Origin of the sequence: Streptococcus sp. VTCC 12886, assembly GCF_049893425.1 — a bacterium.
GTDB lineage: Bacteria > Bacillota > Bacilli > Lactobacillales > Streptococcaceae > Streptococcus > Streptococcus suis_AA.
Genome location: NZ_JBMVJB010000010.1, coordinates 1 through 57,671, shown reverse-complemented (window position 1 = coordinate 57,671; position 57,671 = coordinate 1). Strand labels below are relative to the sequence as shown.

Annotated in this window: 55 protein-coding genes, 1 tRNA gene and 1 other RNA gene (1 of these 57 running past the window's edge); 48 read left to right on the top strand and 9 right to left on the bottom strand. The window is 40.8% G+C overall.

The window, feature by feature from the left end; all coding sequences use genetic code 11:
- The 22 genes from ACPC57_RS04555 to ACPC57_RS04450 form a co-directional block, all read left to right on the top strand.
- Nucleotides 1-3,327: the 3' portion of a phosphoribosylformylglycinamidine synthase gene (locus ACPC57_RS04555; protein ID WP_434066406.1), read on the top strand. It extends 390 nt beyond the left edge of the window; only the last 3,327 of its 3,717 coding nucleotides appear in the window; its start codon lies off the left edge, out of view; it ends in the stop codon at nucleotides 3,325-3,327.
- 49 nt (nucleotides 3,328-3,376) lie between these two features.
- Nucleotides 3,377-4,837 (top strand): amidophosphoribosyltransferase, encoded by a 1,461-nt coding sequence (gene purF, locus ACPC57_RS04550; RefSeq protein ID WP_434066403.1) that lies wholly within the window; start codon nucleotides 3,377-3,379, stop codon nucleotides 4,835-4,837.
- 72 nt (nucleotides 4,838-4,909) lie between these two features.
- Complete coding sequence (gene purM, locus ACPC57_RS04545) at nucleotides 4,910-5,932, top strand: phosphoribosylformylglycinamidine cyclo-ligase (protein WP_434065414.1); 1,023 nt, start codon at nucleotides 4,910-4,912, stop codon at nucleotides 5,930-5,932.
- Complete coding sequence (purN, locus tag ACPC57_RS04540) at nucleotides 5,929-6,486, top strand: phosphoribosylglycinamide formyltransferase (protein ID WP_217374474.1); 558 nt, start codon at nucleotides 5,929-5,931, stop codon at nucleotides 6,484-6,486. The genes purM and purN overlap by 4 nt, the downstream gene beginning before the upstream one ends.
- Complete coding sequence (locus ACPC57_RS04535) at nucleotides 6,483-6,641, top strand: phosphoribosylaminoimidazolecarboxamide formyltransferase (RefSeq protein WP_105127391.1); 159 nt, start codon at nucleotides 6,483-6,485, stop codon at nucleotides 6,639-6,641. Before purN ends, ACPC57_RS04535 begins: the two co-directional genes overlap by 4 nt.
- Nucleotides 6,642-6,666: 25 nt before the next feature.
- On the top strand, nucleotides 6,667-8,214 hold the full coding sequence (gene purH / locus ACPC57_RS04530) for a bifunctional phosphoribosylaminoimidazolecarboxamide formyltransferase/IMP cyclohydrolase (RefSeq protein ID WP_434066402.1): 1,548 nt from the start codon (nucleotides 6,667-6,669) through the stop codon (nucleotides 8,212-8,214).
- A gap of 118 nt (nucleotides 8,215-8,332) precedes the next feature.
- Nucleotides 8,333-9,595: a phosphoribosylamine--glycine ligase gene (purD, locus tag ACPC57_RS04525; protein ID WP_434066401.1), complete on the top strand. Its 1,263-nt coding sequence runs from the start codon at nucleotides 8,333-8,335 to the stop codon at nucleotides 9,593-9,595.
- A 27-nt stretch (nucleotides 9,596-9,622) separates the two neighbouring features.
- The gene (gene purE, locus ACPC57_RS04520) at nucleotides 9,623-10,111 is read left to right on the top strand and encodes a 5-(carboxyamino)imidazole ribonucleotide mutase (RefSeq protein WP_171989031.1); all 489 of its coding nucleotides are present in this window, start codon (nucleotides 9,623-9,625) and stop codon (nucleotides 10,109-10,111) included.
- Nucleotides 10,098-11,165: a 5-(carboxyamino)imidazole ribonucleotide synthase gene (gene purK / locus ACPC57_RS04515; RefSeq protein WP_434065411.1), complete on the top strand. Its 1,068-nt coding sequence runs from the start codon at nucleotides 10,098-10,100 to the stop codon at nucleotides 11,163-11,165. Before purE ends, purK begins: the two co-directional genes overlap by 14 nt.
- Before the next feature lie 182 nt (nucleotides 11,166-11,347).
- Nucleotides 11,348-12,640, top strand: coding sequence for an adenylosuccinate lyase (purB, locus tag ACPC57_RS04510; RefSeq protein WP_434065410.1), 1,293 nt, complete (start codon nucleotides 11,348-11,350; stop codon nucleotides 12,638-12,640).
- 587 nt (nucleotides 12,641-13,227) lie between these two features.
- Nucleotides 13,228-14,049 carry an amino acid transporter gene (locus ACPC57_RS04505; protein ID WP_434066400.1) on the top strand — a complete coding sequence of 274 codons (822 nt, stop codon included), beginning with the start codon at nucleotides 13,228-13,230 and terminating at the stop codon, nucleotides 14,047-14,049.
- Between the two features lie 10 nt (nucleotides 14,050-14,059).
- Nucleotides 14,060-14,647, top strand: coding sequence for a CPBP family intramembrane glutamic endopeptidase (locus tag ACPC57_RS04500; RefSeq protein ID WP_434066399.1), 588 nt, complete (start codon nucleotides 14,060-14,062; stop codon nucleotides 14,645-14,647).
- 14 nt (nucleotides 14,648-14,661) lie between these two features.
- Nucleotides 14,662-15,081: an Msa family membrane protein gene (locus ACPC57_RS04495; RefSeq protein WP_434065407.1), complete on the top strand. Its 420-nt coding sequence runs from the start codon at nucleotides 14,662-14,664 to the stop codon at nucleotides 15,079-15,081.
- Nucleotide 15,082: 1 nt separating this feature from the next.
- The gene (locus ACPC57_RS04490; RefSeq protein ID WP_434065406.1) at nucleotides 15,083-15,952 is read left to right on the top strand and encodes an ABC transporter ATP-binding protein; all 870 of its coding nucleotides are present in this window, start codon (nucleotides 15,083-15,085) and stop codon (nucleotides 15,950-15,952) included.
- A gap of 4 nt (nucleotides 15,953-15,956) precedes the next feature.
- Nucleotides 15,957-16,703, top strand: a complete 747-nt coding sequence (locus ACPC57_RS04485; protein WP_434065405.1) for a hypothetical protein — start codon at nucleotides 15,957-15,959, stop codon at nucleotides 16,701-16,703.
- Between the two features lie 4 nt (nucleotides 16,704-16,707).
- Nucleotides 16,708-18,420 carry an ABC transporter ATP-binding protein gene (locus ACPC57_RS04480; protein WP_434066398.1) on the top strand — a complete coding sequence of 571 codons (1,713 nt, stop codon included), beginning with the start codon at nucleotides 16,708-16,710 and terminating at the stop codon, nucleotides 18,418-18,420.
- A gap of 107 nt (nucleotides 18,421-18,527) precedes the next feature.
- Nucleotides 18,528-19,796 carry a MerR family transcriptional regulator gene (locus tag ACPC57_RS04475; protein WP_434065403.1) on the top strand — a complete coding sequence of 423 codons (1,269 nt, stop codon included), beginning with the start codon at nucleotides 18,528-18,530 and terminating at the stop codon, nucleotides 19,794-19,796.
- Between the two features lie 495 nt (nucleotides 19,797-20,291).
- Nucleotides 20,292-22,445 carry a peptide cleavage/export ABC transporter ComA gene (gene comA / locus ACPC57_RS04470; RefSeq protein WP_024403979.1) on the top strand — a complete coding sequence of 718 codons (2,154 nt, stop codon included), beginning with the start codon at nucleotides 20,292-20,294 and terminating at the stop codon, nucleotides 22,443-22,445.
- 11 nt (nucleotides 22,446-22,456) lie between these two features.
- On the top strand, nucleotides 22,457-23,809 hold the full coding sequence (locus ACPC57_RS04465; protein WP_217374486.1) for a bacteriocin secretion accessory protein: 1,353 nt from the start codon (nucleotides 22,457-22,459) through the stop codon (nucleotides 23,807-23,809).
- Nucleotides 23,810-24,197: 388 nt separating this feature from the next.
- Entirely contained in the window at nucleotides 24,198-24,377 is a 180-nt protein-coding gene (locus tag ACPC57_RS04460; RefSeq protein ID WP_024392853.1) for a hypothetical protein, read from the top strand.
- Nucleotides 24,378-24,578, top strand: coding sequence for a hypothetical protein (locus tag ACPC57_RS04455; RefSeq protein ID WP_239604410.1), 201 nt, complete (start codon nucleotides 24,378-24,380; stop codon nucleotides 24,576-24,578).
- A 16-nt stretch (nucleotides 24,579-24,594) separates the two neighbouring features.
- Nucleotides 24,595-24,786, top strand: coding sequence for a hypothetical protein (locus ACPC57_RS04450; RefSeq protein ID WP_024397557.1), 192 nt, complete (start codon nucleotides 24,595-24,597; stop codon nucleotides 24,784-24,786).
- A 356-nt stretch (nucleotides 24,787-25,142) separates the two neighbouring features.
- Here ACPC57_RS04450 and ACPC57_RS04445 read toward each other — a convergent pair whose 3' ends face one another.
- Genes ACPC57_RS04445 through ACPC57_RS04430 form a run of 4 tightly spaced genes read right to left on the bottom strand, consistent with a single transcriptional unit; the run spans nucleotide 25,143 to nucleotide 28,093 of the window.
- The gene (locus ACPC57_RS04445) at nucleotides 25,143-26,012 is read right to left on the bottom strand and encodes a cysteine ABC transporter substrate-binding protein (RefSeq protein WP_434066397.1); all 870 of its coding nucleotides are present in this window, start codon (nucleotides 26,010-26,012) and stop codon (nucleotides 25,143-25,145) included.
- A 12-nt stretch (nucleotides 26,013-26,024) separates the two neighbouring features.
- A complete protein-coding gene (locus ACPC57_RS04440) occupies nucleotides 26,025-26,771 on the bottom strand; it encodes an amino acid ABC transporter ATP-binding protein (RefSeq protein ID WP_130555554.1) in 747 nt (248 codons plus the stop codon).
- Between the two features lie 4 nt (nucleotides 26,772-26,775).
- The gene (locus ACPC57_RS04435) at nucleotides 26,776-27,453 is read right to left on the bottom strand and encodes an amino acid ABC transporter permease (RefSeq protein ID WP_130555555.1); all 678 of its coding nucleotides are present in this window, start codon (nucleotides 27,451-27,453) and stop codon (nucleotides 26,776-26,778) included.
- Nucleotides 27,434-28,093, bottom strand: a complete 660-nt coding sequence (locus ACPC57_RS04430) for an amino acid ABC transporter permease (protein ID WP_172036558.1) — start codon at nucleotides 28,091-28,093, stop codon at nucleotides 27,434-27,436. The genes ACPC57_RS04435 and ACPC57_RS04430 overlap by 20 nt, the downstream gene beginning before the upstream one ends.
- 127 nt (nucleotides 28,094-28,220) lie before the next feature.
- Between ACPC57_RS04430 and ruvB the strand changes: the two genes are divergently transcribed.
- The 17 genes from ruvB to ACPC57_RS04345 all read left to right on the top strand — a co-directional run bounded on the left by ruvB (nucleotide 28,221) and on the right by ACPC57_RS04345 (nucleotide 44,489).
- Complete coding sequence (ruvB, locus tag ACPC57_RS04425; RefSeq protein WP_130555556.1) at nucleotides 28,221-29,219, top strand: Holliday junction branch migration DNA helicase RuvB; 999 nt, start codon at nucleotides 28,221-28,223, stop codon at nucleotides 29,217-29,219.
- A complete protein-coding gene (locus ACPC57_RS04420; protein WP_434065402.1) occupies nucleotides 29,219-29,965 on the top strand; it encodes a GNAT family N-acetyltransferase in 747 nt (248 codons plus the stop codon). The genes ruvB and ACPC57_RS04420 overlap by 1 nt, the downstream gene beginning before the upstream one ends.
- A 1-nt stretch (nucleotide 29,966) precedes the next feature.
- Complete coding sequence (locus ACPC57_RS04415) at nucleotides 29,967-30,581, top strand: HAD-IA family hydrolase (RefSeq protein WP_434065401.1); 615 nt, start codon at nucleotides 29,967-29,969, stop codon at nucleotides 30,579-30,581.
- A gap of 155 nt (nucleotides 30,582-30,736) precedes the next feature.
- Complete coding sequence (locus ACPC57_RS04410) at nucleotides 30,737-31,639, top strand: helix-turn-helix domain-containing protein (protein WP_434065400.1); 903 nt, start codon at nucleotides 30,737-30,739, stop codon at nucleotides 31,637-31,639.
- A 207-nt stretch (nucleotides 31,640-31,846) separates the two neighbouring features.
- Nucleotides 31,847-33,067: a bifunctional folylpolyglutamate synthase/dihydrofolate synthase gene (locus tag ACPC57_RS04405; RefSeq protein WP_434065399.1), complete on the top strand. Its 1,221-nt coding sequence runs from the start codon at nucleotides 31,847-31,849 to the stop codon at nucleotides 33,065-33,067.
- A gap of 182 nt (nucleotides 33,068-33,249) precedes the next feature.
- Nucleotides 33,250-34,770 carry a quinol oxidase gene (locus tag ACPC57_RS04400; RefSeq protein WP_434065398.1) on the top strand — a complete coding sequence of 507 codons (1,521 nt, stop codon included), beginning with the start codon at nucleotides 33,250-33,252 and terminating at the stop codon, nucleotides 34,768-34,770.
- A gap of 117 nt (nucleotides 34,771-34,887) precedes the next feature.
- Complete coding sequence (mutL, locus tag ACPC57_RS04395; protein ID WP_434065422.1) at nucleotides 34,888-36,825, top strand: DNA mismatch repair endonuclease MutL; 1,938 nt, start codon at nucleotides 34,888-34,890, stop codon at nucleotides 36,823-36,825.
- 245 nt (nucleotides 36,826-37,070) lie between these two features.
- Nucleotides 37,071-37,661, top strand: a complete 591-nt coding sequence (ruvA, locus tag ACPC57_RS04390; protein WP_434066396.1) for a Holliday junction branch migration protein RuvA — start codon at nucleotides 37,071-37,073, stop codon at nucleotides 37,659-37,661.
- A 619-nt stretch (nucleotides 37,662-38,280) separates the two neighbouring features.
- Nucleotides 38,281-38,850: a DNA-3-methyladenine glycosylase I gene (locus ACPC57_RS04385; RefSeq protein ID WP_434066395.1), complete on the top strand. Its 570-nt coding sequence runs from the start codon at nucleotides 38,281-38,283 to the stop codon at nucleotides 38,848-38,850.
- A 36-nt stretch (nucleotides 38,851-38,886) separates the two neighbouring features.
- Nucleotides 38,887-40,068 (top strand): competence/damage-inducible protein A, encoded by a 1,182-nt coding sequence (locus ACPC57_RS04380; protein ID WP_434066394.1) that lies wholly within the window; start codon nucleotides 38,887-38,889, stop codon nucleotides 40,066-40,068.
- 51 nt (nucleotides 40,069-40,119) lie between these two features.
- Nucleotides 40,120-41,274 carry a recombinase RecA gene (gene recA, locus ACPC57_RS04375; protein WP_172036461.1) on the top strand — a complete coding sequence of 385 codons (1,155 nt, stop codon included), beginning with the start codon at nucleotides 40,120-40,122 and terminating at the stop codon, nucleotides 41,272-41,274.
- Between the two features lie 213 nt (nucleotides 41,275-41,487).
- Complete coding sequence (spx, locus tag ACPC57_RS04370) at nucleotides 41,488-41,886, top strand: transcriptional regulator Spx (protein ID WP_217374497.1); 399 nt, start codon at nucleotides 41,488-41,490, stop codon at nucleotides 41,884-41,886.
- Nucleotides 41,887-41,995: 109 nt separating this feature from the next.
- Nucleotides 41,996-42,262, top strand: a complete 267-nt coding sequence (locus tag ACPC57_RS04365; protein ID WP_130554425.1) for an IreB family regulatory phosphoprotein — start codon at nucleotides 41,996-41,998, stop codon at nucleotides 42,260-42,262.
- The gene (ruvX, locus tag ACPC57_RS04360; protein ID WP_130554426.1) at nucleotides 42,262-42,681 is read left to right on the top strand and encodes a Holliday junction resolvase RuvX; all 420 of its coding nucleotides are present in this window, start codon (nucleotides 42,262-42,264) and stop codon (nucleotides 42,679-42,681) included. Before ACPC57_RS04365 ends, ruvX begins: the two co-directional genes overlap by 1 nt.
- An 11-nt stretch (nucleotides 42,682-42,692) precedes the next feature.
- Complete coding sequence (locus ACPC57_RS04355) at nucleotides 42,693-43,013, top strand: DUF1292 domain-containing protein (RefSeq protein WP_024392832.1); 321 nt, start codon at nucleotides 42,693-42,695, stop codon at nucleotides 43,011-43,013.
- A gap of 272 nt (nucleotides 43,014-43,285) precedes the next feature.
- Nucleotides 43,286-43,834, top strand: a complete 549-nt coding sequence (locus ACPC57_RS04350; protein WP_277837254.1) for a nucleotidyltransferase family protein — start codon at nucleotides 43,286-43,288, stop codon at nucleotides 43,832-43,834.
- A gap of 184 nt (nucleotides 43,835-44,018) precedes the next feature.
- Nucleotides 44,019-44,489, top strand: coding sequence for a sigma-70 family RNA polymerase sigma factor (locus ACPC57_RS04345; RefSeq protein WP_434066393.1), 471 nt, complete (start codon nucleotides 44,019-44,021; stop codon nucleotides 44,487-44,489).
- Between the two features lie 387 nt (nucleotides 44,490-44,876).
- On the opposite strand, the gene ACPC57_RS04340 is transcribed toward ACPC57_RS04345, so the two are convergent.
- From ACPC57_RS04340 to ACPC57_RS04330, 3 genes are all read right to left on the bottom strand, one after another.
- A tRNA-Lys gene (locus ACPC57_RS04340) sits at nucleotides 44,877-44,949 on the bottom strand.
- Nucleotides 44,950-44,959: 10 nt separating this feature from the next.
- A non-coding RNA gene (gene ssrS, locus ACPC57_RS04335) (6S RNA) lies at nucleotides 44,960-45,153 on the bottom strand.
- Nucleotides 45,154-45,263: 110 nt separating this feature from the next.
- Nucleotides 45,264-46,541 carry a replication-associated recombination protein A gene (locus ACPC57_RS04330; RefSeq protein ID WP_277837256.1) on the bottom strand — a complete coding sequence of 426 codons (1,278 nt, stop codon included), beginning with the start codon at nucleotides 46,539-46,541 and terminating at the stop codon, nucleotides 45,264-45,266.
- Nucleotides 46,542-46,610: 69 nt separating this feature from the next.
- Here ACPC57_RS04330 and ACPC57_RS04325 point away from each other — a divergent pair, with 69 nt between their 5' ends.
- The 6 genes from ACPC57_RS04325 to ACPC57_RS04300 all read left to right on the top strand — a co-directional run bounded on the left by ACPC57_RS04325 (nucleotide 46,611) and on the right by ACPC57_RS04300 (nucleotide 50,916).
- Nucleotides 46,611-46,946, top strand: coding sequence for a MazG nucleotide pyrophosphohydrolase domain-containing protein (locus tag ACPC57_RS04325; RefSeq protein ID WP_239604417.1), 336 nt, complete (start codon nucleotides 46,611-46,613; stop codon nucleotides 46,944-46,946).
- 1 nt (nucleotide 46,947) lies between these two features.
- Nucleotides 46,948-47,418: a DUF3013 family protein gene (locus tag ACPC57_RS04320; protein ID WP_434066392.1), complete on the top strand. Its 471-nt coding sequence runs from the start codon at nucleotides 46,948-46,950 to the stop codon at nucleotides 47,416-47,418.
- 31 nt (nucleotides 47,419-47,449) lie between these two features.
- Entirely contained in the window at nucleotides 47,450-47,911 is a 462-nt protein-coding gene (locus tag ACPC57_RS04315; protein ID WP_217375126.1) for an NUDIX hydrolase, read from the top strand.
- Nucleotides 47,912-48,494: 583 nt separating this feature from the next.
- Nucleotides 48,495-49,448 (top strand): 50S ribosomal protein L11 methyltransferase, encoded by a 954-nt coding sequence (gene prmA, locus ACPC57_RS04310; protein ID WP_434065395.1) that lies wholly within the window; start codon nucleotides 48,495-48,497, stop codon nucleotides 49,446-49,448.
- Between the two features lies 1 nt (nucleotide 49,449).
- On the top strand, nucleotides 49,450-50,196 hold the full coding sequence (locus ACPC57_RS04305; RefSeq protein ID WP_434066391.1) for a 16S rRNA (uracil(1498)-N(3))-methyltransferase: 747 nt from the start codon (nucleotides 49,450-49,452) through the stop codon (nucleotides 50,194-50,196).
- 3 nt (nucleotides 50,197-50,199) lie between these two features.
- On the top strand, nucleotides 50,200-50,916 hold the full coding sequence (locus ACPC57_RS04300; protein ID WP_434066390.1) for a DUF554 domain-containing protein: 717 nt from the start codon (nucleotides 50,200-50,202) through the stop codon (nucleotides 50,914-50,916).
- A 23-nt stretch (nucleotides 50,917-50,939) separates the two neighbouring features.
- On the opposite strand, the gene ACPC57_RS04295 is transcribed toward ACPC57_RS04300, so the two are convergent.
- Both ACPC57_RS04295 and ACPC57_RS04290 read right to left on the bottom strand, forming a co-directional pair.
- Complete coding sequence (locus tag ACPC57_RS04295; protein WP_434066389.1) at nucleotides 50,940-51,518, bottom strand: GNAT family N-acetyltransferase; 579 nt, start codon at nucleotides 51,516-51,518, stop codon at nucleotides 50,940-50,942.
- A gap of 8 nt (nucleotides 51,519-51,526) precedes the next feature.
- Nucleotides 51,527-54,091, bottom strand: coding sequence for a bifunctional 2',3'-cyclic-nucleotide 2'-phosphodiesterase/3'-nucleotidase (locus ACPC57_RS04290; RefSeq protein ID WP_434066388.1), 2,565 nt, complete (start codon nucleotides 54,089-54,091; stop codon nucleotides 51,527-51,529).
- A gap of 418 nt (nucleotides 54,092-54,509) precedes the next feature.
- On the opposite strand from ACPC57_RS04290, the gene ACPC57_RS04285 reads away from it, so the two are divergent.
- The 3 genes from ACPC57_RS04285 (at nucleotide 54,510) to ACPC57_RS04275 (ending at nucleotide 57,418) form a co-directional block, all read left to right on the top strand.
- Nucleotides 54,510-56,714: a RelA/SpoT family protein gene (locus ACPC57_RS04285; RefSeq protein ID WP_274504443.1), complete on the top strand. Its 2,205-nt coding sequence runs from the start codon at nucleotides 54,510-54,512 to the stop codon at nucleotides 56,712-56,714.
- A 1-nt stretch (nucleotide 56,715) separates the two neighbouring features.
- Entirely contained in the window at nucleotides 56,716-57,159 is a 444-nt protein-coding gene (dtd, locus tag ACPC57_RS04280; RefSeq protein WP_130554438.1) for a D-aminoacyl-tRNA deacylase, read from the top strand.
- Nucleotides 57,160-57,235: 76 nt separating this feature from the next.
- Entirely contained in the window at nucleotides 57,236-57,418 is a 183-nt protein-coding gene (locus ACPC57_RS04275) for a hypothetical protein (RefSeq protein WP_217374505.1), read from the top strand.
- Nucleotides 57,419-57,671: the final 253 nt, after the last annotated feature.

The following is a 57,671-nucleotide window of genomic DNA, read 5'->3' as shown; positions in this document are numbered from 1 at the left end:
GCTGCAATTAAGAATTATCTTCTTAATCCTGTTGATTCTCGTTTCAAAGATATGGAATCGCCTTTGCTGGAACAGGAATTTTCTGTTTCAGACAGTTCTATTCCAAATTTAGAATTTTTTGCAAACTATAGTGCTGAAGACTTTGCGATGTACAAGCGTGAAGTTGGTTTGGCCATGGAAGTAGAGGATTTATTATTTATCCAAGACTATTTCAAATCAATCGGGCGAGTGCCAACTGAAACAGAGCTCAAAGTCTTAGATACTTATTGGAGTGACCACTGCCGTCATACGACATTTGAAACAGAACTCAGAACGATTGACTTTTCAGCTTCAAAATTCCAAAAGCAATTGCAGGCGACATATGACAAATACATTGCGATGCGATCAGAATTAGGTCGATCAGACAAGCCTCAAACTTTAATGGATATGGCTACTATTTTTGGTCGCTATGAGCGTGTGAATGGTCGATTGGATGATATGGAAGTTTCTGATGAGATTAACGCTTGTTCAGTAGAAATTGAAGTGGACGTGGATGGAGTGAAGGAACCTTGGCTTCTCATGTTCAAAAATGAAACACATAATCACCCAACAGAGATTGAACCTTTTGGTGGGGCAGCAACTTGTATTGGTGGTGCTATCCGTGATCCGTTGTCAGGTCGGTCTTATGTCTATCAAGCAATGCGGATTTCAGGTGCAGGAGATATTACTCAACCATTAACTGCAACACGTGATGGGAAATTACCACAAAAAATCATTTCAAAAACAGCTGCACATGGCTATTCTTCTTACGGCAACCAAATTGGTCTTGCGACGACCTATGTCCGTGAATACTTCCACCCAGGTTTCGTTGCCAAACGTATGGAACTTGGAGCGGTGATTGGAGCTGCTCCGAAAGGAAATGTAGTCCGTGAAAAACCGGTGGCTGGTGATGTGGTCATCTTACTTGGTGGTAAAACAGGACGAGATGGTATTGGTGGAGCAACAGGTTCGTCTAAGGTTCAGACTGTCGAATCGGTCGAAACAGCTGGTGCAGAAGTTCAAAAGGGAAATGCTATTGAAGAACGTAAAATTCAGCGTTTATTCCGAAATGGACAAGTGACACGTCTGATTAAAAAGTCGAATGACTTTGGTGCAGGGGGTATCTGTGTAGCGATTGGTGAGTTAGCAGATGGTTTGGAAATAGATTTAGATAAGGTGCCACTCAAGTATGCAGGTTTGAATGGAACTGAGATTGCCATTTCAGAATCACAAGAGCGGATGAGTGTAGTCGTTCGTCCAGAGGATGTAGAAACTTTTATCGAAGCCTGTCGTGAAGAAAATATCCATGCTGTTGTAGTAGCTAAAGTGACGGATAAACCAAATCTAGTCATGACTTGGAATGGCCAAACGATTGTTGATTTGGAACGTTCTTTCCTTGATACAAATGGTGTTCGTGTAGTAGTTGATGCAAAAGTAGTTGACAATGCCGTCAACCTTCCCGAATTACGTCAGACATCACTTGAAACCCTACAAGAGGATTTGAAGACAATTCTTTCAGACCTCAACCATGCTAGCCAAAAAGGATTGCAGACTATTTTTGACTCTTCAGTTGGTCGTTCAACAGTGAATCATCCACTTGGTGGCCGTTATCAGTTGACGCCGACAGAAAGTTCCGTTCAAAAGTTACCTGTCCAAGATGGTGTGACGACAACAGCTTCGGTTATGGCACAAGGGTACCATCCATATTTAGCAGAGTGGTCTCCATATCATGGTGCAGCGTATGCGGTGATTGAAGCAACAGCTCGTTTGGTTGCAACAGGTGCAAACTGGTCTAAGGCCCGTTTCTCTTATCAAGAGTATTTCCAAAGAATGGATAAACAGGCGGAACGGTTTGGACAGCCTGTAGCGGCTTTACTTGGCTCAATTGAGGCCCAAATTCAGCTAGGTTTACCATCTATTGGGGGTAAGGACTCTATGTCTGGTACCTTTGAAGAACTAACGGTTCCTCCGACCCTAGTTGCTTTTGGTGTAACCACTGCAGATAGTCGCAAGGTTCTTTCTCCTGAGTTCAAAACTACCAGTGAGAATATCTATTATCTTCCAGGCCAAATTTTATCGGAAGATATAGATTTTACATTCATCAAGTCAAACTTTGAGACTTTTGAAAAATGGCAGAATACTTATTCGATTACAGCAGCAAGTGCTGTTAAGTATGGTGGTGTTTTAGAAAGTATCGCCTTGATGACTTTTGGAAATCAGATTGGTGCGACAATTGAATTAGAAACCGTGGAAACATGTCTGACAGGTCAATTAGGTGGTTTTGTCTTTACTTCTACTGAAGAAATTTCAGAAGCAGTGAAAATTGGACAGACAACAGAAGAGTTTGCACTTGTTGTCAATGGTGTCAAGTTGTTTGGACAAGATGTACAAGCTGCTTTTGAAGGAAAACTTGAAGAGGTCTATCCTACAGAATTTAAACAAAACACTTCTATAAAGGATGTCCCAGCTATTGCGAAAACAACGATTCGTAGAGCCAAGAAAAAAGTTGATGTTCCACTGGTGTACATTCCAGTTTTCCCAGGAACTAACTCTGAGTATGACTCAGCCAAGGCGTTTGAACAAGCTGGTGCCCAGGTAAGCCTAGTACCATTTGTTACCTTAGATGGAAAGAGTATCGAACATTCCGTTGACACAATGGTGGACAATATTGACAAGGCTAATATTCTTTTCTTTGCAGGTGGTTTTTCAGCAGCAGATGAGCCAGATGGTTCTGCTAAATTTATCGTGACTATCTTGCGAAATGCCAAGGTCCGTTCAGCTATCGACCAGTTTATCGAAAAAGGTGGTCTCATTATCGGGATCTGTAATGGTTTCCAAGCCCTTGTTAAATCAGGCTTATTACCTTATGGGAATTTTGAAGAAGTAGTGGAAACCAGTCCAACTCTCTTCTATAACGATGCTAACCAGCACGTTGCAAAAATGGTTGAGACACGCATTGCTAATGTAAATTCTCCATGGTTATCAGGGGTTCAAGTTGGAGATATTCACGCTATTCCAGTTTCTCATGGTGAAGGGAAATTTGTAGTTACAGATGAAGAATTTGAAGTCTTGCGTAACAATGGCCAAATTTTCAGTCAATACGTGGATTTCACTGGTCAACCAAGTATGGATTCAAAATACAATCCAAATGGCTCATATCATGCGATAGAAGGAATTACTAGTGCCAATGGTCAAATCATTGGGAAAATGGGACATTCAGAGCGTTATGAAACTGGTCTCTTCCAAAATATTCCGGGGAATAAAGACCAGGGCTTATTTGCATCAGCGGTTCGCTATTTTACAGAATAGGAAAGTTCAGCAATCATTCTGGTTGAATAAACATAATAAAGGGAATAACATGTACGAAGTTAAATCACTTAATGAAGAATGCGGAGTCTTCGGGATTTGGGGTCATCCGCAAGCTGCTCAGGTCACATATTTTGGACTCCATAGTTTGCAGCACCGAGGTCAAGAAGGCGCAGGGATTTTAGCAAATGATGAAGGACATTTACGTCGTCATCGGAATACAGGGTTGATTGCGGATGTTTTTAAAAAGTCAGAAGACCTAGAACGTCTCACTGGGAGAGCAGCGATAGGTCATGTTCGCTATGCTACGTCAGGTTCAGCTTCTATCCATAATATTCAACCTTTTCTCTTTGATTTTTCAGATATGCAAGTTGGACTAGCTCATAATGGCAATTTGACTAATGCAGTTAGTTTAAAGGCAGAATTAGAAAAAAATGGTTCGATTTTTTCAAGTTCATCTGATACTGAAATTCTGATGCATTTGATTCGTCGCAGTCATAATCCAGACCTGATGGGTAAAATCAAGGAAGCTCTTAATACTGTCAAGGGTGGATTTGCCTACTTGATTATGTTAGAGGATAAAATGGTTGCAGCCTTGGATCCAAACGGTTTTCGTCCATTATCTATTGGAAAGATGAAGAACGGGGCTTGGGTCGTCGCCAGCGAGACATGTGCGTTTGAAGTTGTTGGAGCAGAATGGGTTCGTGATGTTGAGCCGGGAGAGATGGTCATTATTGATGATTCAGGAATTCGCTATGATACCTATACGACGGATACACAACTTGCGGTTTGTTCGATGGAATATATCTACTTTGCGCGTCCAGATTCTGTCATTCATGGGATAAATGTTCATACCGCCCGAAAAAATATGGGGCGCCGTTTGGCTCAAGAGTTTCAACACGAAGCAGATATTGTTGTTGGTGTGCCTAATTCATCACTTTCAGCTGCAATGGGTTTTGCAGAGGAGTCCGGTTTGCCAAATGAGATGGGGCTGATTAAAAATCAGTACATTCAAAGGACCTTTATCCAGCCTACACAGGAATTACGGGAACAGGGTGTTCGCATGAAGTTATCAGCTGTTTCCAGTGTTGTTAAGGATAAGCGCGTGGTTATGATTGACGATTCAATTGTTCGAGGAACAACGAGTCGTCGTATTGTCAAACTGTTACGTGATGCTGGTGCGAAAGAGGTCCATGTTGCTATCGGTAGTCCAGAACTGAAGTATCCATGTTTTTATGGAATTGACATTCAAACACGTAGAGAACTGATTTCAGCCAATCATTCTGTAGATGAGGTTTGTGAAATTATAGGAGCTGATAGCCTTACCTATCTGTCATTAGATGGTTTGATAGACTCGATTGGTATAAAAACAGATGCACCAAAGGGTGGGCTCTGTGTGGCGTATTTTGATGGAGAATTTCCAACGCCCCTTTATGACTATGAGGAAGAATATCTTCGAAGCTTAGAAGAGAAAACTAGTTTCTACATAGAGAATGTCAAAAGAGATAAATAAGTGTCAATCAATATTGACAACCTTGTAAACCTTGTCAATCAACTGTAAAGTTTTTAGAGGAAAGGAAATAGAATGACGAATAAAAATGCTTATGCTCAGTCAGGAGTGGATGTCGAAGCGGGTTATGAAGTAGTTGAACGTATCAAAAAACACGTTGCTCGGACAGAGCGATTGGGTGTCATGGGGGCACTAGGCGGTTTTGGTGGTATGTTTGACCTAACCAAATTAGATGTGAAAGAGCCTGTTTTAGTATCAGGAACTGATGGTGTTGGTACTAAGCTTATGCTTGCAATTCAATATGACAAACATGACACAATTGGCCAAGATTGTGTTGCGATGTGTGTCAACGATATTGTTGCAGCAGGTGCAGAACCGCTTTATTTCCTTGACTATATTGCGACAGGAAAAAATGAGCCAGCTAAATTGGAACAAGTAGTGGCAGGTGTTGCAGAAGGCTGTGTCCAAGCAGGTTGCGGGTTGATTGGTGGTGAAACTGCTGAAATGCCTGGAATGTACCGCGAAGATGATTATGATTTAGCCGGTTTTGCAGTCGGAATCGCTGAGAAATCACAAATTATTGACGGAAGTAAGGTCAAAGAAGGTGATATCTTACTCGGGTTAGCTTCAAGTGGCATCCACTCTAATGGTTATTCATTGGTTCGCCGTGTTTTTGCGGATTTTGATGGTGACGCTCTGTTGCCAGAGCTCAATGGCAAAGCTCTTAAGGATGTCTTACTAGAACCAACACGTATTTATGTCCAACAAGTACTACCATTGGTAAAAGATGAACTTGTAAATGGTATCGCTCATATCACTGGTGGTGGATTTATTGAAAATATTCCTCGTATGTTTTCAGATGATTTAGCAGCAGAGGTTGAAGAAGATAAGATTCCAGTCCTTCCTATCTTCACCGCCCTTGAAACATATGGCAAAATCAAGCACGAAGAAATGTTTGAAATCTTCAACATGGGGATTGGTTTGGTGTTAGCAGTTAGTCCTGAAAAGGTTGACAAGGTTCGAGAATCAGTCAATGAAGATGTTTATGAAATTGGTCGTATTGTAACCAAAGAAGACAAGAGTGTGATAATCAAATGAAGCGAATAGCAATTTTTGCCTCTGGTAATGGTTCCAATTTTCAAGTTATAGCTGAACAATTCAAGGTACATTTTGTTTTTTCAGATCATAGAGATGCTTTCGTTTTAAAGAGAGCTGAAACATTAGGAGTTCCAGCCTATGCTTTTGAACTGAAGGAGTTTGCTGATAAACAGGCATATGAACAAGCACTCATTGACTTATTGGACAAACACCAGATTGATCTGGTTGTTTTAGCTGGCTATATGAAGATTGTTGGCCCTACATTGCTTGCTAAGTACGAGGGACGGATTATCAATATTCATCCAGCTTATCTACCAGAATTTCCAGGAGCCCATGGGATTGTAGATGCCTGGGAAGCTGACGTTCCAGAGAGTGGTGTGACGGTTCATTGGGTCGACAGTGGTGTTGATACAGGTCAAATTATTAAACAAGTCCGTGTACCTAGGTTGGCTGATGATCATTTGGAGCAGTTTGAGGAACGGATTCACGCCGCAGAATATCAGCTTTATCCAACAGTTTTAGAAGAGCTGGGGGTGGAAAGGATAGAGTTATGATAAAGAAAATAATCTCATTCGTTTTGGTATTTGTTTTAGCTGCTCTGCTATTTAATAGCTTTATTTTTGCAAACTTAGAAAATCCAGCACGTTTGATATTGGCCTATGGATTATCCTTGATTTTATCAGGATTTTTAATGACTCAAATCAAATAGTAAAAGTGTAGAAGAAGGAGTAAACATGACAAAGCGTGCGTTAATTAGCGTATCTGATAAAAATGGTATCGTTGAATTTGCTAAGAAATTAAACAGTTTTGGTTGGGATATTATCTCAACTGGCGGTACAAAAGTTACATTGGATCAGGCGGGTATTCCCACTATTGCCATTGATGATGTGACAGGTTTTCCAGAGATGATGGATGGTCGTGTCAAGACTCTTCATCCGAAAATTCACGGTGGTTTGTTGGCACGTCGGGATTTGGACAGCCATTTGCAAGCTGCCAGCGACCATGAAATTGACTTGATTGATTTGGTGGTAGTCAACCTTTATCCATTCAAAGAAACAATTCTTCGCCCGGATGTAACCTATGATTTGGCAGTGGAGAACATTGACATTGGTGGTCCATCTATATTGCGCTCAGCGGCCAAGAATCATGCCAGTGTGACAGTTGTGGTAGACCCGGCAGATTATCCAACAGTTTTAGGAGAAATAGCAGAGCGGGGGGAAACTAGCTACTCAACGCGTCAGCGATTAGCAGCGAAAGTCTTTCGTCATACCGCAGCTTACGACGCTTTAATAGCTGATTATTTCACTAAGCAAGTAGGTGAAGAGAAACCTGAGAAACTTACTCTTACTTATGACCTTAATCAGCCAATGCGCTATGGAGAAAATCCACAACAAAATGCGGATTTCTATCAAAACGCACTTCCGACTGCATATTCCATTGCATCTGCTAAGCAGTTAAACGGGAAGGAACTATCCTTCAATAACATTCGTGATGCGGATGCCGCTATTCGTATTATCCGTGATTTCAAGGACCGTCCAACTGTTGTAGCTCTTAAACATATGAATCCTTGTGGTATCGGACAAGCAGATACTATTGAAAATGCGTGGGATTATGCTTATGAGGCTGATCCAGTATCGATTTTCGGAGGAATCGTTGTACTCAACAGGGAAGTAGATGCTGCGACTGCTGAAAAGATGCATCCGATTTTCTTAGAGATCATCATCGCACCGAGCTACTCGGCAGAAGCGTTGGCAATTTTGACCAATAAAAAGAAAAATCTTCGCATTTTGGAATTGGCTTTTGATGCTCAAGATGCTAGTGAAGTAGAAAAGGAATTCACAGGCGTTGTTGGTGGTCTCTTGGTGCAGGATCAGGACGTGGTGGTGGAAAACCCAGCGGACTGGCAGGTTGTGACTGAGCGTCAACCGTCCGAGCAAGAGTGGGCGGCCATGGAGTTCGCCTGGAAGTCTTCTAAGTATGTCAAATCCAACGGGATCATCATCACCAATGACAAGATGACCTTGGGAGTGGGACCGGGGCAAACCAACCGTGTAGCTTCCGTCCGCATTGCTATCGAGCAAGCTAAGGAACGTTTGGATGGTGCTGTTTTAGCATCGGATGCATTCTTCCCATTTGCAGATAATGTGGAAGAGATTGCTTCAGCAGGTATTAAGGCTATCATTCAGCCAGGTGGATCCGTCCGTGACCAGGATTCCATTGACATGGCCAACAAGTACGGCTTGACCATGGTCTTTACGGGAGTCAGACATTTTAGACATTGAGAATTTTGCTCACCTTGTGTGAGCTTTTTCCATTCCCGAACATTGTCCTGTTTTTTCTATTAAAATCCGTCTGTTTTTGCTATACTGTTCATATAAAATCCGTTTTTGAGGTGAATACATGAAACTCTTGGTTGTTGGGTCTGGTGGTCGTGAACATGCGATTGCAAAGAAGTTGTTGGCATCTGATCAGGTAGAACAGGTCTTTGTTGCTCCTGGAAATGATGGAATGACTTTAGATGGGATTGAATTAGTGAATATCGGTATTTCCGAACATTCTGCATTAATTAACTTTGCAAAGGAAAATGACATTGCATGGACTTTTGTTGGTCCAGATGATGCTCTGGCAGCAGGTATCGTTGATGATTTTGAACAGGCTGGGTTAAAGGTATTTGGTCCGAGTCGTCTCGCCGCGGAGCTAGAGTGGTCAAAAGACTTTGCTAAGCAAACCATGGTCAAATACGGCATTCCAACAGCAGCCTTTGGCACATTTTCCAACTTCGAAGAAGCCAAAGCCTACATCGAAGAGCAGGGCGCACCAATCGTGGTCAAGGCGGACGGATTGGCACTGGGCAAGGGTGTGGTCGTGGCGGAAACCGTCGAGCAGGCGGTCGAAGCGGCACGGGAGATGCTCTTGGACAACAAGTTCGGTGACTCGGGTGCCCGCGTAGTCATCGAGGAGTTTTTGGAGGGTGAGGAGTTCTCGCTCTTTGCCTTGGTCAACGGCAACCAGTTCTATATCCTGCCGACAGCCCAGGACCACAAGCGTGCCTTTGACGGCGACCAAGGTCCTAATACAGGCGGCATGGGTGCCTACGCTCCAGTGCCTCACATATCTCAAAGTGTGGTGGACACAGCAGTTGACACCATTGTCAAGCCTATTCTTGCGGGTATGATTGCTGAAGAGCGACCTTATCTTGGCGTGCTCTATGCTGGCTTGATTCTGACCGATCAAGGTCCTAAAGTCATTGAGTTCAACGCTCGATTTGGCGACCCAGAAACTCAGATTATCCTACCTCGCTTGACCTCTGACTTTGCTCAGAACATTGACGACATCCTCCACAAACGCACGACACAGCTGACTTGGCTAGATAGTGGCGTGACGCTTGGGGTAGTGGTGGCATCAAATGGCTATCCTTTGGATTACGAAAAAGATGTGGTATTGCCAGCAAAGACCGAGGGAGACATCACAACCTACTATGCAGGGGCTCGTTTTGCGGAAAATAGCAGAGCACTGCTATCAAACGGCGGTCGGGTTTATATGTTAGTCACCACAGCAGACACCGTCCAAGAAGCCCAGGAAAAAATTTACTCGGAGCTGAAGAAACAAGATACAACAGGCCTCTTTTATCGGACAGATATTGGAAGTAAAGCTGTTAAATAACTTGGTATAAGAAAAGGAAGTGCAAATATGAACATTCCAATTTCCATCATTATGGGTTCTAGTTCTGACTGGAAAACCATGAAAAAAGCAGCCGAAGTGCTGGATAAATTTGGCGTAGCCTATGAAAAGAAAGTGGTTTCTGCCCATCGCACGCCCGACCTAATGTTCCGTCACGCCGAGGAAGCGCGTGGCCGTGGTATCAAGGTTATTATCGCAGGAGCGGGTGGTGCGGCTCATTTGCCGGGTATGGTGGCAGCTAAGACAACCCTGCCTGTCATCGGTGTCCCTGTCCAATCTCGTGCCCTAAGTGGTGTGGATTCGCTCTATTCTATCGTGCAGATGCCCGGCGGTGTGCCTGTTGCAACCATGGCTATTGGTGAAGCAGGTGCGACCAATGCGGCTCTGACAGCTCTTCGCATTCTCTCCATTGAAGACCAAACCATTGCAGCTCAGCTGGTAGACTTTGCCAAGGAGCAGGAAAAAATTGCGGAGGCTATGTCAGATGAACTCATCTAAAACGATAGGAATTATTGGCGGTGGTCAGCTAGGTCAGATGATGGCCATTTCCGCTATTTACATGGGTCACAAGGTGATCACGCTGGATCCTGCAGCGGACTGCCCAGCCTCCAAGGTCAGCGAGGTTATCGTCGCTCCCTATCACGATGTGGCGGCCCTCAAACAGTTGGCGGAGCGGTGCGATGTCCTGACCTACGAGTTTGAAAATGTCGATGCCGACGGACTGGACGCGGTCATCAAAGACGGCCAGCTCCCTCAGGGAACAGACCTTCTTCGCATTTCCCAGAACCGCATTTTTGAGAAGGATTTTTTGGCCAAAAAAGCTGGTGTGCAAGTCGCCCCCTACAAAGTCGTCACATCTAGCCTAGACCTAGAAGGTTTGGACCTTAGTAAAAACTACGTCTTGAAAACAGCCACTGGGGGCTATGATGGACATGGCCAGAAGGTCATTCGAGAAGGGGTGGACTTGGTAGAGGCTAGTCAACTGGCAAATTCTGCCGAGTGTGTCTTGGAAGAGTTTGTGAATTTCGACCTAGAAATCTCCGTCCTTGTGTCTGGGAATGGCTCCGACTATACCGTCTTTCCTGTACAGGAAAATATCCACCGCAATAATATTCTTTACAAGACCATCGTGCCTGCCCGTATTTCAGATGAACTTGCTGAAAAAGCCAAAACAATGGCCTTGCAAATAGCAGATAAACTTCAATTAGCAGGTACCCTCTGTGTTGAAATGTTTGTGGCAGGGCAGGAAATTCTTGTGAATGAGATTGCCCCTCGACCACACAATTCAGGACACTATTCTATTGAAGCTTGTAATTTTTCACAGTTTGATACCCATATCCGAGGCATTTTAGGGGAACCTCTACCCCCTATCCGTCTGCTCTCTCCAGCCTTTATGATCAACGTCCTCGGACAAGACATGGAAGCAGCACAAGCCTTTTCTCAAGAAAATCCTAACGCGTATCTTCATTTTTATGGTAAACTAGAAGCGAAGCACAATCGCAAAATGGGACATGTGACGGTGTTGACGGATGACGTTGAGGTAGAGTTGTAGGGGATTTCGAAATTCAAGTAAAACCCATTACATTTAAAGATAGGAAGGAGAGAGGGCAAGTTCGAGTATTTTAACTCGGTCTAAAAGCGTCGGAAAAAATATAAACTGCCTTTTGTGTTAGCACACAGCGTTAGTTTCCTATTTTTTCTCTTGCTTTCTTAACGCCCTCTGTATCATAAACAATGATTGATCGTTATTCCCGCCCAGAGATGGCGGCTATTTGGAGTGAAGAGAACAAGTACAAGGCTTGGTTGGAGGTGGAAATCCTCGCTGATGAGGCTTGGGCTGAGTTGGGTGAGATTCCGAAGGAAGATGTGGCTTTGATTCGTGAGAAAGCGACTTTTGACATCGACCGCATTTTAGAGATTGAAGAGGAAACTCGTCACGATGTGGTGGCTTTCACGCGAGCGGTTTCGGAAAGTCTTGGTGAGGAACGCAAGTGGGTCCACTACGGTCTGACGTCGACCGACGTGGTGGATACGGCTTACGGCTACCTCTACAAGCAGGCCAACGACATTATCCGTCGCGACCTTGAAAACTTTACCAATATCATCGCCGACAAGGCGCGTGAACACAAGTACACCATTATGATGGGGCGGACCCACGGTGTCCATGCGGAGCCAACGACCTTCGGTCTTAAGTTGGCGACTTGGTATAGCGAAATGAAACGCAACATGGAGCGTTTTGATGTGGCGGCTAAAGGCGTTGAGGCTGGTAAAATTTCAGGTGCAGTTGGAAACTTTGCCAACATTCCTCCATTTGTGGAAGAGTATGTTTGTAGCAAATTGGGCATTCGTCCGCAGGAAATTTCGACCCAGGTCCTTCCTCGTGACCTCCACGCAGAATATTTTTCAGCCCTAGCATTGATTGCAACGTCTATCGAGCGTATGGCGACAGAAATCCGTGGACTACAAAAATCTGAACAACGCGAAGTAGAAGAGTATTTCGCCAAAGGCCAAAAAGGTAGCTCTGCTATGCCTCATAAACGTAACCCTATCGGCTCTGAAAATATGACTGGTCTGGCTCGTGTGGTGCGCGGTCACTTGGTGACGGCTTTTGAGAATGTGGCCCTCTGGCACGAACGTGATATTTCCCACTCGTCAGCGGAGCGGATTATCACGCCAGATACGACTATCCTTATTAATTACATGCTCAATCGTTTTGGCAATATTGTTAAGAATTTGACGGTCTTCCCTGAGAATATGAAACGCAATATGGAGTCGACTTTTGGCTTGATTTACAGTCAGCGTGTTATGCTCAAATTGATTGAGAAAGGTATGACCCGTGAGGAAGCCTATGACTTGGTGCAACCAAAAACGGCACAATCTTGGGACAATCAAGTGGACTTTAAGCCTCTTCTTGAAGCGGATGAGCGTGTGACAGCTAAACTTAGTCAGAAAGAAATCGATGAACTCTTCAACCCAGACTACTATGCTAAGCGGGTGGATGACATCTTTGGACGACTTGGATTATAAAAAATCAAAATTCTTTGGATTTTCCAGAGAATTTTTTTTTTACTTGCGAATAAATAGGTGAAGGGGAAAAAAAGCTCACAACTCATTCAAAAAAAATAAGATTTTTTCAAAAAATAACAACGATTTGCGAATAAGTAAGTGAGAGGGAAAACACCCCTCAAGGAGATACACACTTGAAAAAAATCATTTTCCAAATGATTTACGAATAAACAAGTGTAGGAAAAATGAAAGGAGAAAGAATATGAAGAAACTTTTTCGTCAAACATTGGGGCGTTGTGAATTAAACCTAGGTTTTTTGAAATTTGGTTATCGTGGTAAAGTCTTCCATTGGTAATAATACCTGAAATACATATATGTTCCAAAATAGTTATGAATCTGATAATACCTAATAAGAATATAAGTATTGGTTGACTAGAATGGAGAGATTGATTTTGTCTTATTAAATAATAAATAAAATAGATAGGAGATAAATATGCACAAATTGTTTGGAAAAATTGCTTCTCGTTTTGAACTTAATTTTGGTTTCTTAAAATTTGGGTACAAAGGCAAGAGATTATATTGGTAATCATATAAAATAAAGTGAAAATTTGGAAACAAAAGAAGTTAGACGTGTATCTATTTACGCGTCTAGCTTAGTTTATAAAAACAGAGGAAAAGAAATGAAGGAATTATTAAAACCTGTTTTTCGTTCAATTTTAAGTAAGAGAGAAATAGTATTATTTTTAATTTGTATGATATATCCGTTGATAACTGCTTTAGTCAGTATTTTTCAAGCTGGTATTGCAAGTTACGCTGAAGGAGAACAGATTTCGTTTATCATGTTTTGGCAGATAATCGTGCATACTCAGTGGCAACTCACAATTCCAACATTATTATTAAGTTACAGTGTGATGAGTGTCTTTAGAAATGAAATTTCTTCAAAACGTCTGTTTTTATTTAAAGATATCGAAAAACCACTCATATTTAAAGCGAAGATCTATAACCTGATGAAAATTTTAGGAATTTTTATTATTGGTACATTTATCACATCATTTATTTGTTATTATGTGTTCATGTTACCTCATAACTATATTTCAGGACATTTCTTCCCAAGTTCCCCCAAATCACTATCACATCATTTATTGATTATTTTAGCCCGTATAGCAGTATATGTTATTGTTATTCTTTTAGTAGCTAATCTTTCTATACGGTATAATGTTGCAGCATCAGTGCTTGGAGGGGTACTCTTTATGCTATTTTCAAATGTAGCTCCTCAATTATCGTTAGGTAAATTCTTATTTCCAACAGGGTATGCTGAGTTGGGTGGCTCAACCTTATTTGCTGTATTTGGATTAATTTTTATTAGTGGTATCTATTGCTGCACTTTCTATTATTTAGGAATGAGGGCATTTGAAAGAATAGAATATTAGGAGATAGTTTGTGAATACACATGCTAAAAATAATAAAATATTTTATTTGATAATAGTTGTTGCTCTTATTATGTTAGCTGGTTTAATAGCAAATATTGGCAATGTTGCATTAGTAATGTTGGAAATTCTACAGAATGATAGTGGTCATTTATTTGTTAAGTTAGTAGGAATGAGTACAGGATTTATATTAATTCCCACTTTTATTTCAAAGAAAATCGGAATCGAGTTTGAAGAGGAATTGGTTCCGTTTAGCAAAAATCAGTCTATATTGATACTCGTTATCATTCTTCTGATGAATTCAATTTTTATTAAATCAGATGAAATTTTTACAGCACTGATTGTTGCAATCTGTGAGGAATACTTATTTCGATATGTCGCATTTCATATTTTATTTAAGGAATATCATACTTTTTTCACTATTATAGTGACATCATTACTTTTTGGGTTATTGCTTCATATAAATGGAGATTTTTGGTTAAATGCGATGATTAAAGTACCTGCAGGTTATCTGTTGTCTAGGGTAGGTCTGAAATTTGGTTTACAATATTCTATTGCCCTTCATTGGTTACACAATGTAGTGGTTGGAAAAATTTTTTAAGGAGAAAAATATTTATGTTGTTTGTTGTTTCCATGTTATATGCTGCTTTAGTATTTATATCCATAACATTTTTGAGCGATATGCCCCTAATTTTTTTAGCTGGTCTTCTATATGTGTTACCACTTATCGTTAGTGTTGTTGTTACGAATAAATTGATAAAACAATCTAAGAATACAGGCATAGCGAAACTGATCACGGTACCACTATTATCACTACTATTTTATATTTCTTTTGGTATTTTTGCTGAACAAAGTGGAGAATGGCAACAATATATTTTACAAAACACAGTACAGACAAGTAATTTTACAGTGGAGGTAAGTAATTCTCTACTTTATCCTTCTCAGTTAATTTTTGCCACAATTCTATATTTTAGTATATTTGGATTAAATTACTATTATCAGATGCATAGAAATACAACACCAGTGGAGGCATAGTATGTTAAAAATAGAGAATTTATCAAAAAGATTTTCAGGAAATGATTTCTACTCTTTAAAAGAGGTGAATCTAACGATTAATCAAGGAGATATTGTAGGATTAATCGGGAAAAACGGAGCAGGAAAGTCTACTTTATTGAAGTTAATTGCAAAATCTCTAAGACCTACGGATGGGAGCATTGAGTATTTTGGACATAATATTCATCAGACAAAGCATATTCTGTCAAATTTTGGAATCATGATTGAACCAGTTTTTTATCCAGAAATGACAGTAATGGATAATTTGAAATTTTATCTAGATATTCATGGAAAAAAAGAACAATATTCTAATATTGAGAAAACACTTCGTTTAGTTGATTTATGGGAAGCAAGAAATAGGAAACCGAAAGGCTTTTCATTTGGAATGAAACAAAGGACAGCCTTGGCTATAGCCCTGGTATCGGAGCCAGAATTCTTGTTGCTTGATGAACCATTTGTTGGACTAGATCCATTAGGAGTAAATCAATTAATTTCGATACTAAAACAGTGGTCACAAGAACGAAATATTTCAATGATTATCTCTAGTCACCAATTAGGAGAATTAGAGGCTTTATGCAATCGTTATGTATACATTGAAGGAGGCAGGCTTGAAACGGAAATGCAGATTCAATCTGCCCCAAGTGTTATTATTCAATTGAAAGATGATTTATCAGAAGTCCAATTACCTATTGAACTGTTTGAAAGTATCCAAGATGGCAAAATTGAGGTTACAATCGATTCGGAGGCGGATTATTTGAATCAATTAATGTACACACTATCCAGTCAAAAAGCCATTAAAAAAATTGAAATAAAAGAAAACCATTTGAAAGATTATTTTGAGATGGGAGACTAAAGATATGATGTTTTTTCCAGAATTACGCTCAACTTTAAGTCGTAAAGAAACCAAGATATTTCTGTCACTTTGTTTAACGCCAGTTTTATATTTGATATCAACATTGTTGAATTCTAGAATGTTCTCTTTTGCGGGCCCTGAAAATATTAAAATCGCATTTTTTGATTTTTATTATGGCCAATTTAATCTACAGTTCAACTCGATCATCCCATCTATTGCATTAGCTTTTGTTTCAATCAGTATGATGCGTCAAGAGGTTCAATCAAAAAGACTGTTATTATATAAGGATATAAATAGATTTAAAATTCTACTGATGAAATTATTAAGTATGCTTACAGTAATTTTGATTTATAGTATAGGGTACTTTATCATTTCGCTCGGTGTGTACTATCTTCAAGTTGCACATCTGCCGTATGGGAGTTTAAATTTTTGGAGTCAAGATTTTAATTATTCTATTCTTTCAGTAATCTCAGTAATTTCGTCATATGTTATTGTTGGGGTTGTGACAAGTGTGTGTTCGCTATATTTCAGGAACGGTATTACATTAATCATTGCGTTAATCCTTAATGCATTAATGAGTATCGCAATATTCTTTCCATCATTGGCCCCATTCTTTCCGAGTGGTTATGTCACTATCTTTGAAAAAACAAATATTACCATAGGCTGTTTAATGTTATTGGGCGTAGGCATTATTTATTGTCTATTCTCTTATGTTGCAGGTGCATTTCGTATGAAAAATTTGGAATTTTAGTACTATGAAAAAAATAGGCAGGCTTATATATCGTCATCTGAAAAAGAATCTATTCATTTTAGGTATTTTATTAAGTATAACAGGTGTAATTTTGGGATTATTTGTACCAAAAGTTATCGGACAGTTCCTAGATCGTCACTTCCTTGTTGATTTATTGGAACATCCTATCAAACTGATTGGTTACCTTTCACTTTTTAGCTTAATTAATGTAATAAAAGTTTTTGGAAACTATTTGATTTGTAGGGTTGGAAATTTGGCGATAAAGGAGGTACAAGTAACAATATATTCTGATTTGTTACACTCGGAAGTTTCTGCATTGGATCACTTTCAATCAGGGGACATTGCCAGTCGTCTAACCAATGATATGTCTGCTGTTTTAAATTTTATTACGGTAGTTCTTCCGAATTTATTCATGAATGTTCTTATTCTACTAGGCTCAATTTATTTTCTTTGGACTATTAGTTCCTCTCTCACTCTCATGAGTCTACTGCTGATGCCTCTTATAGCTTTAGTAATGGTGCCAATGAGTCACAAATTAGAAAACAGCTATTCAAATTATCAAAAGGGTTTGGGTGAGATTTCTAGCCGTATCAGTCATAAATTTACTCATTTCCGTTTGATGAAGGCTTTTCAAGGAGAAGAATCTGAATTACATAGTATGACAGGAGCTTTTGACCGTTTAGCTCTCAGTTTTGAAAACATAATAAAATATTCAGTTGTGCAACATTCGCTAGTTAGTAGCTTAATGATGGGATTAATTATCTTGATGTTACTTGTTGCGGGAATGGAAGTAACAGAGGGAGTGATGACAATAGCAACACTAACAACCTTTGTTTTATACATGATGCAACTGATTGAACCTGTGATTGATATGGTTTCATCATTGAATGAATTGACAGAATTTAAAGCAATTTCTAAGAGACTGGTAGAATTATTAGAACAGAGTAAGGAAGAACAACCATTAACTGAATTGATGATTCAAGATGCGTCAATTCAATTGAAAAATGTTCATTTCTCATACAATGAAGATCAAGTATTGAATGGTCTTTCCGTGGAAATCCCTGCGGGCTCGCATGTGGCTGTTGTTGGTCCAAGTGGTGCTGGAAAATCAACGATTTTTTCTTTGTTGATGAAGTTTTATGAAGATTACCTGGGAGATATTTTGATTGGTGGTCACTCGCTATCGTCAATTTCTGCAAAACAAGTGAGAAGCATGATTTCTTATATTCCACAGGACAATACGCTTTTCCAGGGAACGATTAGGGAAAATCTTATATATGGTAAAAATGAAGCTGTATCGGAGGAACGAATTTGCTTTATTTTAAAAGAGTTAGGTCTCAATAAGTTAGTTTCGGAGATGGAACAAGGCTTAGATACACAGATTCTAGAAAATGGTGCAGGTCTGTCAGAGGGTCAAAAACAACGCTTAAATATTGCGAGAGCGTTGTTACTAGAACACCCTATCTATCTTTTAGACGAAGTAACAGCAAGCTTAGATAGTGTGACGGAACACATCATTAGCAAAGCGATTGATCGTCTAACAGTTGGAAAGACACGCTTGACCATTGCTCACCGCCTACATACTGTAAAAGGAGCTGACGCTATTCTTGTCTTGGATAAAAATGGGCAGGTTTCTGATTATGGGAACCATCAACAGCTAATGACTCATAGCCATTTGTACAATGATTTTCTAAGAAACTTACCAAATGCAAGTTAATAAAGCGGGAGTTGATAGCTCCTGTTCTTGTTTTTTTCTGATAAGTCTTGACTCAACCCTAGGGGAATAGTGTATGCTTTATGTATTAACAAATATGGAGAATTAAGATGCGAGTCAAAGATGTGGAAAGGTTGACAGGGCTGTCAACTAAGGCAATACGTCTCTATGAGGAGAAGGGATTGATTTCTGTGGAGAGAAATCCGGTCAACGATTATCGTGACTATTCAGTGGAAAATGTGCGGCAACTTCGTTTGATTAAGTTGCTCCGCTATTTCGATTTTTCTTTATCAGAGATAGAAGAACCTTTTACATGGTCAGAAGAAGGGTTGAAATCGGCTTTGTTGAGAAAAAAGCAAGCCATCATTCAGAAGCAAGAAAGATTGACGAATAAGATTGATTTGCTAGACCAAGTGGTCAAAGACTTGGGGAAGAATGATGGTTGGCTTGAAGAAATACAGAATTCTATTACTTATGTGGAAAGCGATGATTTCCAAGAGTTGAAAAAAGACATAGAATATGCCTTGCTACCGAGTATTTGGATGACTCTTTTGCAGACGTTCATATTATCAGGTCCGATTCTTTGGTTGTTTACAAGAATTCAACAAGGCCGTCAAGAAAACCTACTCTTACTATCTATTCTCTCGCTTTTTGCTTCCGCCTGGATAACACTCCTGTGGAGAGATTATCTTGTGAATTGGTGGAAGAATCGGGACAAGGTTTGTAAGAAAAACCGCAGTCAAGTTTGGTGGATTCCCATAGCACTAGTTTCCCTTGTGGTCGGGATTGCCTGCTTTATCTTGGTTAGCTGGTTGATAGAAACTTTTTTTCTACCAAGTGATTGGCTCTTTTATGAGTATTCGATTGGTCTGAGTAAGGTTTTTATATTATTTATCATGACTTTTCTTATATTGCTTTTTGGAAAACTGGCGAGACTGTTGAGGCTGTCATGGAAATATCTACTTGCTCTGATAGGAAGTTGTATCTTGTTGATGGCTCTGCTAATTAGTACAACAACAGCTGTCACTAATAATCGTATCATTGAAATTAATCTGATTGTTCCGTCCAAAGAATTTGTCTACAGCGATGTCAAGTCGGTCTGGACAGGATTTGGGACAAAGTTGTTTACACTAGATGAGACTAAACGACAGGGAACATTTAGCTACTGTATTGATTTAGATGGGGAAGAAAAAGTGTTCATGCAACCGACTGTCAATCAGAAATTAGTGTCAGATGACACCTATATTGAGCTAGAAGAATTTGATCAGCGACTGATGGAATTGGGAATTTCCAAAGAAAGTTCGGCAGAAGGTAGTCAGTACAATGATTTGGATCCACATTATGTAGAGCGATTTTTACGGATTATTGAAAATAAATAGTCTTGAGGCATCATTCTGATTCATCTCTCTGCAGTTTGAAAAGCTTATTCCTCATCATTGTGAAGATAGCGAAACTTCAAGGAAGGGTCTGGGAAAAAATTCGAAATCCAACTAATATTTTTAACTTTTATAAATAATAAACCGCATGAAATCAACGTTTTTGGGCGAAAGATTTCATGCGGTTTTGTTTATTTTGGACCTTTTGCTCAGCTCCCTCTCATTTTTATTTATAAAATTATACATTAGAAATGAGTTGACTAGTTGACAATAACGTTATCGGTCACCCAAAGTTATTAATCCAGGGTGGAAATGTGTCAGTGGCTAAGATACTACAAAAGACTAGTATATCCTCATCTTGTTCATTGCTTCTGTTGGGCTTAATCCTAGTTCAGCAAATAAAACTAGTAGTGTTTGTTTCATTTTCCACTTTCTTTTTTACGAATAAATTAATTGAGGAGGCTCTTCTCAAAAATTGTGGTGAAAAAGGGAATAGGTATGAAATTTGGAAAACGTCATTATAGAGCACAAGTAGATACACGAGACTGTGGTGTAGCAGCGCTTGCTATGATCTTGGAATATTATCGTTCTCATCATTCTTTAGCAAGTTTGCGAGAAATGGCAAAGACAACTATGGAAGGCACGACAGCATTTGGTTTAGTAAAGGTTGCTGAAGAGCTAGGGTTTGAGACGCGTGCGATTAAGGCAGATATGTCTTTGTTTTCGATGAGGGAAGCGGTCTATCCTTTCATTGCTCATGTGGTAAAAGATGGCACGTTACTACATTATTATGTTGTCATTGGGGCAGATAAGAAATATATCTATATTGCAGACCCGGATCCATCAGTGAAATTAACAAAGTTATCCCATGAACAATTTGAAAAGGAGTGGACAGGAGTTTCGCTATTCATGGCTCCCAAACCGGAATATCAACCACATAAAGAGAAGAGTCATGGGTTACTTTCTTTCATTCCATTGTTGACTAAACAAAAGGGATTGATTACAAATATTGTTCTCGCAACGCTCTTGGTTACTTTCATCAACATTGTGGGCTCCTATTATTTACAATCCATTATTGACACTTATGTCCCAAATCAGATGAAAACAACATTAGGTGTCATTTCAGTCGGTTTGGTGGTTGTTTATGCCCTGCAACAATTGTTATCTTATGCCCAAGAGTATTTATTAATCATTCTTGGACAACGACTCTCTATTGATGTGATTTTGTCTTATATTAGACATGTTTTTCATCTACCAATGTCATTTTTTGCTACTCGGCGAACTGGGGAAATTGTTTCACGATTTACAGATGCCAATTCTATTATTGATGCTTTAGCTAGTACCATTCTATCAATATTTTTGGATGTATCTATTGTTGTGGTTGTTTCGGTAGTGCTGTTTAGTCAGAATGTCTATCTTTTCTTTATTTCCTTGTTGGCATTGCCAATCTATACTTTAATCATTTTTGCGTTTATGAAACCATTTGAAAAGATGAATCAAGAAGTGATGGAAAGTAATGCAATTCTTTCTTCGTCTATTATTGAAGATATTAATGGTATTGAAACCATAAAATCATTGACAAGTGAGAAACAACGTTATCAGAAAATTGATAGAGAATTTGTAGATTATTTACAAAAATCATTTGCATACAACAAGGCCGAAGGGCAGCAAAAAGTGTTAAAGCGCTTGGCCCAACTCGTATTAAATGTAGCAATTCTTTGGTTAGGAGCCTGTCTTGTTATGGATCAGAAAATGACTTTGGGGCAGCTAATCACCTTCAATACTTTATTGGTCTATTTCACGAATCCATTGGAAAATATAATCAATTTACAAACAAAACTACAGACAGCTCAAGTTGCCAATACCCGCTTGAACGAGGTCTATTTGGTTGAATCGGAATTTGCTGAAAAGAAATCCGTGACGGACCTTTCGTTACTTTCGGGGGATATTGAATGCAACAAAGTGCATTATAAATATGGCTATGGTAGGGATGTTTTGACAGATATTAATTTGAAAATTAAACGAGGGGAAAAGGTCTCCTTTGTTGGAGTTTCTGGTTCTGGGAAGACGACGTTGGCTAAAATGATGGTGGATTTTTATGACCCTTACAAGGGTGAGATTCGATTAAATAATGTCAACATTAATCAAATCGATAAGCAAACACTTCGTCAGCATATTAATTATCTTCCACAGCAACCCTATGTTTTTAATGGGACAATTCTCGAAAATCTATTGCTAGGTGCAAAAGAGGGAACAAGTCAAGAAGATATCTTGTGGGCTGTTGAAATGGCATGTATTAGAGAAGATATTGAAAAAATGCCACTGAATTACCAAACGGAATTGACTTCTGATGGAGCTGGAATCTCCGGTGGACAACGGCAGCGAATTGCCTTGGCGCGTGCCCTTCTTACGGATGCCCCTATTATGATTTTGGATGAGGCAACCAGTAGTCTGGATATTTTGACAGAGAAGCGTATTGTGGACAACCTATTGTCATTGGACAAAACTCTAATTTTTATTGCACATCGGTTAACCATTGCAGAGCGTACTGAACATATTGTTGTGCTAGATAAGGGAAGAATTGTAGAACAAGGGAGTCATAAGGAATTGTTAGACAAGCAAGGCTTCTATGAATATTTAGTAAATAGTTAGGAAAGTGAGATATGGACCATCATCTGTTAGAAAGTGCAGAATTTTACAACAGACGTTATCATAATGCAGCCAGTAGAGTGATTATTCCTAGTTGTATATTGTTTTTGTTTCTCATTCTTTTTTCAATCGTTGCTAAAAAAGAAATGACGATTTCAACGAGAGCAACCGTAGAACCTGTACAACGATTAGCACAGATTCACTCAATCAGTAATCATCAGATTCTGAGGAATCATTTATTCGAAAATCAAGAGATTTCAGTTGGAGATTTATTGGTAGAATATCAATCAGAGAATGAGCAAATCCAAGAAGACAAGATCAAAGAAAACATAGCTGTTTTGAAAAATCAGATTTCTCAACTCAATGTCTTGAAGAAAAGTTTAGAATCGGGAAGTAATCAATTTGAGAAAGAAGATCAATATGGTTATTCTCAAATGTTTAAGGATTATTGCAATCAATTAGAAACATTGGCAAGTACGATTGACCAACAAAATGCAACGATTGCATCTCAAAATCAAGCCGCAAAACAATCACAATTGGAATTGGATAAAGTAATGCATCAAACGGAGAAAGCCTTAGCAGACTATAGAGAATTGAAATGGGCCATTCAGTCTGATGGTGTCATTGATGAGGAGAATGTTGGCTATTCAATCTATGCACAGTATCAGGTAGCACAATCAGAGGATGCAGTTGCCAGTCAAGAATCATTCATCGCTCAAATCGATAATCAAATTAGTCAAGTAGAGACTCAACTAGCCAGTTATAAATTGCAATATGCCAGTGCAGGAGTGCAACAATCGTATACGAATAGCTTGGATAGTCAGTCGGCATCGTTGGAAGCTCAATATTTAACCAAGGTTGGTCAGGAAATGACCTTGTTGTCTTCTCAATTAAGAGACCTAGAAGCGACACTTACGGTTCAAAAACAAGCAATGGATAAGACAAAAATTATTGCTGATCAGGCAGGGGTCGTTCATTTAAATACAGAAGTTGAGGGCTCAATGATGATTCCAGAAGGAACAATTATTGCATATGTTTATCCAGTTCTAATGGAAGCTAAGAAAATGAAGATTACAGCATATATTCCTTCGAAAGATATTGCAAGCATCTCATTAAAGGATAATATCCAGTTTTCAATACAAGGGAGGGGGGTTAAGCGACTAGCACTGCAGTCCAACATATCAGAAATTGCAAGTACTGCCATTCAAACGGAAGCTGGTAATTTTTTCAAAGTTGAAGCAGAAACCAGAATATCAACAGAAATGGCTGAACAATTGAGGTATGGAATGGAAGGCCAATTTGTCGTGATTACAGGTAAGAAGACGTATTTTCAATATTTCATAGATGAATTTTTAGGTAAGGAATAGAAGAAGGGGCATATCTATCAGATTGATAGACATGCCCTTTTTTATACTAGTCGTGAAAGATTCCGCGCTTTGAAGTTAGTGAATTGCATTCTCATTGAGTAGTAATAAATGATATTAAGGAAAAATTGTGGTTTGTTTACGAATAATTAAAGTGAGGGAGCTATCCTTCACATGTCACAATGAATGGAAAGGAGGGGAAGGATATACTGAGGTATGTATGTAATGTGCAAGGGCGTAACATACCAAATATTTGCTTGAAAACACAATTCATCAATTCAATATCAATTAACGGGCCTCCAGTTGTCGAGTAAGATAGTTCAGAGAGCAGATTGTAATCTGATTGAAAACCAACACAGATATATTACAAATAATAAGGAGGAAAAAATAGATGTTTGGTGAATTAGAAATGAAGTATCCATTGGTAATGGATGAGCAACTACAAGATTCTTCAGGAGGTAGCATCTTTTTAGGAGTTGCAATAGCAAGTGGTGTTGCAATTGCTGGAACCTATATTTTTGGAGCATTAGATGGTGCTTTTGAAGCGAAAGCGAAACGAAGAGGCTACTAGATGGGGAATATGCTGCAGTCGATTGACTTAGGGTTTCAAAAGCTGAATCAGCTTTATGATCAACAATCTCCTGTTGTAAAAATAGTTACTTTTATTGCAGGCGTTATTCTTGTATATTGCCTAGCAACACTGGTGTTAGGACCAGTTTATTCTGCTGGGAAAGACTTTGGTCGCTATGTTTACAATGCAATGTTTAGGTAGGAAAGGAAAATAAGCAATGAATAATTTTGGAAAACTGGAGAATCAGTTCCTGTGTCTAAGTGATACTGATTTACACTATGTAAGTGGCGGTAGTTATAATTTTAAAGTTGATGTTGATAAGTTAGTAGATTATGCAACTCGAGCTTTTGGTAGTATTTATAATGCAGGAAAAAGCTTTGGTCGCAATTGGTATAATGCATTTTATTAATCGTGTATTGATTCAAAAATGGAAAAGTGAAGAGTAGCAGACTGTATCTTAAAATAAAAAACTTGAAAAAGGATATAAGACAGGAGCGTAAAAAAAATAAGCTCAACTATTCAATTTAGTTTCCCTTAAGCTTGGCGAGTTATACTAAATCCAAGCTAGAAATAGCTCATCACTTTCAGTATCGTCATCCGTAAGAGCTAAAGCTCAAACGGCTGGCATATCTTTTTCATATAATCTCCGAGATAGCTGACGGTCTCCTGTCAGCTGTTTTTGTCCTTTAAAAGCATAATGAAGGAAGGAGATAAGAGGATTGGATAAACTAAAAAGGGCGCATTTGCGCCTTTTTGTGTAAAAAATTATTTAATAACTCCACCTTCTACAACAAGATCATCAGCTTGAGCAGCATCACCATATACTGGTTGAAGAGTTTCTTGGTAGGCTTTATGGAAGAATTCTTCCTCACCAAGTTTTTCAATTGTTTGGTTGATGAAATCAAGTAATTCGGTATTTCCTTTTTGGACGGCAGGAGCGATAGTGTCTACATCTCCTAGCGCTTTTACACCAACTTCGAAACCTTTGTTTTCCAAGGCCCATGCGAGAACTTCGGTATTGTCTGTACTCATGGCATCGCCACGTCCGTCTAAGAGGGCAGCATAGGCTTCGCTGTATTGGTTGTATTTTTGAAGTTTGACTTCTGGATAATTCTCTTCGAAATAAAGTTCAGCTGTGGTACCTTTGCTGACGATGAGAGTTTTACCATTGAGTTGTTCTGGATCAGTGATGACAGCAGAGCTAGGAGACACGATACCGAGGGATACTTTCATGTAAGGAAGGGCGAAGTCTACTTGTTCTTTTCGCTCATCTGTTACTGTAAAATTGGCTAGGATGATGTCAACCTTGGCAGAAGTGAGATACTCCACACGGTTCGCGGCTTCGACAGGGATGTATTCTACCTCGACGCCCAATTCTTTTGCCAAACGGTTGCCTAGATAGACGTCATATCCTTGGTATTCACCATTTGCATCCACATAGCCAAATGGTTTCTTGTCACTGAAAACACCGATTTTGACTGTTCCACTTTCTTTGATTTCTTCAAGGGTACGTGCGGTTGCCCCGCTTGTGGAACTGCTGGAACTAGTTGAAGAACTGTTTGCGTTACTGCAGGCAACTAAAATAACTGCAGCTAAGACACTAAAAATAGCAAAAATAGGTTTAAAGATTTTCATAAAATTCTCCTTTTAAAAATGTTTAAAGTCAAAAGTTGTTAGAAAGGCTTGAGCCCGTTGCGTTTGTGGATGTTGGAAGAAATTCTGAACGGTATTTTCTTCGATAATTTCTCCTTTGTCCATGAAAATGATGCGGTCAGCAATGGCGCGTGCGAATTCCATTTCATGCGTCACAATCAGCATGGTCCGTCCTTCTTTTGCCAAATCATTGATGAGAACCAAGACTTCCCGAACCATTTCTGGGTCAAGGGAAGCAGTGACTTCATCAAATAATAAAATTTCAGGATGCATCAGCAGGGAACGAATGATAGCTACCCGTTGCTTTTGCCCGCCAGATAATTCTCTGGCATAGCTATGTTTTTTATGCTCAAGTCCTACCCGTTTTAGCAAGGTCTCGGCTTCTGCTTGGACCTCTTCTTTTTTTCGTTTTAAGGCTTTGACAGGAGCAAGGGTCAGATTTTGCAAGACATCCATGTGTGGGAATAATTCATAATCTTGAAAAACCATACCGATTTTTTGCCGAATATCCTGTAGAGAAAGTGTTCCAGACAGAATAGATTGGCCATCTAGTAAAATATCGCCCTCTTGAATGCTTTCCAGCTTGTTAATACAGCGTAGTAGTGTACTCTTCCCACAACCAGAGGGGCCTAAGATGACGACGACTTCCCCTTCCTTAACGGATAAGGAAAGATGGTTGAGAATGGTTTGCTGACCAAAATTTTTAGTAATATTTTGTAATTCTAAGACAGGTTGACTCACGACTTCACTCCTTCCAAATCGATTCAAGATAGCGAGAAAATGCAGATATTGGGAAACAAATCATAAAGTAAATACAGAAAATCACTCCGTAAATCCATAAGGACACACTTGGAGAGCTAGTCCTGTAAAAATCAATAATCTGTTGCCCAATTTTATTTACCTCAACCACGCCAATGAGGATAACCAAGGAGCTGGTCTTAATCATGCGGGTGACCAAGTTAATTGCCTGTGGGAGTAGTCTGCGTAGAACTTGAGGAATGATGACATAGCGATAGAGACTTCGTTTGCTTAACCCCAATGCTAATCCGCTATCGAATTGGTGTTTAGGTAGAGAAGTGATGGCTCCTCGAACTAAATCTCCCATTTCAGCTGTCCCCCAAAGTGAGAATACTATAATCGCGGCCAATTCACCTGAAATATTGATATTGAATCCCCGTGCTAATCCAAAGTAGAAAAGAAAGAGTAGAACCAGCTGTGGAACAATTCGAATGGTTTCTAAGTAAATTCTGAATATCCATACTATCAGTCTATTTTTTGATGTCATGATGATTCCTACTAATAGCCCTGCAATGCTTGAAATGCCAATGGAGAGAAAGGAAATCCAGAGTGTGACACTCAGTCCGACTAATAGTCGTTGCAAATTATTCCCCTCTAGTAAGACTTTAATGCCCATATCCTGCATGGCGAATCCTCCTTTCAAGATAATAGAAGAAGAGCGAAAGCGGTAGCAAGATGATTAAATAGGAACTCACTAGGAGAAAGAGGGCTTCGTCAGTTTCGTATTGTAGTCCGATCAAATCTTGAGCGACGTACATGAGGTCGGCCAAGGCAATAATGGAGAAGACGGAAGTTTCTTTTATTAGAAAGATAATATTAGCACTAAATGAAGGCAAGGCGATAGCTAGTGATTGAGGTAGCAAAATATATAGGAAAATTTGCCATTTTGTTAGCCCCAAACTAGCTCCGATTTCTATCTGACTTTTCTTGATAGCTTCAAAGCCACTGCGGAAAGATTCTGCCATGTAAGAACCACCAAGAAAAATTAAACCAGCAATTGCACAAACTTCTGCATCAAGTACAATTCCTAATCGCGGTAAACCATAGTAGAGGAAGAAAAGTTGAATGACCAAGGGGGTATTTCGTGACAATTCAACATAAGCTGTAGAAATTTGTTGAAAAACTGGAATACGGTAATAACGGATGATACTAATAATCAAACCCAAGCCCAAAGCGCCTATAATCCCGATGAATGCGAGTCTGATCGTTAGAATGAATGCCTCTTGATAGAGTGGGATAGATTCTCGAATAAAGGTCCAATCCAGAAGATTCACCTCCTTTGTGAAGTGTTTAATTTATAGTAACACAGATACTACTTCTTGAAAAATTCGTTTTTTTAAAGAGGGCTATAAGTTTTTCCTATCAGTCAATTTGCTATGTTATAATAGAGGTATGACAAGAATTTTAGATATGGAACCGATGCAGGACGAGGAATACGTTGAGCGTACCTTACGTCCGCAAAAATTAAATGAATATATTGGACAGGACAAGGTCAAGGATCAGCTGAAAATTTTTATTGAAGCTGCCAAATTACGCGATGAAGCCTTAGACCACACTCTTCTTTTTGGACCTCCAGGGTTGGGTAAGACCACCATGGCTTTTGTTATTGCCAATGAGTTGGGAGTTAATATCAAGCAGACCAGCGGACCTGTTATTGAGAAAGCTGGCGATTTGGTTGCATTACTCAATGATTTGGAACCGGGAGATGTTCTCTTTATCGACGAAATTCATCGTATGCCGATGGCTGTTGAGGAAATTCTCTACAGTGCCATGGAGGATTTTTACATTGATATTATGATTGGATCTGGAGAAGCTAATCGCTCTGTACACTTGGACTTACCACCTTTTACTTTGATTGGTGCTACCACACGTGCAGGGATGCTATCCAATCCACTGCGGGCTCGTTTTGGTATTTCTAGTCACATGGAGTATTATGAGTTGGCTGATTTGACTGAGATAGTTGAGCGCACAGCGGATATCTTTGAGATGGAGATTACTCATGAGGCAGCAATTGAATTGGCTCGTCGATCACGTGGGACCCCTCGTATTGCTAATCGCCTCCTGAAGCGGGTACGGGATTTTGCCCAGATAATGGGAGATGGGTTGATTGACGAAACGATCACTGATAAAGCCTTAACGATGTTAGATGTGGACCGTGAAGGGTTGGACTATGTGGATCAAAAGATTCTCCGTACCATGATTGAGATGTATGGCGGTGGTCCCGTCGGTCTCAATACCCTTTCGGTCAATATCGCTGAAGAGCGCGAAACAGTGGAGGATATGTACGAACCCTACCTAATTCAGAAAGGTTTCCTCATGCGGACCCGGACGGGGCGGGTCGCGACCGCCAAAGCCTACGAGCATTTGGGCTATCCTTATAGGGAAAAATAATGGCAGAGCAGATGAACCATATAGCTAGCTTATTTGGAAATTGGCCAGAAACCATCATTTGGTCCTGTTTAGAAGGCACAATGGGGCAAGTTTATGTTGATGATAGTCAGTCGCCCCAGTCAGCTCTAGCTCTTTATGGACGGCAGAGCTTCTTTGGTTTTTTAGCTGGCCAGCCACATCGAGACTTGCTAAAAATCTGCGAAGGTAAGGATATGATTCTAGTCCCTCAAAACCAAAACTGGTCTGACTTGATAGAAGGGACCTACGGAGACGGGATTCGGTCCTTTACCCGCTATGCTACGAAAAAGGACACTGAGTTTGACCTTGGGCATTTACAGAAACTGGTTGATGACTTGCCTGAAAGATTTGATATGAAACGGATTGACCGTAATCTGTACGAGGCTTGTCTGGTAGAGGAATGGTCACGGGATTTGGTGGGAAATTATATAGATGTGGAACAATTTTTGGACTTGGGTCTGGGATATGTCATCTTGCATAAGGGACAGGTGGTCTCAGGGGCTTCATCCTATGCCAGCTATTCAGCTGGGATTGAGATAGAAGTGGATACTAGGGAAGACTATCGAGGTCTGGGTTTGGCAAAAGCCTGTGCGGCTCAGTTAATTTTAGCTTGTTTAGACCGCGGACTCTATCCAAGCTGGGATGCCCACACCTTGACATCCTTGAAACTAGCTGAACAGTTGGGTTACCAATTGGACAAGCCCTATCGAGCATATGAATGGAGATAAGATGATACCGACATTTATTTGGGATTTGGACGGAACACTGTTGGATTCCTATGAGGCGATATTGGCTGGAATTCAAGAAACTTATGAGCAGTTTGGTCTTCCTTTTGACCGTAAAGAGGTGAGAAAATATATTCTCCGTTATTCTGTTAAAGACTTGCTGGTGCGTGATGCAGATAAGTATGGTCTGAATAGTGATGAGCTCAACCGTGTACGAGCGACTTCCTTGAAGGAGAAAAATACGCAAATTCCTTTGATGACTGGTGCACGTGATATTTTAGATTGGACTGTGGAGCAAGGAATACAAAATTTTGTCTATACCCATAAGAGTGACAATGCCTTTCAGGTGTTGGAAGATTTGGGCGTCCGACACTATTTCACAGAAATCTTGACAAGCGATTCTGGCTTTGCCCGCAAACCAAGTCCAGAAGCTCTGCTATTTCTCATAGACAAGTACGGTCTGGAAAAGGAATATACTTACTATATTGGTGACCGTCGGCTTGATGTGGAGACAGCTATTCATGCGGGAATACACAGTATCAACTTGCAGATTGACGGGATAAAAGAGAACAAAAAGATCACCAATTTACAGGAGATTGTGGAGCTAAATTTTAGTTAGAGGCGGAGTGTATATCTCAGCCTCTATTTTTATGTGCACATCGTTCGTTCTGTTCATATTGTTAACGGTATCAGGCTGTAGAAGTCAGAAAATATATTGTGAAATTATTAATAAAATTGTTATAATATACAAAAATAAATTTAGGAGAAGAATCTGTGAACGATAAGGAATTTGGGCAGCGTGTGAGATATTTACGGGAGAAATTAGCAATTACGCGTGAAGAATTCTGTGAAGATGAACTAGAATTATCTGTTCGTCAATTGAGTCGTATAGAAGCGGGACAATGCAAACCAACTTTTTCAAAGATAGGTTTTATAGCAAGCAGGTTGAATATGGGTTTATATGAGCTTATGCCGGATTATGTCCAACTTCCGGAACGCTATTCGCGTCTAAAATATGAGGTATTACGAACTCCTACCTATGGAGACCAATTTTTGGTAGAACAACGCAATCAAATGTTGACAATCATTTATGATGAATATTACGATGAGCTCCCAGAAGAAGAAAAAATAGCTATTGATGCTTTTCAGTCGACAATTGATGTATTTGAAACACGGTCTAATCAATTTGGCAAAGAGATTTTGGACGATTATTTTGAACAAGTTCATCGTAAAGAAAAGTATTCGATAAATGACTTGTTAATCATTCGACTATACCTTGAGCATATTAGAAATAGGGACACTGACGCAACAATCTATCACTATTTTTCCTCACTTGTTACCCACCTGCCTAATCAACAGGAGGTAATGGATTCAAAAGAGTTATTTATTCTAAGGGATGTTATATTAATCTCAATAGGGATTTTAGGGGATCGAGAAGACTATGAGAAAATCCCGTCTCTTTTTGATGCTTTAGATAAAATAATGGTTTTAACTCAAGATTTTCAAAAGAAACCTATTTTAAACTTATTGAAGTGGAAATACGAGCTCCACGTTAATAAGAACCGAGATGCCGCACAGAGTTACTTTGAAGAAGCTACCCTTTTTGCGAAGCTAATTGGAAATGATTATCTAGTTCACAAAATTAAAGAAGACTGGGAAGAGGATTCACAACTTTAGGACAAAAATGTCCTGTTAACTTTAACTAGCTTCCATTAAACTATAATAAAAAAAGTTTAAAGGAGATAGCTAGTGATTACAGTTTTAAAATCAATCTGTGTATTTGGTACTGGTTGGCTTGGCTGGTGGGGATTGTAAAATATGTCATAAAAAGCTAACTACGTAGTTAGCTTTTTTGTTATACTAGACAGTATGTAGGAGGTGGCTATGTTAGAAAATTGGTTAAACACCAAACAGGGTCAGGTGTTTCATTACAAGATGGAAAAGATTGAGTATGCCCTAGAACTGCTAGGGAATCCCCAGTTTGCAGTTCCGGTCATTCATGTTGCTGGAACCAATGGCAAGGGATCAACCATTGCCTTTATGCGCCATCTATTTCAGGCACATGGTATGCGTGTTGGAAGTTTTGTATCCCCCCACATGGTGAGTGTGCACGACAGGATTTGTATTGACAGCGAGCCCATTTCAGACCATGATTTTCATCACTATTTACAGAAAGTCTACAACTTGGAGCAGGAAATCGCCGCTCGATATGAGCCTTTTCGCTATTTTGAGGTCATGGTGCTCATTATGTTCCTCTATTTCGAAGCTCAACAACCCGATGTGGCACTAGTAGAGGTGGGCATCGGAGGGCTTTTGGATACGACCAATGTCGTGGCACCAGCCCTAAGCGTTATCATCTCCATCGGCATGGACCATCAGGATTTACTAGGCTCGACTTTAAGGGAAATAGCAGAGCAGAAAGCAGGGATTATCAAGGAAAACGTGCCTGTCGTCCTAGGACCACTTTCTCCAGAAACCACAGCTATCTGTCGCCAAATTGCCCTTGACAATCAAGCACCTGTCTACCAATTTGGTCAGGAATTCACCTATAAAACAGGACAGTTCAGCAATCCGGACATCGACCTGTCAGAATTGGTTTTGGGTCTGGCTGGCCATCATCAAGAAGAGAATGCGGCCGTAGCCCTACAAACTTTTCTACTCTATATGACCAATATCCAAAAAGACATTCAACCTCAGTTGATTCAAAAAGCCCTTGCCCAAACCAGCTGGCCTGGTCGTTTGGAATTGGTTGCTCAAGAGCCAAAAATCTATTTGGATGGAGCCCACAATGTCCCAGCTATCGAACGTCTGGTTGAATTTATTCAAGAACAAGAAGAACCTGTTACTATTCTCTTTTCAGCCCTTCGGCGTAAGGACTTTCAAGAAATGTTGGGGTTGTTAGAGAAAAGACTACCTCATGTTCCCCTTATTTTGACTAGCTTTGCTTATGACGGTGCCTTGTCCGAGAAGAATCAACAAGATCGAGACTTTGTTGCGGATTATCAACAATTTATTGAGAAGTGGCAATCTGATGGGCAAGGGATTTTGATTATCACAGGTTCCCTTTACTTTATATCGGAAGTTCGTCGGAAGTTTATAAAATAAGCAACTTTTCAAACAGAACGGTTGAACATTATAGAAATAGCTTCTCAAAGGAACAAAAAACGCCAAAGAGCCTTATTTTTTGCGGATTAGCATGGAGTGAAAAATGTTTAGAACTCCCGATAAGAAATGACATTGGGAGGGCTTTTTGATATAATGAGAAAAGCAAATCTGAGGAGAAAAAAATGACAGAATTAGAAATAGTTTCTGAGGTCGTTGATCACGAAGCAACCTATCGACGTAGCCGTAGAGCATCACGTAAGCAGTCAGTTAAGCTAAACAAAGAATTTGGTAAGACAATATTAAAAACAAAGGTTTGGCCAGCGCTTGTCTGGAGTATTGTCTTAAGTTTTTGTAGCGTAGCAAACCCGTTGCTAACATCGTTTGCGACCAACATACAGACTCAGAATTTATATGCAGGAATGGCCATGATGAAGGGCCAAATTCCATACGGTGATTTTTTTGGAACAAGTGGTTTATTATTTTACTTATTGGCCTTATTAGGGAATGTGGGTGGAAATTTTATCATTTTTGGCGTTCTCCAATTCATCGCATTGCTGATAGCAGGAGTCTATTTTTATAAGATTATTGCTTATTTTAGCCGGTCCGAAAAAGTTGCCCTTAGTGCAAGCCATTGGTTTTATATATTCATCTTTGCTCTTGGCTTCGGAGGATTGTATGCTGAGATGTTTGCCCTCCCTTTCATTTTAACCAGTATCTGGTTCTTAGTTCGTTACTTTGAGAACGCAGTGACTGACGAAGAATTTATTCTTTATGGCATAGATGCCGCCCTCGTTTTTCTTATCTATCCGAAAAGCTTAATTCTTTGGGTAGTAGCAGGTATAGTTTTAGTTGTCTACAATGTTCAGCACCATCAGGTGGCTCGCGGATTTTACCAATTATTAGCAGCTGTTTTTGGATTTCTGCTTATTTTGTACTCAGTCGGGTATTATGCATTTGAAGCACAGGTTTTAGGAACAGCAATTCAGCAGACCTTTTTATATAATCTTCGTTTAGATTTTCAACATGCGACAGTACTTATGGATTTGACAATTGTCATTCTTTTCCTCCTACTGTCTGGATTTGTAAAAAATGCTATCCATACCTTATTTTCATTTAGACAAGAAAAATATACTTACATTAAGGTCTTAATGTTACTAGTATTCACTATCCAATTAATTTTCATCGTTGGAAGTGCACATTTTCAGTGGAGTCAATTGGTCTTACTTTTGCCATATGGATTTGTGATGGCGGTAATACATAATCAGGAGGAACATGAGGATACTAACAGTAGTTATGCGCGTCGTCATTTCTTTCTACCTGTATTTATTGGATTAGGAATTCTTGTACAACCTGCCTATATTTACTTAGTTCAAGGAGGTTTAAGAGCCGATCGTCAAGAAGTTGCCCAATACATCAGTAGCCAAACAGAAAACTCAGACAAAGTTTATGCTTGGGATAATAGTGCAGGTGTTTACATTTCAAGCCAGCGCTTATCGGCAGCGACGATAACGACAGCAGAGCCATTTCTAAATACAGATGAAAATGTGAATAGTTTGATATACGACTTAAATAAGAGTGAAGCAAAATACGTGGTTGTAAATAAGTATATTTCCATGTTAGACAAGGTGAAAACAATTCTCGAATCTCAATATAAAGCTATTCAAACAACAGACCATTTTATTATTTATCAAAAGAATGAATGATTGCTCAGGCAGTCATTTTTTCTTTAGCTTATCTGGGAAAAGGAGGGAAAGTGGATATGTGATATAATGGAAAAATAAGTACTCAGGAAAAATTATCAAAAGAATGTAGGAGAAATGATGTCACATATTATTGAACTACCAGAAATACTAGCCAACCAGATTGCGGCTGGTGAGGTCATTGAGCGACCAGCCAGTGTGGTTAAGGAGTTGGTGGAAAACTCTATTGACGCAGGGGCTAGTCAGATTGAAATTAGTGTTGAAGAGGCTGGCCTTAAAATGATTCAAATCACGGATAACGGTGAGGGAATTGCCCCTGATGAAGTAGCGCTTGCCCTCCGCCGTCACGCCACCAGTAAGATAAAAAGTCAATCGGATTTGTTTCGTATTCGCACCCTCGGTTTTCGTGGAGAAGCTCTTCCTTCCATTGCTTCTGTCAGTCAGATGGTTATTGAGACTGCAACTGCAAATCATTCGCATGGTCTACGATTAGAGGCCAAAGGTGGTGTCATCGAGAAAGAGGAGCCAGTTAGTCGTCCGGTTGGCACACAGATTACAGTTTCAGAATTATTTTACAATACCCCTGCTCGTCTCAAATACGTTCGCAGTCAACAGGCTGAATTATCACATATTGTTGATGTTGTAAATCGATTGAGTCTAGCTCATCCGGAAATAGCTTTTGCCTTAGTAAACGAAGGACGAGAATTAATTAGAACTGCAGGGACAGGGAAACTTCGTCAGGCAATTTCAGGGATCTACGGGATTGCTTCTGCCAAAAAAATGGTTGAAATTGAGGCAGAAGATCTGGATTTTCAGATTTCAGGTTATGTTTCTTTGCCAGAGTTGACTCGTGCCAACCGCAACTACATTTCCATTTTCATCAATGGTCGCTATATCAAGAATTTTTTGCTTAATCGAGCGATTTTGGAAGGTTATGGCAGTAAGTTGATGGTTGGACGCTTTCCGCTGGCAGTCATTTCTATAGAAATTGACCCTTATCTTGCTGATGTCAATGTGCATCCGACCAAGCAGGAAGTTCGTATCTCCAAGGAAAAAGAACTCATGACCTTGATTCGAGAGGCGATTAGTCAAGCGCTTAAAGAGCAGGACTTGATACCAGATGCTCTTGAGAATTTAGCTCAGTCAAGTACTCGACCAAAAGTAAAAGCAGAGCAAGGCACCTTACCACTCAAAGAAGCAAAAATCTATTATGATACGATTAAGCAAGACTTCTTCTTAAAACCAGACGTGGTCGCTGAGGATGTCAAACCTCTCGAAGAGGATAGGCAAGAGATTGTTGAGTCGCCTGTCGAAAATAGACCTACATCTGTTCAATTTGCAGAACGTCAGTCGGTGGAATCAGAAGATCAGGAGCATCCTAATCTAAGTGCAAAAGAATTGGCAAAACTGGCACATAAATTAGACCAGGAGGAAACCTCGACATTTCCAGAGTTAGAATATTTTGGTCAAATGCATGGGACGTATTTATTTGCGCAAGGTAAGACAGGACTTTATATCATTGACCAGCATGCTGCACAAGAACGGGTCAAATACGAATACTATCGTGAGAAAATTGGACAGGTTGACAATTCAGCTCAACAGTTATTGGTGCCGTATATTTTTGAATTTCCGCAGAATGATGCCCTTAACCTTGTCCACAAAATGGATGCTCTTCGTCAAGTTGGTGTCAACTTAGAAGAATATGGAGCTAATCAATTTATTCTGCGTGAACATCCTATTTGGATGAAGGAAGAGGAGATTGAGTCTGGCATCTATGAGATGTGTGACATGTTGCTCTTGACGGATCAGGTGTCAATCATGCAGTATCGGGCAGAACTGGCTATCATGATGTCTTGTAAACGGTCAATCAAGGCCAACCATGCTTTGGATGATTATTCGGCGCGTGATTTATTGAGACAATTGTCTTACTGCCAAAACCCCTATAACTGCCCGCACGGTCGTCCAGTTTTAGTGCATTTTAGCAAATCGGATATGGAAAAAATGTTCCGTCGCATTCAGGAAAATCACACGAGTTTGCGAGAATTGGGCAAGTATTAACACTCTTCGAATATTAACATCAGACCTTATTGACTTGATTTGATGAGTGTAAAGCTCCTGTGAGCTTTACAGCCTGCTATCTTAAAACGCGAAAGTAGTAAGGGCCTATCTGCTCTTGGAGAAACGAACTTCGTTCGTTCAATCTCCAAGCTCCAAAGGTTTCCCAAACCTTTGGAGCTAATCGTTTTCGATTTTTATTGAGTATAAATATTAACAAAAAGTTGACACATTAGTAAAGGAATCATATGTACGACTATATCAAAGGAATTTTAACGAAAATAACTGCAAAATATATTGTGGTGGAAGCGCATGGAGTAGGCTATATCTTGCAGGTTGCTAATCCCTACGCCTATTCAGGACAAGTCCAGCAAGAAGTGACGGTCTATACTCATCAGGTGATTCGTGAAGATGCTCATTTGCTCTACGGGTTTGCTACAGAGAATGAAAAATCCGTCTTTCTGAGTCTGATTTCAGTATCAGGTATTGGTCCAACAACGGCTCTGGCTATTATTGCTGTTGATGATAATGATGGACTTGTTCGTGCCATTGAGCAGAAAAATATTACCTACCTGACCAAGTTTCCAAAGATTGGCAAGAAAACAGCCCAACAGATGATTTTGGACTTGGAAGGCAAGTTTGTCATGAGCGAAGAAGCGGGTCCTGTTCAACAAGTAGCACCATCCAGTGAAAATATCGCCCTCGAAGAAGCCATGGAAGCCATGGAAGCTCTTGGTTACCGACCAGCCGAACTCAAGAAAATCAAGAAATTCTTTGAAGGCACCAACGACACCGCAGAAAACTACATCAAGTCAGCCCTTAAAATGCTGATGAAGTAATAGGATACTAAGGCGTTAAGCGATACAAAGCAAAATAGACGGCCGAACAGAAATTTTGTTAGAAATTTCGTTGTGAGACCTCCGCAATGACAACTAGGTAAAAGGCGAGTTTTGACGAAGCCTTTTACCAGATGTCAACTGCGTTATTCGGTGATATTTAGGATTCAGTTTGACAATTTTGCAAAGTATCGTAGCCGTGTTCAACTAACGTACCAGTATGATGGTTACTAAAGTAACTCATCATACTACGGCAATCGCTATTTGCGACTTGCCTAGGTACCTTACTAATTCGCCACAAAAATAATATCGATTTTTGCGGCTCATGTCGTGTCCAGATACAAAGGACGTAAAGGACAAAGAGAAAATAGAAAAGCTGACGCAGAGGCTTTAGCATCTAGGAAGTCTTTATCTTTTTGCAAAGTATCGTAGCCGTGTTCAATTACCGTACCAGTATGATGGTTGCTGAATTAAGTAGCTAAAAGTATAGTCATTTTAATTAGCTTTGATACATCGTCACTTTCGCCTTGCCGTACTCTAGTACAGCCTGCGCCTCAGTTCCTTGTCTGAAAGCTAATTCATTCGACTATATTAAGTAAACCGTATGTGAAAAGGAGTTTCTATGTCCCGTTGTACTTGGGTTAATCTAAATAATCCACTTTATATTACTTACCATGATGAAGAATGGGGCAAGCCACTTCACGATGAGCAGTCTTTGTTTGAGTTGCTTTGCTTGGAATCCTACCAAGCTGGACTTTCCTGGGAAATTGTTCTCAACAAACGGCAGGCTTTTCGCTCCGCATTTTTCAACTATAATATTCAAAAGGTTGCAACAATGACCGATGAAGATTTGGATGCACTTTTGGATAATCCACATATCATCCGTCACAAGGCAAAGTTGTACGCTACCCGCGCCAATGCCCAGGCTTTTCTTCAAGTACAGGAGGAATTCGGTACGTTCGATACGTACCTTTGGGAATGGGTGAACGGTGCAACAATTGACAACCCTGTCAAGTCCTTCCGAGAATTGCCGACCAAGAACGACTTGTCTGAGCGGATTTCAAAAGATTTGAAGAAACGAGGTTTCAAGTTTCTAGGGCCTGTCTGTATTTACTCCTATTTGCAGGCTGCAGGTCTTCTAAATGACCATGAAGAAACCTGTGAAATTGGAAAGAAATTACGAATTAATTAGATGAGCGAGCAATCGTATCTTAGTTAGGGGAGGAACATGAAAGCAGAATTAATTGCTGTTGGAACAGAAATATTGACAGGTCAAATTGTGAATACGAATGCTCAATTCTTGTCAGAAAAATGTGCAGAGCTAGGTATCGATGTATACTTCCACACTGCTGTAGGTGATAATGAACAGCGACTATTGTCTGTACTTGAAATTGCAAGTAAACGAAGTGATCTGGTCATTTTATGTGGTGGTTTAGGTCCTACTGAAGACGACTTGACCAAGCAAACTTTAGCGACATTTTTGCAAAAAGAGTTGGTTGTTGACGAACTAGCGATGGCAAAATTAGACCGTTTTTTTGCTAGTCGACCAGGTCGTGTTCGCACACCTAATAATGAGCGTCAAGCACAGATTGTGGAGGGAAGTCAGGCGCTACAGAACCCAGCTGGTTTAGCTGTAGGTGGTATGATTGAGCAAGATGGTGTGACCTATATTGTTTTGCCTGGCCCACCAAGTGAACTCAAGGCCATGTTTTCTGAGAGTCTGTTACCTTTTTTGACTCAATCTCAGCAACAACTTTACTCGCGTGTCCTACGTTTTTTTGGAATAGGTGAAAGCCAGTTGGTGACTGTTTTAGCGGATTTGATTGACAAGCAGACAGACCCGACTCTTGCGCCTTATGCAAAAGTTGGAGAGGTGACGCTTCGTTTATCTACAAAGGCAGATAGCCAGGAAGAAGCGAACGTTCGTTTGAATCAGTTGGAAGAAGAGATATTGCAACGTGACCATTTGAGAGATTTTTTCTATGCATATGGGGATGATAATAGTTTGGTTAAAACCGTAGCGACTCTTTTAGAGGAAGAGAAACAATCTTTGGGCATCCTAGAGAATGGAACAGGTGGTTTATTACAAGCAGAATTGAGTCTGGCTTTGGCTGGTCAGCCGTATTATAGTGGAGGAAAAATCATCGGTCAGCTAGGGACAGAATCGGGCGGGCTATCAGAAGAAGCAAGTCGCATTCGGGAGGAACTACAAGCTGATTTAGGGCTAGTTGTGTCGGTGGCAGTCAAACCAGAATCAACAGTAGACAACGTACTTGCTAAAGTATATCTAGCCTTGGCCAGTACCTCGGGTATTTACAAAAAAGAGGTAGATTTAGGAGGTTATTCATGGCAATACCTTCGTCAACTTGCTTGTTTACAGGCGTTAGATTTTGTACGAAACACTTTGTGAAATAGCAGATATTTGCTATAATAGTTTGACTAAGAAAAGAGGAGAAAATCATTGGCTAAGAAACCAGGAAAAAAACTAGAAGATATTACAAAAAAATTTGGAGATGAACGTAAAAAAGCGCTGGATGATGCACTGAAATCTATTGAAAAAGATTTTGGTAAGGGAGCTGTCATGCGTCTCGGTGAACGTGCAGAGCAAAAGGTTCAAGTTATGAGCTCAGGAAGTCTGTCTATTGATATTGCGCTTGGGGCAGGTGGTTATCCCAAAGGGCGTATCATTGAAATTTATGGTCCAGAAAGTTCCGGTAAGACAACAGTTGCTCTTCATGCTGTGGCTCAAGCGCAGAAAGAAGGTGGAATTGCAGCCTTTATTGATGCAGAACATGCTTTGGATCCAGCCTATGCAGCAGCCCTAGGGGTAAATATTGATGAATTACTTTTGTCGCAACCAGACTCAGGTGAACAAGGTCTTGAGATTGCAGGTAAGTTGATTGACTCTGGCGCGGTTGACTTAGTTGTCGTTGACTCTGTAGCAGCCCTTGTACCTCGTGCAGAAATTGATGGTGATATTGGTGATAGTCACGTAGGTTTGCAAGCACGCATGATGAGTCAGGCTATGCGTAAGTTGTCAGCTTCTATCAACAAGACCAAGACAATTGCTATCTTTATCAACCAGTTACGTGAAAAAGTTGGGGTGATGTTTGGTAACCCTGAAACAACACCTGGTGGACGTGCCCTTAAGTTCTATGCATCTGTTCGTATGGATGTCCGCGGAAATACGCAGATCAAAGGTACTGGTGATCAAAAAGATCAAAACGTTGGTAAGGAAACCAAGGTCAAGATTGTGAAGAATAAGGTGGCTCCTCCGTTTAAGGAAGCTATCGTTGAAATCATGTATGGAGAGGGAATTTCTCGCACAGGTGAATTAATCGAGATCGGTAGCAACCTTGGTATTATTCAAAAAGCAGGTGCCTGGTATTCTTATAATGGAGAAAAAATCGGACAAGGCTCTGAAAATGCTAAGAAATTCTTGGCAGACAATCCAGCAATCTTTGATGAAATCGACCGTAAGATTCGTATTCACTATGGTTTGATTGAAGCGGATGAAGAACAAGAAGTAGTGGAAGCAGAAGAAAAGACGATTGCTGTTGAAGATATACAAGATGTTGTACTTGATCTAGATGGTGGGATTGAGTTAGAAGATTAAGATGTTGAAATGGGAGGGAAAGATTTCTCCCTTTTTTCTTTTTTTGGAGAATATCCACGAAAGAAACGTATATTTTGAGGAATTTTAGTTGGGATTTCCGAATTTTCGCCAATAAATTTTGAGTTTTTCTAAAAAATAGGTCTACAGACTGAGTATTTATATGGTATAATGTAATATAATGTGTTTAATAAAATGAAGCAAAGGAGTGACTACATGATAAAAATTTATACAGTATCTAGTTGTACCTCTTGTAAAAAAGCAAAGAATTGGTTGAATGCACATCAACTATCCTATAATGAACACAATTTGGGAAAAGAGCCAATTACAAAAGAAGAAATTCTTAACATCTTAACAAAGACTGAAAATGGGATTGCAAGCATTGTTTCATCGAAAAATCGTTATGCAAAAAGTTTAGACTTTGATATCGAGGAGTTAAGTGTGAACGAAGTAATCGATTTGATTACCTCTAATCCTCGCATTTTAAAAAGTCCAATATTAATTGATGAGAAAAGACTTCAAGTTGGCTATAAGGAAGATGATATTCGTGCATTTTTACCTCGCTCTGTAAGAAATGTTGAGAATGCACAGGCCCGCATGAGAGCAGCTTTATAAATTGTGTTGAGAGAGCTCTAAAATAAAGGGTTCTCTTCGTTTATTTATTTGAGAAAAATGTCTAAATATGGTATAATGACTAGACCATAAAATGAAAGAAGGTGTAAGTATGGGATTCACGGAAGAAACTGTCCGTTTCCGTCTCGATGATACCGATAAGCAGGAAATCAACAAAACATTGATTAGTGTTTATCGTTCTTTGGAAGAGAAGGGCTATAATCCAATTAACCAAATCATCGGTTATGTATTGAGCGGGGACCCTGCTTATATTCCGCGTTATAATGACGCGCGTAACCAGATTCGTAAGCATGAACGTGATGAAATCATTGAAGAATTGGTACGCTATTACCTGAAAGGGAATGGGATAGACCTTTAATGAGAATAATGGGATTAGATGTTGGTTCTAAAACTGTAGGGGTCGCTATTTCAGATCCATTAGGTTTTACAGCTCAAGGTTTGGAAATCATTCCGATTGATGAAGACAAGGGTGAATTTGGCTTGGAACGTTTGACAGAGCTTGTTGAACAATACAAGGTTGATCAGTTTGTTGTTGGCTTACCAAAGAATATGAACAATACAAGTGGCCCTCGAGTAGAAGCTAGTCAAGCTTACGGTGATTTATTAACTGAGCGATACAAACTTCCAGTAGAATATCAGGACGAACGGTTGACAACTGTTGCAGCAGAGCGAATGCTAATTGAACAAGCAGACATTAGTCGAGGAAAACGTAAAAAAGTTATTGACAAATTAGCAGCTCAGCTGATTTTGCAAAATTATTTAGATAGAACATTTTAAAGGAGACACCTATGGCACACCATCACGATCATGAACATGACCATAATCACGACGAACCTGAATTGATTACTTTAGTAGACGATCAAGGTAATGAAACACTTTTTGAAATCTTGTTGACAATTGACGGTCAGGAAGAATTTGGAAAGAACTACGTCCTCCTGATTCCTGCTAGTGCAGAAGAAGATGAGAACGGAGAAGTTGAAATCCAAGCCTACTCATACATTGAAAATGAGAACGGCACAGAAGGAGACTTGCAACCAATTCCAGAAGATGCAACAGCAGAATGGGATATGATTGAAGAAGTTTTCAACAGCTTTATGGAAGAGGAATAAAAAGGTCCAGTGGACCTTTTTATCTTTGAGCCCCAAATTTGAAAAGCGAAAACAAAGGTCCAGTGGACCTTTTTATCATGAGCCTGAAAACTAGAGAGCGAATTAAGGTCCAGTGGAAAGAAACAGTCTAGGAAGAGACTGTCTCAGTCTGAGACCGAAAATAGAAGAGTGGTATTTCTAGTTGGTTTAATCGAGGATTCTGCTCTGAAGAACTAGAACCTCCCTTCTGGAAAACGTTTGTACTACAAAGTTTTGTTAAGCTGGGGAATGAGATGAGTGGAGAACTGGAAAAGTATTTGAGAGCAAACTCAGATATCATTAGGATTTTGGAAATCGTTAGGGAACTTGATTTAAAAGATTCTTGGCTATGTGCTGGGACGATTCGTAATTTCATCTGGAATCAATACCATTTTGATAAGACAACTGATGTTGATATTGTATTCTTTGACGAAGGAATATCCTATGAGAAAACTTTAGAAATAGAGAACCATTTGCATTATATGTATCCAGAATATAAATGGGAATTAAAAAATCAGGTCTTTATGCATATTCACAGTCCGAACAGTCTTCCTTACCAGTCATCAAAAGATGCAATTGAAAAATTTCCAGAAAGATGTACAGCTGTTGGTGTACGACTGCTAAAAGAGGGAAACATGGAACTGTTCGCCCCATTTGGAATGGAGGATATCTATCGATATAGAGTACAGCCTACCCCTCATTTTTTAGCGGACAAAAACCGTATGCAGCTGTATAAAACGAGAGCTTCTAAGAAGAACTGGGATCAGAAATGGCCGCAAATGATCATTTCATTTGAAGAATAGCTAAATAGATAAGTTCTATTTGGCCTTTTTTTATTTATCCAAATGTATATTCGCGTTGCTTGAATGATGAGAGCAAAATGACCACATTCTCTAAAAAGAGGACATAAATGTCATGTAAAGTATTGCTTGTTTTCGATAAACTATAGCCAATGAATTAAGAAAAAAATTAAGAGGTTAATAGTTTATGAAATTTGAACAAACTTACGCAAAGGTTAGTGGTATTGTACATAAGGCTCGTCAAGAATTTTATATCAAGTTATGGGAAAAGTCAGACTGGGATCAAGAAGGAATGATGGTATTATATGAATTATTAGAAAAACAACCCCAGTTATATGAAGATAAAGAAAAATTATATGTATATTTTAAAGTAAAATTTAGAAATCATATAAAGGATGTTATACGCAAGCAAGAAAGTTACAAAAGAAAATTTGACAGAATGGCACATGAAGACATCCATGACCTATCCCATGTTGTGAAATCACCTGGACTGGTTAACGATGAATTTATTCTTCTGCAAGATATGTTACAGTCTTATCGGCAACAGTTAAATTCAGAACAACTAGAGCAATACGAAAAATTGATAGCAGGGCAGAGTTTTAGTGGCCGAAAACAAATGATTCGTGATTTGCAAGACTATTTAGCAGATTTTAAATAAGCTAGGTCAAGACTGGGTAGTATGCATTTTTTCTATCAACTTAAGACGTGTAAAATACCATGATAGGCTATGTGAGATGTCTATGACAGTTTCTCCATTGAATAATAAAAATGAACAAGAAGCCCTCGCTAAGTGAAGAATCTTAGCAAGGGCTTTTGGTTTACGACTTATTGATTTTAATAATCAAAGACAAAACGGATGCGCTCTACTGACGAGCTCTCCCAAAAGCCCAGCCTCCGATTGCTAAAAGAAACAAGGTGATTCATCTAAATTAATTACATATTTACTTTGAATGAAGGAATATCGATTCTTTGTGACTGAATTTTTGTTTTTTACGCAAGGAACCACCTGCCCCTTCGGACAGGTGGTTTCCCACATATCAACTAATCCTCCCTGTAGGGATCGAACCTACGACCCACGGATTAAGAGTCCGCTGCTCTGCCAGCTGAGCTAAGGAAGGATAAAAAAATAAAAATGCTGTATTGGTACCGGTTATCCATGATTTGTATTGATCCCGCACGCTAGAAGCAGGTGGGTGACACGTTTCTGACTTAGTTGCTTCTGGGTGCGCCAGCTTGCATACTGTCAGAAGATCTTTGTCTCCCTAATAATACAAAAATAGTCGGTCAACACATAGGTATGGATTCGTATACCACAGCAGTTCTTATCTATAATCTAATCTTACCACTTTTTTTAGAAAAATCAAGAGAAAAAATCAAAATATGTAAGCGCCACCAAAATATTATTGGTTAAAAACCTTGTGTTATCAAGGTTTCATCTATTATTTTTTTTCAAATTTTTTATCTTTTCTTGGGTCATACCCAAGGCACGCTCGTATTTACCGGTGTCATTGGCGGTAAAGTAGTCCGCATGAAGTAACTTATCGGGCAGGTATTGCTGGTCCACCCATTTTTCAGGATAGGCATGCGGATACTGGTAGCCAATGGCATTTCCCAGCTCCTTACTTCCAGCATAATGACCGTCTCGCAGGTGATTTGGAATAGGCAGATGACCGTTTTTCCGCAAATCAGCCAGAGCTGCATCCATAGCCTGATAGGCAGAATTAGACTTAGGTGAGAGAGCCAAATCAACGACCACGTTGGCAATCATAATCCGTGCTTCTGGAAAACCAATTTTCTGGGCAGCTTCAAGGGCGGTCACCGTATGGATTTGTGCCTCTGGATTGGCCAAGCCGATGTCTTCATAGGCAATGACCGTCAAGCGACGAGCCAGACTAGGCAGGTCCTCTGCCTCAATCAAACGGGCGGCGTAGTGGAGGCTGGCATTGACATCGCTGCCTCGAATGGATTTTTGCAGGGCTGAGAGAATATCGTAGTGGGCATCGCCGTTCTTGTCCATGCTGATGTAGGACTTTTGCAGGCTATTTTCCACGGCATCCAGATCAATGTGGCGACTACCGTCGTCACTTTCCTTGGTCGAAAGCACAGCCAATTCTAGCGAATTATAGGCAGCTCGCAGGTCACCGTTGGTAGCATTGGCTAGGAAGTCCAGAGCCTCCGGTTCAATGGTGACAGGGAAGTCAAATCCACGTTCGCTGTCTGTCAGAGCCAGTTCCAAGGCTTGTCGGATGTGGCTGGTTTGTAAAGGCTGCAATTCAAAAATCTGCACCCGACTACGAATGGCAGGCAGAATTGAGAAGAAGGGATTTTCCGTCGTTGCCCCAATCATGATGATATTGCCATTTTCCAAGAGAGGAAGCAGGAAGTCCTGTTTGGTCTTGTTGAGGCGGTGGATTTCATCGAGCAGGAGAACCAAACCACCGGAAAACTTAGCTTCTTCAGCGATTTCCTGGAGGCGCTTTTGGTTGTCCGTCGTGGCATTAAAGGTTCGAAAGGCATACTTGGTCGTACCAGCGATTGCGGACGCAATCGAGGTCTTGCCAATCCCTGGCGGACCGTAGAGAATCATGGACGACAGCATATTGGCATCAATCATGCGACGGATAATCCTTCCAGGACCGACCAGGTGTTCCTGACCGATGACTTCATCAATGGATTTGGGCCTCATACGAAGGGCGAGATTGGCTGGCATAGGCTTCCTTTCAGTGTATTTATGGTATAATCATTATACTACAATTTTAAGATTTGGAGAGAAACGAAGATGGTGGAGTTGACGGTGAGTGTTTTGGAAGAATACTTGCGTGACCACTATGGGACGACAGTTCCCGAGCAAAGTCTCTTTATGAAATTAGTGGAAGAAATTGGTGAAGTGGCAGAGCTGTTGAACAAGCGTGCAGGCCGCAAGATGATGGACGGCGAAGAAGACAGCTCTGCTTGTTTGGCAGAAGAATTAGCTGACGTTATTCACTATGCTGTAGCCTTGGCAGCGGTGAATCAACTAGATTTAACCAAGTCTATTTTGGAGAAAGACGAGCGGGCTTCCGTCAAATACGGTCGAGAAATAAATTTATTGGAATTTATAGAAAAGAGGAAATAGAATGGCGAACCAAGGATTTTTAGATGTGCTGGAAGCGGCACTGGACAAACATTTTACCTACGATTACGAGCTTAACTGGGACAAGAAAAACCACGCAGTTGAGTTGGCTTTCATCTTGGAAGCACAAAATGCGGCTGGGATTGAAACGGTGGATGACGAAGGCAATGCGTCTTCTGAGGATATTTTCTTGGAGGAGTATGTCCTTTTCTATAACCAGGGCAAGTCTCGCTTTGACGAGGAAGACTACCTGGTCGCTCTGCCATTTGACGCCAAGAAGGGCTTTTCAGCGGAGTTTCTGACCTACTTCGCAGGTTTTCTCAAAGATACCGCCGACCAAGGTTTAGATGACCTCATGGACTTTTTGGCGGACCCAGAAGCCCAAGATTTTGCGATTTCTTGGGACGGAGAGGCTTTTGAAAAAGGCAGAGCAGAATTGCTGGAAGGGGAATTTTACCCATATCCGAGGTATTAGGCGATTTAGCTGCTGAAGAAAGGATGAAATGATGGTCGTTGTCGAACAAGCATTGGATTTTATTGGAAGCAAGGTCGCCCTGCTCTGTGACGACAAGGTGCTGACGATTTTGCGGGATGATAAACCGACCATTCCCTATCCAAATCACTGGGATTTGCCGGGTGGTGGAAGGGAGAATGGTGAGACAGCCTTCGAATGTCTGCAACGTGAAATCGTGGAAGAGCTAGGCATTCGCATTGACGAGACAGCTATTCTGTGGCAGAAAGCCTATCCCAGTGTGACAAAGCCGACCAAACAATCGGTGTTTATGGTTGGAAGAATAAGGCAAGAGCAAGTGGATGAGATTGTTTTTGGCGATGAGGGGCAGGGCTATCAGATGATGACCGTTTCCGAATTTTTAGAGCATGAGCAGGTTATCCCACAGCTCCAAGCTCGCTTGCGGGATTATTTACAGGAGCGGGTGGATGGCAAAACGACAGTCGATCAAACCTGAGCAATACTTAACTTTATTGTGAAAGTTTGCTATTCTAAAAATAAAAAAAGCGTTGAGCGGTAACTCAACGCCTTGTAGGATCGCCAAACGGTGGTTCAGTTCGTTAGATTAAATAACCGTCAGAACTGTGTCAAAGTTTGCTGACGGTTATTTTTTATCTCGAATAGCTAAAATGATGACGATTATCAAGCTCAGCATTTCAACAAGTAGACCTGATAAATATAAATCCAGAGTTCTCCGACGTGAGAGTTTTGAAACGATATTTTTCAAAACTCGAGCTAGTGCGTGCCTTAGACAAATCTTATAGGATTTGTCGTTGCCAGATGAGTAAGTTTACTTACCATCTGGCATGGGCTAGCCTTTCTAGCAGATTTGCTGTCCACTTTCATGGGCATCACCTCCGTTCAGAAACTTGGAACCGCCGTCTCAAACCTTCCTACACATGTTTATTCGCAGTGCGATTAGAAAATTTTCGAAAAAGTATTATTAGGGCTCCATCGCGCAACATTAACTTGTAAAAAAGGCTAGAAATCGGTACAATAATACAGTGATTGACGCATAGAAAAGAAAAGGAACAACAAACATGAACTCATGGCAAGAATTAACGGTTCACGTGCATCGTGATGCAGAAGAGGCAGTTTCAAATCTCATGATTGAAACGGGCAGTCAGGGAGTGGCCATTAGCGACTCGGCTGACTATGTGGGACAGGAGGACCGTTTTGGTGAACTCTATCCCGAAGTGGAGCAGTCAGATATGATTGCGATTACGGCCTATTATCCTGATACTGTAGATATTGAGGAAGTTAAGGCAGACTTGGCGACTCGCTTGGCGGATTTGACAGGCTTTGGCTTGGAGATTGGTCAGGTCAGTCTAGAAAGTCAGGAACTGGCAGAGGAAGACTGGGCGGACAACTGGAAGAAATACTATGAACCAGCGCGCATTACCCATGATTTGACCATTGTGCCATCTTGGACAGACTACGAGGCGACAGCAGGTGAGAAAATTATCCGCTTGGATCCAGGCATGGCTTTCGGTACGGGTACCCACCCGACGACCAAGATGAGCCTCTTTGCTCTTTCTCAGGTCCTTCGTGGTGGCGAAACGGTCATTGACGTCGGCACAGGCTCAGGTGTTCTCTCCATTGCAAGTTCTCTCTTGGGTGCCAAGGAGATTTACGCCTATGACTTGGACGAGGTGGCGGTGCGTGTGGCCCAGGAAAACATTGACCTCAATGCCCACACCAGCAACATCCATGTCGCGGCAGGCGACCTGCTTCGTGGCGTTGATATTGAAGCAGAAGTCATCGTTGCCAACATCTTGGCGGATATTCTCATCCATCTGACGGAGGATGCCTACCGTCTGGTCAAGGACGAGGGCTACCTAATTATGAGCGGTATCATAGCGGAAAAGTGGGACATGGTGCGAGCATCTGCGGAGGCGGCTGGATTCTTTCTTGAGACCCACATGATTCAAGGTGAGTGGAATTGCTGTATCTTCAAGAAAACGGCGGACCGCTCAGGTGTGATTGGAGGCTAGGATGCAGCAGTATTTTGTCAATGGCAGAGCACCGCAGGGCATTTTCCAGATTAAGGATAAGGACACTGCCAAGCATATGTTTTCTGTCATGCGCTTGCAGGCAGATGAACAGATTGTCCTAGTCTTTGACGACGGGATTAAACGCTTGGCACGGGTAGTGGACAGCCAAAGCCAATCGGTTGAAATCATCGAAGAACTGGCAGACAATGTCGAATTACCCGTTTCCGTCACTATTGCCATGGGCTTCCCCAAGGGAGATAAGCTCGAATTTGTCGCCCAAAAGGCAACGGAATTAGGCATGATAGCCCTCTGGGCCTTTCCAGCTGACTGGTCAGTGGTCAAATGGGATGGTAAAAAATTAGGCAAAAAAGTAGAGAAGCTAGAAAAAATCGCCCAAGGTGCAGCCGAACAAAGCAAACGCAATCGCATTCCAGCAATTCGCTTGTTCGAGAAAAAAACGGATTTCCTAGCTCAGTTGACAGGATTTGACCAGATTATCTTAGCCTACGAAGAGGCTGCAAAAGCGGGCGAACAAGCCAATCTAGTGAAGGCCTTATCTGGTTTAGAAACTGGTCAATCAGTCCTTGTCATTGTCGGTCCAGAAGGTGGCGTATCGCCTGAGGAAGTAGCCGCATTTGAAGGAGCAGGAGCGGTCAAGACAGGTCTTGGTCCTCGTATCTTACGAGCGGAGACGGCTCCACTCTACGCCCTTTCTGCCATTAGCTACGCGACGGAGTTGTTGAGGTAGTGTATGTTTGCTTTAGGAACGATTATCAATACCTTGGCCATTGCCCTAGCAGGTTTGCTAGGGTCTTGGTTTGGGCATTTACTAAAAGAACGCCATCAGTCGGGGTTGACGATGGCGAGTGGTGTTGCTGTTCTATTTCTGGGGATTTCTGGTAGTTTAGAGGGGTTACTGACAGTTGTAGATGGTCAGATCACAAGTCAGAATAGTATGCTTCTGGTCATTAGTTTGGCGTTAGGAACTTTGGTGGGGGAAGTACTCCATATCGAAGGTTGGTTTGAGCAACTTGGTGTTTGGCTCCGTGAAAAATCGGGAAATAGTCAAGATTCTCAGTTTTTAGATGCCTTTTTGACAGCTTCCTTGACTGTTTGTATTGGAGCTATGGCCATTATTGGTTCTATTCAAGATGGTTTGACGGGAGATTACCGATTATTAGCTATTAAAAGCATTTTGGATTTTATAATTATTTTGATTATGACTTCTAGTTTAGGTAAGGGAGCAGGGTTTTCGGCCGTACCCGTCTTCTTTTTCCAGGGCTCGGTAACGATTTTGGCACATTTGATTGAACCGATTATGACGGAGCAAGCACTTGCGAACCTTTCTCTAATAGGGTCAGTTCTTATTTTTTGTGTCGGAGTTAATATTGTTTGGGATCGAAAAATCCGCGTGGCCAATATGTTGCCAGCTATTCTCATTGCGGTGATTTGGAGCTGTTTTGCATAAGAAAACCAGGATTCCCCTGGTTTTTACTGTTTTCGTTCAAATTGCAAGAGGCTGACCTGCCCCAAGCCCTTCCAGACCTCCTCGACTTGCCCGATCTGTTGAAAACCATTTTTCAGGAGTACCTGCTGAGAAGCATAGTTTTCTGGCAGGACAAAGGCGACGATTGTTGTTATCGGGCATTCTTCTAGTAGGAAACGGCAGAGCAGACTGACTGCTCGGCTAGCCAGACCTTGATTCCAGAAAGCATGATGAAGACGGTAGCCAATAGTCACCGACGCAGTTCGTTTTTTGTAGTCGAAAACTTCCAAGACGCCAATCAATTTTCCTTGAAATTCTAGTCCTAAAAACAACCTTTTTTTCTTATTAAAATCACGTTGGAAATGACTGATTCGTTTGCGAAGGGTTTCTTTACTTTTAGTTGATGTGTTAGGAGTGTATTGGAAATGAAGGGGATTGGAATAGATTTCCCAAAGGTCCTCGAGGTCTATTTCCTCGATTTTTCGCAGTTGGAAGGAGGCGGCTTGTAGAGTAGGGAAGGTGTCAAACATGGTCGTCCTTTCAAAAGACAAGAGCTTGGTAGACCCAAACTCTCGACTTTTCATATCTATGTTTAGTTTTCTTTTTTCTTGCGAAGTGCACCAACAAAACCAATCAAGCCGAAGCCAAGAAGACTGAGCATGGAGTTTGCCTCACCAGTAGCTGGGAGTGTTTTGTGTCCTGCTTGAGCTGTTGAAGTGGCTGTGCTAGCTTTTGCAGGGCTAGTAAGCTTGTGTTTTGGTGCGGGTGCTGTTGTTTTTTCAGCTGGAAGGGTAATAACTTGACCAGACGGAAGTGTGATTTTAACACCTGTTTGATCAGTTGCTATGTTCGTATTGGTATCTGTTTGAACAGTGGTATCTGTTTGAACAGTTGGAGGTGTCACTGCTTTTGGCTCGGTATAGACAAAGCGGAACTCCCCGAAACCTTCATTTTCAGTAGAGGCTTGGAGGTAAACCAGGCCTTCTTGATCCGCTAGCAAGTCTTTTGCACGATCTGCCGTCAAGAAGCGGAGGTCTAATCCTTTGATGCTATCGGTAAAGGTCCAGTTATTGTCTGCTGTTGGGTTGATGACCTTTTCAGCGGTGATGTAGTTGATGATAGCTTGGCGGTTTTCCAGATTGAGTAAGTAGTTGACTGAGGCGTCTTTGACACCTGGGAAGGTACCATTTGCACGGTAGTTGTTGGTCACCACGATAAACTCTTGCTCATCTGTAACAGCCTGTCCATTGTACTGAAGGTTGCGAACACGGCTTGCTGTTTCGTTAACCACCTTACCGTTGCGGTCGTACTTGTTTGGCTGGGTGATGTCGTATTGATAGGTTACGCCGTCAATGACATCGAAGTTGTAGGTCCGGTAGTCAGTATTGACCAGGTTTTGTGGCTCAGTAGAGCTTGGATCGATTTGGTTGAACTGACCTGCGGACATTTCTAACCATTCTTTGAGTTTGGAACCGTTGATTTTTAAGATGGCAACTACGTTATCGTAGAGGTAGAGGTCCGCTACGTTTTTGATAGCGATTGGGCCAGCTGGAATGTCTGTGTAGGCTGTTGCATCGCCACGGGTTCCAGCCTTAAATGGGGCCGCTGCAGAAAGGATTGGTAGGCCAGCTTCAGGTGTTCCTGCTAGTTGCTGTTTGGCATACCAGATTTGGGCATTGTTGACGATTTGAACAGATGGGTCATCTTGCACTAATGCGAAGAAGCTGTTGATTGGTGCAGTTGTTTCACCGACTTGCTGGCGGACGTAGTTGATGGTTTCAGTATGGGCTTCTTTAGCCAGGTCAATGATGCGGCTGTCGGCCACAGATGACTTGGTATCAATCTTGCGGATGGCAGCCTTGCTAGAAGTTGTGGTCCATTTACCGTCAGTATATGTCAGGTTAAGGTCAATCACACCAAGGTGGTCACCGTATTTTCCAGCCATAGTGACAGGGGTGCCGTTGATTTTACCATTTGTGTCGTCCACGCCAGTATATTTAGCGTAGAAGCTTGGTTTTTCAGCTGTCCCTGGAAATTCTGCGTGGGAGTGACCTGTAATCACCGCATCAACTCCTGACAGGCTGGCGATTTGGTAACCGACATTTTCTTCGCCAATTTCATACTGGTCATCACCGATACCCGAGTGAGAAAGAACCAAAACGATATCTGCGCCATTTTCACGAATAACAGGAACAATGTCACGGACTGCTTCAACCGCATCGCGCACGATGACCTTACCTTCCAAATAGGCCTTGTCCCAGTTGAGGATTTGTGGCGGAACGATTCCTGTGATACCGACTTTCAGGCTGACAGCCTTGCCAGTTGTATCTGTAAAGGTTTTGTCAACGATAGTGTAAGGTTGGTAGATGAAATCTTTGGTTGTAGGGTTGAGAACATTGGCGTTGAGAAGGGGCATGCCAGCTGTTGAAATCACTTTGCGGAGGTAGTCTAGACCGTAGTTGAACTCATGGTTACCGAGGGTGCCGGCATCGAAACCTAGTGTATCCAAGGCGGTGTACATAGGATGTTGTTCGCCATCTTCAATCGGATCAATGAGAGACTTGTAATTGCCAAGCGGTGTTCCTTGGATGGTGTCACCGTTATCCACAAGGATGACGTTTGGATTTTCAGCCTTGGCATCTTCAATTAGCACGGCCGTTTTTGCCAACCCGAGTGTTTCCGCAGGTTTATCTTGGTAATAGTCGTAGTTGACCAAGTTAGTGTGGAGGTCCGTTGTTGCTAGGATACGGACATCGACAGATTGGCCTTCGACAGGAGTTGTTGTCTCTGTCGTGGCTGCGCGTGTTTCGGTTGTAGGGTTAGATGTTGTCTCGTCGCTAGTTGCAACAACGCTAGCTGGAGTGCTAGTTTCAGTTGTAGTTTCAGCGCTTGCAACAGTCTCAGTTGCTGTAGTTGTTTCTGCTGTTTCAGTTGGAGTCGTCTGATCCTCTAATGAAACTTCCTCAGAGCTTGTTTGACTTGATTTGGTTGCTGTCTCTGTTGAGCTAACTGCTGCTTCCGAGGTTTGTGATGCTTGCTCAATTTCTGTGGTACTAGCAAGTGTTCCGTCTACTTCTTCTGCTTGAACGAAGTTAGGACTAGTTGCTAGCAAGGCTAGACTTAATGCGATAGCACATTTGCTAAAACGAAAATTCATGAGAATCCTCCATTTTCTTTTTATAATAATCTTCCACCATCATTATACAGGGGTAAAACTAAAAACTCAAGACAGAATATGAACGTTTAGGTGATTTTGTTTAAAAAAAACATGAAAACAGAGTGAAAGTCGAATGTTTTTTCTGATTTTAGTAGAAAAAGTAACTTAGAACCTGTATTCAAAGTTCAGTACTTCCACCTAAGACTCGTTTTTCAGCTATTCATCGTTCTTTTTTCAAAATACAGTCAGTGTTCCCTAAAAAAAGCCTTGATTAGCGAAAAAACGATCTCCTATCCACAAGCACGTCACTTGTGAATACAGGTTCTTAGTTTTTATCTGTATTAGTGGTGCTAGATTCCTTTTTCTTTTTTCATGAAAATGGTAAAATAGTAGGAAATATAAGAGGAAGAGTAATGACATGAAAGAAATAAATTATACTGGGGAGGAAGTGGTTGCCTTAACGGCGACCTACTTACCGGAAGAAGATGTTGCCTTTGTCAAAAAAGCATTAGATTTTGCTACAGAAGCGCACAAAACACAATTTCGTAAATCAGGTGAGCCCTATATTGTACACCCTATTCAGGTGGCAGGTATTTTAGCAGGTCTCAAGCTAGATGCGGTGACGGTTGCATGTGGTTTCTTACATGACGTGGTTGAAGATACAGAGGTGACCTTGGATGAGATGGAAGCTGAATTTGGCCCGGAAGTCCGCCATATTGTCGGCGGTGTGACCAAACTGGGTAAGGTTGAATATAAATCTCATGAAGAACAACTAGCAGAAAACCACCGAAATATGCTAATTGCTATGTCTCAAGATATGCGGGTGATTTTGGTTAAACTCGCTGACCGCTTACATAACATGCGGACTCTTAAGCACTTGCGCAAGGACAAGCAGGAACGTATTTCACGTGAAACAATGGAAATCTATGCACCTCTTGCTCACCGCTTAGGTATTTCTTCCATTAAGTGGGAATTGGAGGACATGTCTTTCCGCTATCTCAATGAAGTTGAATTTTATAAAATTACGCATATGATGCGTGAGAAGCGCCGTGAGCGTGAGGAATTAGTGACTGAAGTCGTCAACAAACTGCGAGAGTATACAGAGGAACGCCATCTTCACGGACAAATCTATGGTCGTCCAAAACATATTTATTCTATTTATAGGAAAATGCATGATAAGAGGAAGCGTTTTGATGAGTTGTACGATTTGACTGCTATTCGTTGTATCATGGATACTCAAAGTGATGTTTATGCGATGCTAGGTTACATACATGAGTTGTGGAAACCAATGCCAGGAAGATTTAAAGATTATATCGCAAATCAGAAAGCAAATGGTTACCAATCCATTCATACGACTGTATATGGGCCTAAAGGTCCAATCGAATTTCAAATTCGTACTGTAGAGATGCACCAAGTTGCAGAGTACGGGGTTGCAGCACACTGGGCCTATAAGCGTGGTGGTAAGGCAACCGCTTCTGAAAAAGAATTGCGTTGGATTAATAATTTGATCGAACTTCAAGAAGGTGCTGGTGGAGATGCTCAAACCTTTGTAGATTCTGTCAAAGAAGACATTTTTACAGAACGAATTTATGTCTTCACTCCTGATGGTGCGGTACGGGAACTGCCTAAGGACTCTGTGCCAATCGACTTCGCATATGAAATTCATACCAAGGTAGGTGAGCGAGCGACAGGTGCTAAAGTCAACGGTCGCATGGTCCCTCTGACAACCAAACTCAAAACAGGGGATCAGGTAGAAATTATTACTTCAGCCAATTCCTTTGGTCCGAGTCGTGACTGGATTAATCTTGTAAAAACCCATAAAGCCCGTAACAAAATCAAGCAGTTCTTTAAAAATCAAGATAAGGAATTATCGGTTTCCAAAGGACGTGAGATGCTTCAAAGCTTGCTTCAAGAAAATGGCTACGTTCCGAACCAGTATCTAGATCGTCGTCACATGGATGAAGTTTTGCAAAAGACCGGCTATAAAACAGACGAGGCACTTTATGCGGCAGTCGGTTTTGGAGAAGTTTCTGCTGTGTCAATCTTCAATCGTTTGACAGAAAAGGAACGTCGTGAGGCCGAACGTGCCAAGGCAAAAGCGGTAGCAGATGAACTGGTTAATGGTGGAGAGGTCAAACACGACAATAAAGACAGTTTAAAAATCCGACACGAGGGTGGTGTGGTTATCGAGGGCGCTTCTGACTTGCTGATTCGGATTGCCAAATGTTGTAATCCAGTACCGGGTGATGAAATTGTTGGTTATATCACCAAGGGGCGTGGGGTGGCTGTTCACCGTGTGAACTGTATGAACCTTAAGAGTCAAGAAAATTACGATGTGCGCTTAATTGATGTTGACTGGGAAGATGATAATTCAACAAAAGAGTACATGGCCAATATTGATATTTATGGACTGAATCGCTCGGGACTTCTCAATGATGTTTTGAAAGTATTGACTAATGCTAGCAAAAACATTTCGTCTGTTAATGCACAACCAACCAAGGATATGAAATTTGCGACGATTCACGTATCCTTTGGGATTTCCAATTTGGCAACCTTGACAAGTTTGGTCGACAAAATTAAGTCGGTTCCAGAGGTTTATTCAGTGAAAAGGACCAACGGATAAGATGAAAATAGTATTACAACGTGTTTCTCAAGCTAGTGTGACTATCGAAGATATGGTACATGGGCAGATCAAGCAAGGCCTTCTTCTTTTGGTCGGTATTGGTCCGGAAGATGGTCAAGAAGATTTAGATTATGCTGTGCGAAAAATCGTTAGTATGCGGATATTTTCAGATGAGGCAGGTAAGATGAACAAATCTGTTCAAGATGTGGAAGGCAAGATATTATCCATTTCTCAATTTACTCTTTTTGCGGATACAAAAAAAGGTAATCGCCCTGCATTTACAGGAGCGGCAGCTCCTGCTATGGCTAGTCAACTCTATGATGAGTTTAATCAGGCCTTGTCTGAATTTGTACCAGTCGAGGTGGGTGTCTTTGGGGCTGATATGCAGGTCAGTCTAGTCAATGATGGACCAGTTACCATTATCTTAGATACAAAAAACAGGTAAGAATTTCAGAAATAGTCTGTACTCTCTATCTCTATTTTGATATACTAATGTCGAAAGGTAGTCATGGAAGCTGGTTATGAAAAAATTGTTCACCAATCATTTCTTTTATTTGACGATTGCATTTATTTTGATTCTAGTGATTTTCTTTAGCGGAGTGGATAAACGCTGGATTATTCTTGTGAGTTTTCTTTACTTCATCCCTTCGCAGATTTTATATCGGCGCAGACTGAGAGAAAAATTAAGTGAAGACCGGCAGTAATGTCGGTTTTTTTAAAATTGTAAAGTGTGAAAATATCCAGTTGATTACTAGAGGCTATAGTGGTGTGACTCGAATTAACATATTTATACGTAATAACTGATAGATGTGGATAATAAAGTGGGTGTGACGGGTTTCATTCATTCTAGTAAAGAAGACACCAAAAACCAATCGCTCTGTTTGAACAGCTCCCTGTCAAGTGGACAATGAAATAATAAAATTTTAGGCGACGGCCTTGTTCCTCATTTCAAGAGGG

Coding starts and splice junctions, on each gene's coding strand:
- ACPC57_RS04535 (WP_105127391.1), top strand. CDS start 6,483: ATGATAAAGAAAATAATCTCATTCGTTTTGGTATTTGTTTTAGCTGCT.
- ACPC57_RS04445 (WP_434066397.1), bottom strand. CDS start 26,012: ATGAAAATCTTTAAACCTATTTTTGCTATTTTTAGTGTCTTAGCTGCA.
- comA (WP_024403979.1), top strand. CDS start 20,292: ATGAAATTTGGAAAACGTCATTATAGAGCACAAGTAGATACACGAGAC.
- ACPC57_RS04415 (WP_434065401.1), top strand. CDS start 29,967: ATGATACCGACATTTATTTGGGATTTGGACGGAACACTGTTGGATTCC.
- ACPC57_RS04450 (WP_024397557.1), top strand. CDS start 24,595: ATGAATAATTTTGGAAAACTGGAGAATCAGTTCCTGTGTCTAAGTGAT.
- ACPC57_RS04290 (WP_434066388.1), bottom strand. CDS start 54,091: ATGAATTTTCGTTTTAGCAAATGTGCTATCGCATTAAGTCTAGCCTTG.
- ACPC57_RS04485 (WP_434065405.1), top strand. CDS start 15,957: ATGATGTTTTTTCCAGAATTACGCTCAACTTTAAGTCGTAAAGAAACC.
- ACPC57_RS04305 (WP_434066391.1), top strand. CDS start 49,450: ATGCAGCAGTATTTTGTCAATGGCAGAGCACCGCAGGGCATTTTCCAG.
- ACPC57_RS04495 (WP_434065407.1), top strand. CDS start 14,662: ATGTTGTTTGTTGTTTCCATGTTATATGCTGCTTTAGTATTTATATCC.
- purN (WP_217374474.1), top strand. CDS start 5,929: ATGAAGCGAATAGCAATTTTTGCCTCTGGTAATGGTTCCAATTTTCAA.
- ACPC57_RS04325 (WP_239604417.1), top strand. CDS start 46,611: ATGGTGGAGTTGACGGTGAGTGTTTTGGAAGAATACTTGCGTGACCAC.
- purK (WP_434065411.1), top strand. CDS start 10,098: ATGAACTCATCTAAAACGATAGGAATTATTGGCGGTGGTCAGCTAGGT.
- ACPC57_RS04405 (WP_434065399.1), top strand. CDS start 31,847: ATGTTAGAAAATTGGTTAAACACCAAACAGGGTCAGGTGTTTCATTAC.
- ACPC57_RS04385 (WP_434066395.1), top strand. CDS start 38,281: ATGTCCCGTTGTACTTGGGTTAATCTAAATAATCCACTTTATATTACT.
- ACPC57_RS04330 (WP_277837256.1), bottom strand. CDS start 46,541: ATGCCAGCCAATCTCGCCCTTCGTATGAGGCCCAAATCCATTGATGAA.
- ACPC57_RS04365 (WP_130554425.1), top strand. CDS start 41,996: ATGGGATTCACGGAAGAAACTGTCCGTTTCCGTCTCGATGATACCGAT.
- purE (WP_171989031.1), top strand. CDS start 9,623: ATGAACATTCCAATTTCCATCATTATGGGTTCTAGTTCTGACTGGAAA.
- ruvA (WP_434066396.1), top strand. CDS start 37,071: ATGTACGACTATATCAAAGGAATTTTAACGAAAATAACTGCAAAATAT.
- prmA (WP_434065395.1), top strand. CDS start 48,495: ATGAACTCATGGCAAGAATTAACGGTTCACGTGCATCGTGATGCAGAA.
- purF (WP_434066403.1), top strand. CDS start 3,377: ATGTACGAAGTTAAATCACTTAATGAAGAATGCGGAGTCTTCGGGATT.
- ACPC57_RS04275 (WP_217374505.1), top strand. CDS start 57,236: ATGAAAAAATTGTTCACCAATCATTTCTTTTATTTGACGATTGCATTT.
- ACPC57_RS04320 (WP_434066392.1), top strand. CDS start 46,948: ATGGCGAACCAAGGATTTTTAGATGTGCTGGAAGCGGCACTGGACAAA.
- ACPC57_RS04345 (WP_434066393.1), top strand. CDS start 44,019: ATGAAATTTGAACAAACTTACGCAAAGGTTAGTGGTATTGTACATAAG.
- ACPC57_RS04455 (WP_239604410.1), top strand. CDS start 24,378: ATGGGGAATATGCTGCAGTCGATTGACTTAGGGTTTCAAAAGCTGAAT.
- purM (WP_434065414.1), top strand. CDS start 4,910: ATGACGAATAAAAATGCTTATGCTCAGTCAGGAGTGGATGTCGAAGCG.
- mutL (WP_434065422.1), top strand. CDS start 34,888: ATGTCACATATTATTGAACTACCAGAAATACTAGCCAACCAGATTGCG.
- ACPC57_RS04315 (WP_217375126.1), top strand. CDS start 47,450: ATGGTCGTTGTCGAACAAGCATTGGATTTTATTGGAAGCAAGGTCGCC.
- ACPC57_RS04490 (WP_434065406.1), top strand. CDS start 15,083: ATGTTAAAAATAGAGAATTTATCAAAAAGATTTTCAGGAAATGATTTC.
- ACPC57_RS04355 (WP_024392832.1), top strand. CDS start 42,693: ATGGCACACCATCACGATCATGAACATGACCATAATCACGACGAACCT.
- ACPC57_RS04300 (WP_434066390.1), top strand. CDS start 50,200: ATGTTTGCTTTAGGAACGATTATCAATACCTTGGCCATTGCCCTAGCA.
- ruvB (WP_130555556.1), top strand. CDS start 28,221: ATGACAAGAATTTTAGATATGGAACCGATGCAGGACGAGGAATACGTT.
- ACPC57_RS04475 (WP_434065403.1), top strand. CDS start 18,528: ATGCGAGTCAAAGATGTGGAAAGGTTGACAGGGCTGTCAACTAAGGCA.
- ACPC57_RS04350 (WP_277837254.1), top strand. CDS start 43,286: ATGAGTGGAGAACTGGAAAAGTATTTGAGAGCAAACTCAGATATCATT.
- purD (WP_434066401.1), top strand. CDS start 8,333: ATGAAACTCTTGGTTGTTGGGTCTGGTGGTCGTGAACATGCGATTGCA.
- ACPC57_RS04295 (WP_434066389.1), bottom strand. CDS start 51,518: ATGAAAAGTCGAGAGTTTGGGTCTACCAAGCTCTTGTCTTTTGAAAGG.
- ACPC57_RS04460 (WP_024392853.1), top strand. CDS start 24,198: ATGTTTGGTGAATTAGAAATGAAGTATCCATTGGTAATGGATGAGCAA.
- purB (WP_434065410.1), top strand. CDS start 11,348: ATGATTGATCGTTATTCCCGCCCAGAGATGGCGGCTATTTGGAGTGAA.
- ACPC57_RS04400 (WP_434065398.1), top strand. CDS start 33,250: ATGACAGAATTAGAAATAGTTTCTGAGGTCGTTGATCACGAAGCAACC.
- ACPC57_RS04420 (WP_434065402.1), top strand. CDS start 29,219: ATGGCAGAGCAGATGAACCATATAGCTAGCTTATTTGGAAATTGGCCA.
- ACPC57_RS04380 (WP_434066394.1), top strand. CDS start 38,887: ATGAAAGCAGAATTAATTGCTGTTGGAACAGAAATATTGACAGGTCAA.
- ACPC57_RS04465 (WP_217374486.1), top strand. CDS start 22,457: ATGGACCATCATCTGTTAGAAAGTGCAGAATTTTACAACAGACGTTAT.
- purH (WP_434066402.1), top strand. CDS start 6,667: ATGACAAAGCGTGCGTTAATTAGCGTATCTGATAAAAATGGTATCGTT.
- ruvX (WP_130554426.1), top strand. CDS start 42,262: ATGAGAATAATGGGATTAGATGTTGGTTCTAAAACTGTAGGGGTCGCT.
- ACPC57_RS04480 (WP_434066398.1), top strand. CDS start 16,708: ATGAAAAAAATAGGCAGGCTTATATATCGTCATCTGAAAAAGAATCTA.
- spx (WP_217374497.1), top strand. CDS start 41,488: ATGATAAAAATTTATACAGTATCTAGTTGTACCTCTTGTAAAAAAGCA.
- ACPC57_RS04285 (WP_274504443.1), top strand. CDS start 54,510: ATGAAAGAAATAAATTATACTGGGGAGGAAGTGGTTGCCTTAACGGCG.
- ACPC57_RS04435 (WP_130555555.1), bottom strand. CDS start 27,453: ATGCAGGATATGGGCATTAAAGTCTTACTAGAGGGGAATAATTTGCAA.
- dtd (WP_130554438.1), top strand. CDS start 56,716: ATGAAAATAGTATTACAACGTGTTTCTCAAGCTAGTGTGACTATCGAA.